The organism is Nocardia sp. NPDC024068 (genome assembly GCF_040638875.1).
GTDB lineage: Bacteria > Actinomycetota > Actinomycetes > Mycobacteriales > Mycobacteriaceae > Nocardia.
Window position 1 is genome coordinate 228284 of sequence record NZ_JBEZYU010000003.1, and the last position, 57671, is coordinate 285954.

The following is a 57671-nucleotide window of genomic DNA, read 5'->3' on the forward strand; positions in this document are numbered from 1 at the left end:
TCCTCGCCTACCGCCCCCGCCCACTGGCCCCCGCGGACCTACGCCCGGTCACTGCGCACACCGTTATCGACCCGGTTACCCTTCGATCCCAGCTCGCCCACATCCTGGCCACCGAAATCGCCTCCGAGAACCAGGAATCCCGCATCGGCCGCGCCGCCCTGGCGGTCCCGGTGCGCGACCCCGGCGCCGAGGTGGTCGGCGGACTCTGCCTCCAGGGAACCGTCGGCCGCGTATCCGCCGACAACACCGACCTGGTCGCATTCCTCCGCGACGGCGCCGCCGAATTGATCGGTCTCCTGTGATCGCGCCCGTAGAGTGGCCGGTACGGGTGCTCGGGGATGGCAGCGTCGATCTCGGTGACCGACGACTGTGAGACCCCGGGGACGGCTGTCGGCGGGTCAGTTGCGCGGCAGAAGTAACGGTCCTGCTCGCTTGATCCAGCTCGAGACGATCTCGGTGTGTACATGCCGCACACCGGAGAGCGCACCGAGGCGGTCCGCGAGGTAACGGTGGAGTGCGTCCGCGGCAGTGAATTCCCCGATGGCGAGGACATTGGTCGACCCGGTGGTCGTTGCGGCGAACGCTACTTCGGTATGGCTTCCGAGGTCTTCGGTCACGAGGCGAAGCGCGGCGGGCTGCACGTCCAGCAAACAGATGACATCGATGTAGCGTCCGTAGTGCTTCGGATCGACCTCGACTTCGAACATCAGCACACCGCGTTCGGTCAAGTCGGTTATCCGACGGCGCACGGTCGACTCGGGGATGCCGGAGGCGGAGGCGATACGCGCGACACTCATCCGGCCGTCGGTGGCCAGCAACGCCAGCAGCCGTTGGTCCTCAGCCGATGAGGGAGCGTTCGCCCGTGTGGTATTCGGGAGTGGGGGCAGGTGGACATCCGGTGCGAGGGCTTCTCGTTCACTCGTAGTGAGAGCCTGCAGCCGACCGGGCCAACCGCCCACACCCGCGACCGGGGCGAGTAGTCGCTGTGCGGTGACTGTGCCGACGTTGGCCCGGCGGCGGAACTGCGCCAAAGCGTGGCCGGCTTCACCGGCGTCAGCGGTGGTGCGCAGAACACAGGTGAGCCCGCCGTTGCCCGCCATGGACGCGATCCACGAGGTATCCCCACGGGCGGCGAGCACTCGACCGACGGCGTCGACCGATTCCGGTGGGGCGGTGATGTTCAGGAACCAGTCGGCATGCGCCTGCTGGTCGAGCCGCGTCACACCCACCACCCGCAGCACCAGCTGGGAACGAAGTCGATGGTATCGGCGCGAGACCATGCGTTCCGACATATCCAGCACCATCGCGATACGGGCGAACGAGGCGCGGCCGTCGAGTTGTAGTGCGTGCAGGATCCGCCGGTCGTCTGCATCGATATTGATGGTTTTCACCACGATCGCCGATCGTAGTATCGATATCCACCATCTGATGCCACCGTGCTCAACAAATTTCCTTCGATGGTCCACAGTCGGGGTGCGGCCCGACACAGGGGAGCGCCGGCCGAGCCGGAAAACCATGAAGAACAGACCAGGAGGAACTCCCGTGCTGACAGTTCTGCCTATCCGCTACGTCGCCGATATGGCGGCATCCCGTCGCTTCTACGAAGGTCTCGGGCTCACTTACCGCGCCGAGGGCAGCGTCGAGGTGTGGGCGCAGTTGGATGCACCCGCCGGGGCGGTCGGAATCCACGACGCCGCAGTATCGAAAGGTCGCCCACCCGGCACCGTTGAACTCGGGTTCTCCACCGATCAGCGACTCGAAGATGTTTCGGCCAAGTTGACGGCCGATGGCTACGGACACACTGTCGTAGACGAGGATTTCGGCCGCAGTATTCGTGTCACCGACCCGGACGGCGTGGTCATCCAAATCCAGGAAATCGACTCCGAAGCTGTGCGCCGCTCGCAGGAGCAGCTGTAATTCCCCCGCGAGGTGAGCTGCGTATCAGGTGCCTGGTGGCCCTGTCCTGGCTGGTTGAGCAGTGCGCGGCCGAGCGCGGCGATCCGCGTAGCTGCCCTATTTTTCGGGCGGATATCCGTCGGCGCCACATCGTTTGCGCTCCCCGATGATCGGAGAACCTGTGCCCACCGTGAACTGGCATCGCCCACTGATGCTGCTCGCAGCCGCTATGGCGTTTCTCGCTGTTTTCGCTCTCGGCGCAACGATCGTCGACGGCCGGACCCTGACGGGACTGCCGATCTGGGCCAAGGTCGTGAAGTTCGCACTCTCTGTAGTCATCTATTCGGTGACATGGGCGTGGTTGATCGCTCAGTTCACCCGTTGGCGTCGGATCGCCTGGTGGGCCGGCACCGTAGCCGCCCTCGGCCTCGGCGTCGAGTTGACGATCATCGTGATCCAGGTCATCCGGGGTACGACCAGCCATTTCAACTTCACCACCCCGTTGAACTCCGTGCTGTGGGACACCATGGGGTTGTCGATTGTCGTGGTATGGGCGGCCACTGTGGTCGCCTCCGTGGCGCTGATGTTCAACCCGACGCCCGATCGGGCCCGAAACGCCGCGATCAGGCTCGGGGTCGGGCTGTCTCTCGTCGGCGCGGCGCTGGGCTTTCTGATGGTGCCTCCGACAAGAGCTCAGCTCGATAGCGGGAGTGACATTCGTGGTGCGCATACTGTCGGTCTCGCCGACGGCGGCCCGGGTCTGCCCTTCCTCGGCTGGAGTACCGCAGGCGGTGACCTGCGAACCCCCCATTTCATAGGAATGCACGCGGCGCAACTGCTCCCGCTGCTGGTGATCGTTCTCGAGTTGTCGGCACGGCGGATATCGGCCACCCGGTCGGCGGACGTGCGGACTGCACTGGTCAAGACCGCCGCCGCGGTCTACACCGCGGTTCTTGCGGTACTGACCTGGCAGGCGCTGCGCGGACAATCGGTGATCCACCCTGATGGGCTCACGCTGTCGGCGGCGGGGATCATTCTCGTTGCCGCGACGGCGGCGGTCGTCGCGGTCGTTGTCCGCCATCCACAGGATGGCCGCACAACCACACCGTCTGCACGCGAAACTCTGAAGGTTACGCGATGACCCAGCGCCTTTTCGATACGACCTTCCTCGTCGCCGCTCCGTTCTGGGCGCTGATGATTCTCGCGCCACGGTGGCGCAGGACCCGCGCCATCGTCGCGTCACCGCTGATCTGCCTACCGCCACTACTGATCTATGCGGCGCTGGTCCTGCCCGCTTTTGCGGACTTTTCCGCCGCACTGGCGAATCCGACTCTTCCTGCCCTGCAGGAACTCCTGAGCAGCGCGCCCGGCACGGCCGCGACCTGGGCCCACTTCATAGCGTTCGATCTCTTCCTCGGTCGCTGGATCTTCTTCGACAGCCGCGACCGGCGCATCAATCCAATGGTGATCAGTGGGCTGCTGGTGTTCACGATCATCTTCGCGCCACTCGGCGTGCTCATCTACCTGCTGATCCGATTCATCCGCAAACCTCCGCCCGAATCGGGTACATCACCTCTTCCGGAGGCGAGATGGAAGTTCTGACGCCTCAATTCGATGCGCGGTCAGGCTGTGTACTGCTGGTCCGGTGCCCGAGTCCGTCGCGTGGACGGCGACCTCGGTCCGGCTTGCGGGAACCGGTGCGGCGGCCCGCTCGATCGAGTAGCGAGCCGAGCCGCTTGCCGCCGATGTCGACTACAGCTTCCATAATGCCGAGTGCAAGGTCTCTGTCATGCCGAGAGGTTCGATCATGGCCTCGACTTGATCAGCGCGGTCTCATGCGCGGCCGCCCATTTCTCCACGGCTGATCTCGGCTACCGATAACTGTCAGCTGCTGAAGCGGCCCACCCTCGCCACAGAGCTGCAGGCGGCCGGCACGGGCTCGGTCGACCAGCATCCCGGTCACTCGTTGATCCCACGTCCGTCAGCGAATCCGGCCGGTGATGACGGTAACCGTAAGACGCCCTCTAAGCCTTCCCGTAACGCCGTCGATACCGCGACACCAAAATTCGTCGAAACCCCGGGTAGGGTCGAGCGGTGGCGAAATCAGTACCGCTCCATCGCAGGTCCCGCCTCGTGGTGGCCGGTCTTTTCCTGATTGCGGTCGTGATCGGTGGTTGCGATGCCGGCAACGCCGGGGTGCCCGATCAGGTTTCGGTCTCGCCGTCGACCACGGCGCCCGGCCCTGCGGTGCCACCGGCGCCGTGGGCGTTGGACGACCTGACCGACCGTCCGTGCAGTGTGTTGGGGCCCGAAGATATTGCCCGTTTCGTCCTCGATCCGGTCGGTTTGTCGCGGACCCCACCGGAGAGCCTGCCCAGTTGTACCTGGTTCTCCATCCAGACCTCGGCCGTGGCTTCGTTCAATATCCGGTTCGCGCCGCAGTCGCACGACAGCAGCGATCTCGGGCGGCGAATCGATCCCGGTCCGCTGGAGCGCCAGATCACCATTGCGGGCCGCCGCGCCGTCATATCGCCTACCGCGCAACCCGACGGGAACAACGGCCTCTGCGCGGTCTACGTGGCGGTGCCCTCGGGCGGCTCGTACTACCTCGGTATCGCGGCGGGCGGTATCCACCATGGGGTCACCTGGGACGTGTGCGCGAAAACCATCGACGTGGCCACCGTCATCGCCGACCGGCTTCGCTGATATCGACCGATTCCGTCCGATGCCGCTGCGATTCGGCCACGGCACCGACCAGCGGCGACCCTCAACTCGAGGCGGCTCGGCCGACGCGCCAGTAGCCGGTGAACGTGATATCGGACTTGTCGAATCCCCGGTCGCGCACCAGATGCCGGCGTATTCCGGAGGCGAGTTGCTGCTCGCCCGCGACGAAGGCGTAGACGTTCTCGCCGGGGAGCCGGGCGCCACGTACCGCCTCGGTGGCCAGGGCGCCGATTCGGCGGGTGGGGCTGTCGCGGGGTAACCAGTGCACCCGGACCCCGGCCGGTTCGCCCAGCTCCCGGATATCTTCGCGGTGGGGCACTTCGATATACGCCGCGCCCTGCAGATCTCTCGGTGCGCAGCGGAGAATGCCCGCAATCGCCGGGAGTGCGCTTTCGTCGCCGGCCAGCAGGGACCAATTCGTGTGCGGCGGAGCCTGATACATGGTTCCTTCGTCGAGTAACCCGATCTGTGTGCCGGGGAGCGCCCGGTCTGCCCAGGTGGAGGCGGGGCCGGTATCTCCGTGCGCGACGAAATCGATATCGATTTCGGCGTGCGCGCCGAATCTCCCGGCACCTGCCGGCCGGAAAGCGCGCACGGTGTAGTTGCGGATGAACGGCCGGGTGTCACTGCTCATCTCCAGATACTGGGCGTACCAGAGATTGTCCTGAGCTGCGGTCGGCAGGCACAGGCCGGGCTGCCGCTCTCTGGGCAGGAAGAGGCGGAACCACTGGTCGTAGCCCATCGGGGTGAAATCGTGCAGGTCGGGTCCGCCGATTGTCACCCGGATGAAGCTGGGGCCGATCCGCTCGGTGGCGAGAGTTTCGGCGGTGCAGACTCGTCGCGCCTGCGGCTTGCGGTGCTTGGTGCGCGTCGCCATGGAATTTAGGGTAGCAAAACCTAACTATCTACCGGCGGGGTGTGATGAATGGACATCTGCCGGTTCATGCCGGAATCAGATCGTTCCTCGGGTCGACTCCGAAGTGCTCGGCCAGGGTGGTGATCGAGGCATGTGCGCCCTGAATACTCACCGACAGGACGAAGGGCTCGTCGTCGACCTGGATCACGTCACCGGACAGGCGCTGCCACAGTGGATTGGCTTCGAAGGACTTCTTCTGATCGCGGCTGGAATCCCCCTCGGCTCCCGGCGGGGTGTAGGCCGAGACCATGATGAGGCCCGCATCGGCTCGCAGGATCTGTTCCACGGACAGCGGGGTGAAGATGTTGTCGTTGTTGTCGGGTGCGCCGGCGGGGCGGGGGATGCCCATATCCGTCATGATGTCGCCGATGAAGGAGTTGCTGGAGTACAGCCGGGCGGTGTCCTCGCCGGCGAAGCGCACCAGCGAGTACGTCAGGCCGGGATTCTTGATCTTTATCTGCTCACCCACCGCGGCGGCACGTTCCTCGTAGGAGGTGATCAGCTCTTGGGCTCTGCTCTGCTTGCCCAGTGCTTCGCCGAGAAGAACGATGTTCTGCTTCCAGGTCGGTCCCGTGGTCTCCGAGAACACGGTCGGCGCGATCTTGGACAGCTGATCGTAGAGCGGTTCGTGCCGAACCTTGGCGGAAATGATGAGGTCGGGCTCGAGTTCCAGGATCTTCTCCAGGTCGGGCTCGGCCGTGGTGCCGACGTTGACGGAATCGGCGACCGCGTTGTCGATATCGCCGAGGTAGCCCGGGAACGGGTGATCGGCGTCCGCGCGGTACTGGATATAGCCGGCGAGGCGGGCGTCGAGCAGCAGTGCCGCGTCGGTGAAGCTGGGATCCAGTGCGACAACACTCTCCGGTGGGGCCTCGATCGTGGTGGAGCCCATGGCGTGCTCGATCGTGATCGGGGAGCCACCGCTGCCCGCGGCGGCGTCCGGGCTCACCTCGCCGGAACCACCGCAGGCGCTGACGAACGCCAGCCCGCACGCCATGAGCGGAATCAGTGATCGGCGCGCGATCGATCGGGTGGACGTTCCCCTCATCAAGTGGCCTTTCCTCCGGGTCGGGCCGCCGTGAACCATCCGGACGATAAGGATAGGCTGCCCAACATGGGGCCGACCTTAGCAAGGAGAACCGAGATGGCGACACGAGCACGAGCTATTCGGTGATCAGCGGTACCACCCCCGATCCCCAGGCCTCCTCGATCGACGCTCCGGCCACGCCCCGAAAGGCCACGATTCGCGCGGGACGCTCACCACTGGTCATGGCCGCCGTGCCGGTCGCCGCTATGCTGGCGGCGGTCCTGGTGAGTATCTGCGTCGGCAGCAGTCCCTCGACCCTGGACGAGGTGTGGCATGCGCTCGTCACCCCTTCCGGGACCGATATGGATGTGACGATCCGCGAACTCCGCTGGCCCCGCACCCTCGTCGGTATCGCCGCCGGAGCGTGTCTGGGTGTGGCCGGAATTCTCGCCCAGGGACATACCCGCAACGCTGTCGCCGAACCGGGTCTGCTCGGCATCAACCAAGGTGCCGCACTCGCGATCGTCACCGCGACGTTCCTCTTCGGCGGCCTGTCGGTGCACACCCAGGCCGGTCTGGCATTCGCCGGTGCACTCGCGGCCGGCGTGCTGGTGTTCGCGGTCGGGACCGCCGCACGCAACGGAGCGACGCCGGTGACTCTCGTGCTGTCCGGCGCGGCTGTCACCGCGCTCTGCGGCGGCCTGGTCACCGGACTGGTGCTGCTCGACAACGCGTCCTTGGACACCCTGCGATTCTGGCAGGTCGGCTCCTTGGCGGCGCGGCCCTACACTGTCGAGACGGTATGGCCCTTCGTAGCCGTCGGCCTGCTGCTCGCCCTGCTCAATATCGGCGCGCTCAATACGCTGGCGCTGGGTGAGGACACAGCTCGATCGCTGGGCACCTCGATACCGGTCGCGCGGTGTGTGGGTATCGCCGCGATCACCCTGCTCGCCGGGTCGGCCGTCACCATGGCCGGTCCGATCGCTTTCGCCGGGCTCCTTGTTCCCCATATCGCCCGGGCCCTGGTCGGTGCCGACTATCGCCGCACGGTACCGGCATCCGCCGCGTTCGGTATCTGCCTGGTGCTCGTCGCCGATACCGCGGGACGGGTCGTCGCCCGGCCCGGCGAGTTGTCGGTCGGGGTGGTGCTCGCAGTCATCGGCGCGCCGTTCTTCGTGCTCCTCGCCCGCCGCCGCCGGTTGGTGACCATATGAACGGCCCGGAGCCGAATCTGCTCGCCCCCGCTCGGGTTGTGCGGTGCGGGCCGATCTCCGCGCGCCTCGCGCCTCGCGCGCTGTCGGTCGGGCTGTTGCTAGTCCTGTTGGTCCTGGCAGCCGCCGCGGTCCACCTGGCCAACGGCGGCTCGGCGCTACCGCTCGACGCCGTCGTGCGTGCCCTGTTCGGTGATGATTCCGATGCCCGTGTGCATCTCGCGGTGACGGAGTTCCGCGCGCCGCGTACCGTCGGGGCCGTTGTCGCGGGAGCCTGTCTGGCCATGGCGGGGGCGTTCACCCAGACTGTCGCACGCAACCCCCTTGCCAGCCCCGACATTCTGGGGGTGACGGCAGGAGCGTCGCTCGGCGCCGTCTCCGTGCTCGTGCTGGCAGGCGGTGGCGCGGCCGGTCTGAGTGGTTTCGCCGGCGAGGTCGGCCTGCCGGTTGCCGCGTTCGCCGGTGGGGTGTCCGCCGGGGTCCTGGTGTATCTCCTGGCTGTGTCCGGGACTCTCGACAGTTATCGCCTGGTGCTCGTGGGCCTGGGCATCAACGGACTCGCGGTGAGCTCGACGACCTGGATGCTCACCCTCGGTGACGTCAGCAATGCCGCCCAGGCGCTGACCTGGATGTCGGGTTCGCTCAACGGCAAAGACTGGAAGCTGGTCGCGCCGATGGCACTGCTGGCCCTGGCCTTGTCGGCGGCGGCGCTGCTGCTCGGGCAGCGACTGGTGCTGTTCACCCTGGACGACGACGTGGCGATCGGACTCGGCGTGCGGATCGGCCGCCTCCGGCTGTCCGCGCTGGCGCTGGCGACACTGCTGGCCTCCACCGGAGTCGTCGTCGCGGGTCCGCTCGTTTTCGTCGCTTTGGCGAGTCCGCAAATCGCCAGGCTACTCATCGGATCGGTGGCTCCACCGATCTTTATCTCGGGGTTGGTCGGTGCGGTTTTCGTTGTGGTCGCCGATACCGTCGCTGCGAACGTGCTGCCGGTATCGCTGCCGGTCGGTGTGGCCACCGCGGTACTGGGCGGGCCGTATCTGATCTTTCTCGTCCTGCGGAACCAGAGGAGGCTCACGTGAACCGACCGGCCACGGCGTCCGCGCTACGCGCGGAGAACCTCACCCTCGGCTACGGTTCGGCCGATGTCGTCACCGATATGACCTTCGACGTCCCCAGCGGATCGGTGACCGCCATAATCGGCCCCAATGGGTGCGGGAAGTCGACACTGCTGCGCGGCCTGGGCCGATTGCTCGCGCCCAAGTCCGGTCGAGTGCTGCTCGACGGTGTACCCATCGACGCGCAGTCCAGCCGGAAAGTCGCACGGCGCGTCAGCATTCTGCCCCAATCGCCCGTCGCTCCACCCGGCCTCACGGTCGCCGACCTGGTCTCGCGCGGGCGCCACCCCCGGCAACGGTGGTATGAGCAGTTCTCCGTCCTCGACGAAGCCTCGCTGCGGTATGCCCTGAACAGCACCGGTCTACTCGACCTGGCCGGCGCCCGACTCGAAGAACTGTCCGGCGGGCAGCGCCAACGAGCCTGGATATCCATGACGCTCGCCCAGGAAACCGACATCATGCTGCTGGACGAGCCGACCACCTACCTGGACCTGGCTCATCAAGTGGAACTGCTGGAACTGATCGTCCGACTGAACACCGAGAACAATCGGACCATCGTCATGGTGCTACACGACATCTCCCTGGCCGCCCGATACAGCGACCATCTCGTCGCGATGAAAGACGGTGCCATCGTGATCCAGGGCCCGCCCGACCAGGTGGTGCGCCCGGACGTGCTGCGCGACGTCTTCGGACTCGCCGCGCACGTCGTGACCGAACCTGCCCAAGGGCGACCGCACGTCATCCCACTGGGATCGGTATGACCGCGCTACATCCCGGATAGACGAGCGTACGCCGAACCGTCATCGGCGGCGTGTGCGCACCAGCAGACCGGCCACGTGCGCGCGGGCCGCGGTCTGCGCGCCCGCGGCGTCGCCGGAACGGATCGCCGCGAGAATGCGTTGGTGCTCGTCCACCGCGATGTGCCGGTTGTCGTGGTAGGTCCACATATCGGAGCGGTACAGGTGCAGATCCTGCATGACCTCACCGGTGTGATTCCGCGCGGCTGGTACACCGGCCGGGATTCGCCCAACACTCGCGCGCTGGTGGTGATCACGGGCAGAACCGCCCCCGCCCCGGCCGCGCCACGTATATTGAGTGCGCTGATCGTATCGGCCGGTAGTACGGGACAGCCGATCCTGTGCAAGGGGGATGGTCATATTGCGCTGGTACGACGTGGCCGCATGCGGACCCGAGGCGTTCTCGGAGCTCGCCGACGGATTCGTTCCCATGGCACACGAATTCGGCGACCATGACGGCTGGTCCGCCGGACTCACCGCCCAGGAGTCGGGCACCTACGCCCTGCTGCGCTGGGACCAGTACGGAAATCGGCTGTGCCACCGTACCCGTCGGCATATCCGCAAGATCCCCGCTGATGATCTCTACTGGATCATCCTTCCCGACCGCGGTGAGTTCGCCCTGCGTTTCGACGACCGGATAACCCGTGTCCCCACCGGGTACGCGGTCGTGGCGGGCCTGGAGATACCCTGCCGACTGCACATCCCCGATTCGGCGGCCTACGCATTCCAGATACCGCGCACCGAGTTCGAGCACCGGATCCGGCCGCGCACGCATATGAACCTCGTCCTCGATATGAACCATGGCCTGGGCCGGATCGCCGCGGAGATGATCCGCGGCGCCCACGCCGAACCATCGGGATTGTCCGAGCGCGAGTTCAACGCGGTCTGCGACCGGGTCATCGAGTTACTGTGCATGCTGGCAGTCGGTGAGACGACACCGCAGGCGACACACCACACCCAGGTGGCCGAGAGCATCCGGCGCCACCTGCGCGAGCACATCGGCAGGTCCGATGTCCGGCTACCCGCGGTCGCGCACGCGCTCGGCTGGTCGCCCCGCCAGCTGCGGTCGGTGCTGCACGCGAGCGGAACGACCTTCCGGGACCTGCGCCGCGAAGAGGCCCTGCGGGTGGCGCGCGAACTCCTGGCGGACCCGCACGCCACCACGACCATCGCGGAACTGGCGACCCGGTGCGGATTCACACCCGCGTGGTTCTCCGCCGCGTTCAAGGAGCGGTTCGGCATGACGCCCCGGGAGTTCCGGCGCAGCAGGCTCGCCGAAACCTCCGTGGCGCGGGTGTGAGCCGCCGGACGCGGACCGGGACTACGAAGCGGGAGTCAGCCGCACCGGAAGTTCCACCGGACCCACCGTGCTGATCTGCACCGTGTACTCGACCGCGGAGGCGGGCACCGCCAAGGTCAGGTCCGGGTAGCGAGTGAACAACGTCTGCAGCGCGATCCGGCTCTCCAGCCGGGCCAGTGGCGCACCCAAGCAGAAATGTGGCCCACGGCCGAACGCGAGCTGGTCGCGATGCTCGTGGTCGATATCGAACACCTCCGGGTCGTCGTAGCGCAGCGGATCCCGGCCGACTCCGCCGTGCCACAGTGTCGGTGTGCCCGCGGGGATGTCGACACCCGCGATGGTCACGTCCTCGATGGGGTAGCGCGTGAGTGCGCCCACCACAGAGGAGCGGCAGCGCAATGCTTCCTCCACCACATCGGCCCAGCGATCCTCGTCGCGTGCCCGCGCGAGCTGGTCGGGGTACTCGCGTAGTGCGATCACGGCATTGCCCAGCAGGTGCACCGTGGTTTCGTGACCGGCGACGATCACCAGCCACAGCATGCCGACCAGTTCCTCGTCGGTCAGTTCGTTCTCCGTGTTCGCGGCCAGCAACGCCGAGGTGAGATCGTCGCCGGGTTCGGCCCGTTTGCGAGCGAGCAGTTCGTAGAAGTACCCGCCCATCGCCGCCATGGCCGCCTGCGTTTCTTCCCCCGTGCTGGTGACGGAGACGATCGTGAGCGTCCAGTTCTTGAGCTGTGGCTGCTCGTGCACCGGCACCCCGAACAGATCGCATATCACCCGGACCGGCAGCGGGGTGGTGTAGTTCGAGATCAGGTCGATCTCGTCGGTCTCGGGGAAACCGTCGATGAGTTCGTCGGCGATCTGCTGGATCCGCGGTTCCAGCGCCGCGATCCGGGCCGGGGTGAACGCCTTGTTGATCTTCTGGCGCAGCCGCCGGTGCGCGGCGCCGTCCTGGTTGAGCATATGTTCGGCGTCGGTCAGCGCGCGCAGCGGCCAATCGGCGGGAATCCTGCCATCGTGCAACGCCGGGCAATTCGAGGGGTGTTTGGCGAAGACCTTCTCGTCGAGCACCTCGCTGGCGGCTCGATGGCTGACCGCGATGAAGGCGCCGACCCCGCCCGGCAGTTCGATGGGCACGATCTCACCCGCGCGCAGGATCCGCTCGTGCGTTTCGAGAATCGACTCGCCGGGGGTCGGAAGCTGGATAATTTTCTCGGACATGCTGTCTCCCTGAGTTTCGTTGCAACAGCAAGAGTTTCGAGGGCTGTACCGGACGGCACAATCGGTGCGCCACATCCTGCCCCGCACCGATATTCCCTGGCACCGGAACGTAATTGCGCCGCGCCAGACCGGTATCAGGCGGGGCCGCCACGACCCCGAGACCGATCCGGCCGGGCCTAGGCAGCCTGTGCATCTCGTAAGGCGGGGACCAGCTCCGCAACCGTCAACTCTGTAGATCGCCACGAGCGTGCGATGCCACCGCGGGTCCTCTTCGGGTACCGCCGATTCCATCTCCGGAAGGGCATCGAGAAGCTGATCGATGGCGTCTTGGACGATCGGTATCGCCATCGGTTGCGCGGGGCAGGCAGGCGGCCCGCCCAGATCCACGGGGGCCGGGGCGGCATGCCAGCCAACGTCGACACCGGTCGATCGCGGTGTCGAGCGGCGCCGAATGAGCTGTCGATACGTACGACTCCGGCGTGCGCGGTGGCCGGTCGGCACCGTGCGCGGATTATGTAGAGTGCTGGCCGGGCGGCGGTGCCTGGATCGAAAACTACCGCCGGATCTGATCCGCGGTCGCCGGCGGGGGAGACGTGTGAGTTCATGCCGCAACCGGAGCGCTGATAACGATCGTGGGGTGAGCGATCGCCGATCGGGTCACCGGGGGACGACATCGCGCACTGTTACAGATAACGCCATCGAATTGCTTGATGGAGGCAGGCTCGGGGTGAGGTTCGTGATCCTTCCAGAGCGCCGGCTGCGGCGCGGGCCTCCAAGCGCCGGAGGATATCGACGAGCCGGCGCTTGTAGGCGAGGAGCGCGAGAATTCCGGCCCCCGCCAGCGCCGACTCCTCTGAAGGCAGCCCACCGTTGTGGGATTCGGCGAGCGAAACGCACGTGCGATATGGCGCCAGATAGATGGCTGCGGCCGGAAAAGTGCGCTGCACCGCGTTCTTCAAGTCGCTACCCGCCGGCCACCGCTCGGTCGAGCCCGGTGTGGGGGTGTCGAGCGTGCTGCTGCCCGGATCCGGGCAGGCGATCCCGATTGTTGTTATCTCGTCGTCGCCCGCGAGATCGAGTAGCAGGTTGCGGCACACGATCCACCCGTCGAGGCGCGGTATGGGCACGCGCACCACAAGTCCGGGGAGGTCGTTATCGGTGATGCGGGCAACCGCAATTCCGTTATCGCCGACTTCCAATGCGAGCGAGTTCATTCGTTCACCGAAGGCACTGCGAGGAGTCTTCGCCGCTGGGTGCCGATGTCCTCGACGATTGCCGGGCAATCCGGTTCGTCACCGATCGGTGAGTTTCGCCAGCAGGAAGTCCCGTGCCGAAGAGGATGCCTGGTCGAACCGGTCGCCGTACACCGCGAAATGACCACCGGGGACCAGAGTGAGCTGTTTGGGCTCCAAAGCGTCGGCGTAGCTCTGTAGTGCGAGATCGCTGGGCGTGAGGGTGTCGCCCTCGGCGATCACCATCAACAGGGGGGTCGGGGAAACGCGGCGCACGAACGCTTCCGGCGCGTAGCCCTGGAATTTGTCCACGCTGGAGAGTGTCACCTCGTTGCGCCAGGTCGGCACCTGCGGGCCGTTGGCCATCAGCCATTCGTAGACCTCGGCACCCGGCATCGCGACCAGTTCGGTGGGGTCGTCGGAGGCGGCCTTGATCGTCTGGTGCGGCTCGCCCGCGGCGCGGGCGAGCCGATCCGCGGCGATCGCCTGGTGGACGGTCGGCAGCATGATGGACGGTACGAGGCGGCCGAAGGTCGCCCAGCCGTTGGTCAGTGGGACCTGGGAGACGACGGCGCGTACCCGGCGGTCGGTGGCCGCGACCACCAGGACGTGGGCGCCCGCGTAACTGGTCCCCCAGATACCGATCCGGTCGGTGTCGATTCCGTCGAGTGTGTGCGCGTAGGTGACCGCGTCGCGGTAGCCTTCGATCTGCGCGGCCGGATCCACCTCGAAACGCGGGGACCCGTCGGAGGTGCCGAATCCGGGGTGGTCGTAGACCAGGCAGGCGAGCCCGGCGGCGCTGAATACTTCGGCGAACGGTGCGACCCATTCCTTCACGCCGGCGAATCCATGCGTCATCACCACCAGGGGCGTGGAGCCGATGTGCTGTTCCGGCCGATACAGCCACCCGCGCAGGGTGACTCCGCCGCTGAGGAATTCCACGTCGTCACGCATGGGCCACGCCTTTCATTACGTACCGATACGTAATGGAATCTACCGGGCGGCTATTGTGACGTCAACCATAGGGTTGTCAGTGCTCGGTCAGGCCCACTGCGTCGAGCGCGGAGCGCACTGTGTACTGCACGAACGTCTCGTCGATGGGCCCGAGTTCGGGTATCAGGGCGCGCATGAGCATCGGCCCGGTGATGAGGTCGCACAGCCATTCTGGGTCGACCTCGGCAGTGATCTCGCCCCGGGCGACAGCGCGCTCGAGGATTGTTGCTGTGGAGCGTCGGCGCGGTCGGAGAAACTGTTCCTGGAACCGGTGTGCGACCTCCGGTGTGCGACCGAGTTCCTCCAGTAGTCCGGGCACGGCGCGGCGCAGTACCGGGTCATTGAACAGCTCGCGTTGGTGTCGTTGAATTGCGAGGAGTTCGGCTTCGATATCGCCCAGATCCTCGGCGCCGGGCTGTAGGCCGTAGCGGTCGATCAGCATGGAGACGACGAGATCGGCGCGGCAGCTGTATCGGCGATACAGTGCGGGTCGACTGGTTCCCGCCGTCTCGGCGACAGCTTGGAAGGTGAGCGCGCCGTAGCCGTGTTCGGCGATCAGGTGCGCCGCGGCTTCGAGTAGCGCACTGTCTACTCGACTGTCGCGGGGACGGCCGGTGCGAGACGCGGCGGAGATATCCGGCATGTGTTCACCGTACCGAGAGTGCATCATCGGAGACCTGTTCCTCGGCGCCTCGGCGCGAGTCGTCGGATGCTTCTCCGGCCGAACGCCTGACCTGCCCGGCAGGAAGAGGGTGCGGCGGTGGCCCGGCTATACGTGTTCACGCGGTTGTGGTTGACGTCACATTGTCGGTGGGTTATTTTGCGTTACGAGGCGTAATGTAATGGAAGGCGGTCTTCATGTGTGACGATGTGGAATCCTTCGGCGGCAGAGTAGCGCCGCAGGGAGGGGTGAGTGCGCAATGAGCAGACGACCCAACCCGGGGCGGCAAGATGGCGGACGCACACGCCCGGTCGGCACGGCGACCGGGCTGACGCTGCACGACCTGCAGATCGTCAGTCGCGTGCTCGGGTTCCGAAGCGCCGAGGATCTGGTCGGCAGCGAGCTGTGGCTCGGCACATCCGGCAGTCGGCCACCGAAGGCAAGCGCATCCATTTCGCCTACTCGACCCGAGTCTTTGCCATCGGCGATCGAGGGCTGTCCAGGCGGAGGCGAAGGTCCACATCATGATCACAACATCTGCCGGCACCCTGTGACGCCACTGCGGTGATTCCGATGCGGGCGATCATCTGTTCTACGCTGCCCGCCTGTTCGGCGGGCCTGGCGCACTGTGTGTTCCCGACCGGTGAGGCGTTGCTGTCGGCGATCCGGGGTCATCACCTGGGATCTCACCCTCTGGCTCGGGTGGCCTGTCAGTTCGGGCGGCTTCATCATCCGGCTGCAGAGAATCCGACCCGCGCGAAACAACACTTTCGGAACGTCTTGGCCAGGCAAGCTGATCAGTGGGTGGCCGACCACGCGCCGCCACCGCATCCTGCCGCCACCCTGCACCCGGAGTCCATGGGCGCAGTGATCGATCGGCTCGCCGGCCAGCAGGTCCGCGCATATCACCTGCTGATGACGGCGGAACCGTCCGACCCCATCGTGCACGCGGAGTGGCATCGGCTCGCTCAGCTGATCGACGACTACACCGACCTGGCCAACGCGGTGACGCGCCGGGCGCGACGTCTGCCGATCACGCCTATCTCGTAGGGAGCGAGTTCCAGTTCAGAGCTTGTTGGCGAGTACGTCGAGCTTGCTGATTTCGGGTGGTGCAGCGAAGAGTTCGTCGGCGCGCTCGCCGAGAAGCGCCGTCCATGACCTCGGTCCACCAGTGGTGCAGCGGGCTGGGATCGGGCCAGTACACATCGGCGGCGTCGTCGACTGCACCTCCGCCGGCGGAATCCGGGGTGCGGCACCGGGCGACTGCGGATCGGGGGCTCGCCGGCCCGACGCGATCGAGTTCGGTGCCGGTCGCCTGCATGGTCATGGCATCGTTCCTCTCGAACTATGGTCTGTGGAACCATTTCCGGAGAGCCCGGATGGGCCCGGAAGATCGGTGCTGACCGGGCCCACCCGTCGCTGGATGGAATTGGCAGAACTGAAGCTCGGTTCGGCGCCGGGGCGGAACCGAGCCGGTTACCGCCTCTGCGGCCGGGAAGGGCACCAGCCGGTCTTCGCCGGTACCGGTCGATGGCTTCACGGCCGGGCTCCTGCTGTGGGGCCGGCCCGGGCGGTCAGGCGTTGATGGCCTGACGCTCGCCGTCGTGGCGCGCGACCTCGATCTTGCGAGGCTTGGCCTTCTCCGATACCGGGATCACCAACCGCAGCACCCCGTCACGGTAGTCGGCGCGGATCGCGTCGGTATCGAGATTCTCGCCCAGGAAAAGCTGACGGCTGAACATCCCGCGAGTGCGCTCGGCGGCCAGCATCGACCGGCCCGGATCGAGCTCCGGCCGCGATGCCCGCACGGTCACCACATTGCGTTCGACATCCAGATCCAGGGAGTCCGGGTCGATACCGGGCAGATCCAGCTCGACGAAGAAGTCGTCGCCCTCCCGCCAGGCGTCCATCGGCATCGCCGCCGGACGCGCGGGCGTGCCGAAAACTTGCTGGGTCAGACGATCCAGATCGCGGAAGGGATCGGTGCGCATCAACATGGTCGCCACCTCCAGGTCACTCCTTAGCTCTCGAAGAGAAACCAGATAATCTATGTCTGCTGACAGAGATAATATTTAGCACTCGATAGAGGAGAGTGCAAGTATCATGTGCAGATAATCTCGAGAGGATGGTGAAGACAGTGACGGGTGCGGATCACCAGGGCCGTAACCTGCCCGGTGCCGGGCAGGGCGTGTACGCGATATCGGTGGCCGCGGAGCTGGCCGGTGTCGGAGTCCAGACGTTGCGGCTCTACGAGCAACACGGGCTGGTCAGCCCGGCGCGCAGTTCAGGCGGCACCCGCCGCTACAGCCACGACGATCTGGCACGCTTACACCGCGTCACCGCACTGTCCGGCCAGGGTTTCCCCCTGACCGCGATCGGGCGCATCCTCGAACTCGAAGACGCCAACACCACGCTCCGCGACGCCAACGCTGCCCTCACCACCGAACGTGACCGGCTCCGCGACGGCCGATCATCACAACGCTGACATCCGCGGTTTTCCGCGACCGGGCAGCACGGCGCAGGCGATCGGCTTCGTCCGCATCGGCTTCCCCAGAACAGCTGAGCCGATATCGCAGCGTGACCTCGCGGGCGCCCCGGTAACAGCAGAAACACCTGGTAGGAACGTTTCGATCAATCGGTTGGCGGTGCGACCGCCATCGCATAGCCTGCGCGGTGGGGCCAGCGGCTTCCCTCCCGATTCCGGCCCCTCGGCCGACAGCAACGCCGTCATGTATATCGACCCATGTGAACCCCAGTGAGTGACTATGAAACCGACTGCTTCTGCTCCCTCCGCCGCATCCGTGTCGGCGAACCCCAGAACTCCCGGTGACCAGTTGAGCTTCCGGACCCGGCGCCGCGGCGAGGCCGTCATTCTGTCGGCGCGCGGGGAGGCCGACGCCTTCACCCTGCCACTGTGGCGAGAAGAAGTCCGCGAAGCCGTCGAGGCGGCAACGCGCGCACACTGTGCGGTGATCATCGACGCCAGTCGGCTCGGCTTTCTGTCGCTACGTACCGTGGCGGCCCTCGCCCGAGACGCACGACAGTATCGGCGAAACGGCGTCGAAGTCTGCCTGGTCACCACCGATCTGCACATCGCCCGCCTCGCCGCCGGCGATCCCCGCACCGCGGACCTCGCCGTTCGTTCGACCGTGGTCAGTGCCCTGACAGCGATCCACCTGCGCAAGCGAACCACCTACGCCACCGGCGGTCCTCGCCCGCACGGCACGCCACAGATCACACCGGACCAGCGTGGAGCCCCGGACCGCGGGCGAACACGTTATCTGCCCGGCGAGACAATTCCAGGACATGGTGGCCTCCCGCCCATTGTGACCGCCACACCGTTGCCGAGCCGCCGGTAACCGGCCGCCGCGTCCGGGCCCGCCCGACTCGGGCGCGGAACACTAGTCGTCGGGGAAGGCGCGGCGGTTGCGTTTGGTGACACCGCGCCGCTTCTTCGCGGAGATGCGACGTTCCTTTGCTCCGCGCGAGGGCTTGGTGGCGCGGCGAACAGGTGGCGGAGCGGCAGCGGCGTCTTTCAACAACGAGGCCAGGCGTTCGCGGGCGGCGGCGCGGTTCTGCAGCTGTGCGCGTTGCTCCGATGCGGCGATCGTGAGCACCCCGTCGACCAGCCGGGTGGCCAGGCGGTCCAGCATCCGGGTGCGCAGCCACTCCGGCACCGAGGGCGAGCGGGCGAGGTCGAACGACAGTTCTACCCGGCTGTCGGTGGTGTTGACGTGCTGCCCTCCCGGACCGGACGACCGTGAGAACCGCTCGCGTAACTCGGACGCGGGTATCACCAGCATCCCGGTGACGGTCAGGTCCTCTGCCATGATCCGACGCCGTTCTTTCCGATTCGCGAATCGCCTCGGCCACGTCGGTCCGGTCGCGATTGAATGGTCACCTTGTCGTTCACCATAGTGATGGCCCTGTCGGCGAGTAACGCAGATGACGTTTCATTCGGTGAGCGAGGTGACCGATTCCTGGAAGCGCCCGCTGGTCATGCGCCGGCGATAGGTCATCGGAGTTCCTTCGCCGTCGAATTAGGACGGAAACTGGCCTTTATTCGCGACACACTCGAATCATGAGCGAGACCGAAGCGACCGCGGAACAGGCGGCCCAGGCCGACATCACCGACTACAACGATCCGGACGCACCCTGGAACCAGGCGTGGGACCAGCAGGACGGCATCGCCAACTGGAACGATGATGTGATCAAGGAGTTCCGGGAGAACTCGGGCAAGGTGGGCGGCGCGTACGCGGGCGGTGACCTCATCCTGCTCACCACCACGGGAGCCAGGAGCGGCAAGCGGCACACGACTCCGCTGGGGCCCCTGTATCGGGACAGCACCATGTTCGTGAGCTCGTTCATCGAAGACAAGTACCCGGCCTGGTGGTACAACATCAAGGCGAATCCGCAGGTCACTATCGAGCTCCGGGACAAGATCTACCAGGCGACCGGCACGGTGCTCGAAGGTGCGGACTATGACGAGTTCGCGGCCTGGGTAATGGCCGATAACCCCCTGCTGGCCGACTTCCAGTCCAAGGTCGACCGGCCCATGCCGCTGGTCGTACTGACCCTCCACGGCGAGGTCTGAGCAGTCCCGGCCACGGTGCGTCGAATGGTGCGCACCGTGGCCGGCGTGTGAAGTAGGGCCCGGAGCGTTGGCTGTGGCTTTCCCGGGTGGCGGGAGTCCGGGCCCATTCTTCCCGCAGGTCCGACCGAGCACGATCGCGCCGGGCAGCGATTCAAAGTGACACAGCCGTCACAACGAGACCGGCAATATCACCGATATCGACTTCTTTGCCGATGGGGCAGACTGAGGCCCGCCGTAAGCCACAACCGTGCCCGACGGCCGAGAAGGTCGCTGTCGCCATTGATCGACACCGTGAGGGGCGAATGCACCACACCCGCTTCGTGCGGTGCACCCGAAAGCACACCATCAATCCGCTATTGAGGAGATCGCAGTGCCGCAATACTTCCTGACCCTGCCCCATGACAGTGCCGAGGAGCCGACGATGGATTCGATGCAGGATATGGATCCCGCCGAACTGGAAGCGATGATGGCCGCCGTCGAAAAATTCAACAGTGACCTCGTCGCCGCCGAGGCGCTGGTCACCGCCGGTGGGTTGCATCCGCCTTCGACCGCGATCACCGTCGACGCCACCGGAGACGTCCCGTCGCACACCCGGGCGCCCTTCGTCGAGGCCGCCGAATACGTCGGTGGCTTCTGGATCATCGACGCCGACAACGAATCCGCCGCCGTGGCCTGGGCCGAACAAGCCTCCTCCGCACTGGGGTCACGCATCGAAGTCCGCGCACTCCAGGAAGCGCCCCAGTAGAGATGTCAGAAGCCCGCAGTGCACGGCCGGGATCCTCGGCCTCGGGTCACTCATCGCCGGTCGGCAGCTCAGTTCTCGCCCTTGTGGAACCCCTGGTTATTTTCCGGCTTCGGTCAGCAGGACCCGGGTGAGTTCGGCACGGGAGTTGACTCCGGCCTTCTGGTACATCTTTCGTAGGTGGTAGTCGATCGTCCGGGTACTGAGGAACATCTGTGCCGCGATGTCCCGGTTCGTGTAGCCATCGGCGACGGCTTCGGCGATCCGTGCTTCCTGCGGCGTGAGCTTCACGGTACTCGTGGCAGCGCGGGGCTGGATGCGTATACCAGTGGCGCGCAGTTCCTCTCGGGTTCGATCTGCCCAGAGCTCGGCGCCCAGTGTCTGGAAGGTTTCCAGGGCGGCGTTGAGCGGCGCACGGGCTTCGAACTTCCGGCGGCTGCGGCGCAGATGCCGGCCGAAGAGCAGTTGGGTTCTCGCCGTCTCGAACGGCTGGTCCGTCTGTTCGTGAAGTTCCAGTGCGCGACGGAAATCGGCTGCCGCGTGCCCGGACGGAGCGAGTAGCGCGCGGCATCTGGCGGCCAACGCGTTCAGCTCCGGTGTGCCGGCTGCCTGCGCCCATCGGGTGAACAGTGCCAATGGTTCGGTGGCCAGGTCGGCGTGGTTCGACTGTACGGCCGCCTCGACCAGGTCGGGCACGTTCACCACCGTCACGCTGAGGTAGGAGCCGCCGGCAGGCGGCTGGAAATGCAGCAGAGCCTGTTCGGGCCTGGCGGCCGAAAGTTCGAGCAGGCCGAGCGCGCGCTGGACGAGGACGACGATGCTGACCATGCCATGGGTGAGCGCGTCGGAAATGACGTGGCCGGCGAGCGTATGGGCCGGCTCGTCGTCGCCGCGCAGCGCTGCCAGCATGACCTGGGCGCCGCGAAACGCGATGCTTGCGTTCCGCTGTCCGGTTTCCTCCGTCAGCCGGCGTCCTTCCTCCGCGAACGCTTCCGCCGAACGGAAACGTCCGCTTGCCAAGTCGTCGATGACCACTCGCCACAACGCCCAGGACAGGGACACGGGTGTCCCGAGGCGTCGTGCGTATCGCATCGCGTTTCTGCTCAGGTGCCGCCCGCGCTTTCGGTATCCGAGTTCCCAGATCATCCCCGCGGCCCAGGCTGCCGGACTCGGATCTGTCAGATGCTCTGCCGCGTCCAGATCGCCGGGCTCCAAACCGGCTTCCTTTCCCATCAGAGTTCGGCAGGTGCCGCGCAGGAGCCGACCGAGAAGAATCTCCGACACGCCGGTGCCGGTAAGAGCGAGCTGCTCGACCACGCTCGACAACTCTGCCCACGCATCCGCCGCGTTGGCGGCGAAGCCGGCTTCCCAGAACCGCATCAGCAGCGGAATCGACTGGTGCGGGCCCGCCTCCAGCGCGCTGGGCAGGATCGGGCGCAGCATCGCCAAAGCGTCGGCGGGCCGGCCGATGTGCAGTTCCAGCGACGCCCGCAGCAGGGTTGTCCGGAGGCGAAGAGGCCCGAGTGAACTGTCCGGTTCGATGCCCTCCAACATCGTCTTGGCTCGGTCGAAATCTCCGCCATGCCACCACGCTTCCGCGGATTCGAGCCTGCGCTGGGCTCGACGCAACCCGGGCTCGCCCACTTCCATTGCCCGGGCGAGCAGAGCCGCGGCGGTGGCGGAACTCGATCGGGCGGCGCGCCGCGCCGCCCGATCGAGTTCGCGCGCAACATCCTCGTCACGTCCGTACGCCGCCTGCCCCAGATGCCACGCACGAAGTTCGTCTTCGTCATCGACCACGGCCGCCAACGCTCGATGGGCCTTCCGCCGGTCGGCCACCGTGGCTCCGTGGTAGACGGCAGAGCGAATCAGTGGGTGCCGGAACACCGCCGCCGGCCCTTCCACGGTGACCAGGTCGTCGAGGACGCCGAGTCCTTCGCTAGCGGATTCGAGGCCGGCATCGAACACCGACGCTGCCCGGCGCAATACGTCCCACCTGAGATGGCCGTCCGCGGCGATCAGCAACATCAGCCGCTGTAGTGGTTCGCTGTGGCAACGAACCCGACGCAGGAACGCCTGCTGCAACTCCTCGACGAGTGGCAGGGGGCGCGGTGGCACGCGTGCACCGACGACCGTGGCCGGGAGTTCGCGGATCGCCAGCGGATTGCCCGCGGTGGCGTCCAATACCAAGTCGCGTTGCCACGGAGTCAGCCGCGTACCGACCTGTTCGACGAGCAGCCGACGCGCCGACGATCGGTCCAGGCCTGCCAACGGCAGGTTCACGGCTCCTGTTGGTTCGAGGCGGTGCCCTTCGTGGGTGCGTGCTGCCAGCACCAGCGCGATCGGCTCGGTGTCCAGTCGCCGTGCCACGAACTCGAGGACATTGATCGACGCGTCGGCGGCCCAGTGCGCGTCGTCCACGATGCAGAGCAGCGGGTTGTCTTCGGCCAGCTCCGACAGCAGTGACAGCGCCGCCAAACCGACCAGGAATCGATCCGGGGTATGCCCGTTCGCCAGCCCGAACACCACCCGGAGTGCGGCTGCCTGCGGTTCGGGCAGCCGATCGAGCAACTCGAGTGCAGGTTTCAGCAGGTGGTGCAGCGTCGCGTAGCCGAGATCGGATTCCCATTCGACGCACGTCACGTGTAATACGCGCATGTCGGCGGCCGTGCGGGCAGCATCATCCAGAAGTGCGCTTTTGCCGATTCCCGGCTCCCCGTGTACTACAGCGAATCCACCGTTGCCTGCCTGTGCCCCTTCCATCAGGGCCGCCAGGGCATCGCGTTCCTTCTGCCTGCCATAGAGGGCCGTCACCGCAGTGTCCGGCCCGGGCGGTGAGTGACGCGAGATCGTCATCGGGGTGTAGGTCTCATCATCCTTCGAAGGTCGTTGTCGGGTACACCGATCTCACGAGGTCCGAGCCACGGGCATTCCCCTTGTCCCGTGGTTCGAGCACGCCACGTCGATATCCGTGGTCCCACTGCGCCATCGTATCGAATCCGGCATTCGACCCCTGTGAGCTAGGACCGACCCGTCGATGTAAACCCGCCTTCGTGACCCGATGAGCGGGGTGGCCCCTCGGCGATGGTCCAGGCGGCGTCGGCGGCGGGCGCGGCTCGGTCTTCGGCGATCGCCCCCCATCCTGTCCGTCCGCGCCTGCGGCCGGGGCAGGATGCCGTTGTACACGGCCGCCTCGGGGCAACCGGCTTCCGGGAAGCGTTCGGCGTCGACGTCGGTGCGAACCCTCAGCGATCCCCGGCGAGTACCGGGACAAGACGGGCGAGTCCCGCGGCGCCGTGGCCTGCCGCCAGCGCGCGCCGGAAGACCTGGCCCATGGCGTCGAGTACGCCGGTGTCGATGCCGTGGCGCGCGATCACCTCGCGGAGGGTGGTGAACGCGGTGTAGGCCGAGGAAATGGATGTGTCGTCGCCGGGATAGTGCCCGGCTTCGACCTGTGCGGCGGTTTGCGCCGCCATATCGGGCAGCAGCGAGACCGCGGCGGGTGTGAACGGGACTAGCTCGCTGCCTTTGATCCCTTCGGCCTCGGCGAGTGCGATGCCCAGGGCCACCCCGAAGTAGGAGAGCCAGAACACCGACACCAGTGAGGCGTCGAACGCGGCCGCGCGCCCGTGGTCCGCGCCCAGGTAGGTGCCGTTCTCGGCGAGGGTGCTCAGCGCCGGTTCCGCTGCGCGGTACCCGCTTTCGGAACCCGAGTACAGCAGCAGCGCGTTCGGTGTGCCGATGCCCTGCGGCACCGCCATGACGGCGCCGTCCACGTACTCGGCGCCGTGGCGGCCGACCCACTCGGCGCGCCTTCTCGACTGCTCGGGAGTCGAGGAGGTGAGGTTCACCAGCACCCGCCCGCGCAGCTGCGGACCCGCGTCGCGCAGGGCCGCGCCCACCGCGTCGTCGTCGAGCAGCGAGACGACGACGAGGGGAGCGTGCGCGATGGCCGCGGCCGCCGACGGCGCCAGGACGGCACCGAGTTCGACCAGCGCATCGGCCTTCGCCTCGGTGCGGTTCCATACGACCGTCGGATGCCCCGCGGCCAGGAAGGTATTCGCGATCGCCGAACCCATGAGGCCCAGCCCCAGAACCGCGACGGGTGTGCCTGCTTCGCCGGACATACTGCCTCCTGATTGTTTGAAGATTGCCCAACAATGATTGTTGTATGATTCTCAAACTGTCAAGAGCTGGAAGGAGGCGCGTTCGTGCCCGCCGAGTTGTCGCACCCGGATACCGCCGACCTCGAACTGGCGGCGGTCATGCACGCGCTGTCCGACCCGATCCGGCTCCAACTGGTGGCCTGCCTGGCCGCCGACGAGGGCGAGAACTGCGGCGAACTCAGTCAGAACATCGAATTGCACAAGTCCACGCTCTCGCATCACTACCGGGTCCTGCGTGAAGCGGGTATCACCCGGACGACGGTTGCCGGACGCACCAGGGTGATGCGCCTGCGCTACGCGGATCTGCAGGCCCGGTTCCCGGGGTTGCTCGACGTGGTGTTCCGCGCTCTGGTCGATATGGTCGAGGACGACGAGCAGTGGACCGGTTCGCCCGAGGACCGCGCGAAACTGCTCTCGGCGCTGAAGCGGCCCGTGGTGGCGCACTGATCGGGGGGAGGCATTCCGGCAGACTGCACGTCATGAAGTACAGCGCCGGAGTTCTGCTGTTTCGTCGTGAGCCGGAGGTACAAGTGCTGCTGGGGCATATGGGCGGGCCGCTGTGGGCGCGTAAGGATTCGGGGGCGTGGTCGATCCCCAAGGGTGAGTACGAGCCGGCGACCGAGGAGGCACGCGCTGCCGCGGGCCGCGAATTCGACGAGGAGTTGGGGGTGCCGGTGCCCGACGGGGAGTGGATCGCGCTGGGCGAAGTGCAGTACGGCAGCGGGCGGAGTAAGAAGCAGGTCACGGTGTGGGCGGTCGAGGGTGAACTCGATCCGGCTCGGGTGGTGCCGGGGACATTCGAGATGGAATGGCCGCCGCGGTCGGGCGAGTACCGCGCTTTCCCCGAGGTCGATCGGGTCGAATGGTTCGATCCGGCCACCGCGCACGACAAGCTGACCATCGGCCAGCGGCCCTTTCTGACCCGGCTTGCCGAGCGATTTCGCTGACATCGGGGAGCGCCCGATCGGAATCCGGCAGCGCCATCGCGATCGCACACGGTATGCGCGCGGAGGCTTTCGCACCCGGGACCAGAACAGCGCCGATGACCATGGTTGGGGACGCCGGTCCACGGCGGTCGCGGCGACCCCGAGGATGTGACCTGTACGACTTGTGCACAGATGACAAGAGAATGCTCTCGAAATGTTCTGGGGGCACAGAGTTTTAACGATATCCAATGGATTCGCTGTTGGATATGAACCGCTTCAGTATGGTGATCCGCGCCGACTTATCAATAATTCGACGACTGTGCCGCGAATACGGAATGCCCTGCCGATTCGCGGTCGCGACGTGTGAGCCGACTCATGGGTGAGACGACCTTCGGGTCTGGAATATCGATAAATGAGAGTGTGTCAGATTGGGGGCGGGATGTCCCGACACGGCGGGGAGATTGCGGGCGTGGTCGACGAGATCGCGCGAGGACTGCCGGCCTTCGCTCCGGCCGGCTGGCGGCGGCTCGAGGCGTGGTTCGCAATGACCGTCGTGTGTGAGTCTGCGGTGCTGCTGGCCGATACGAGTGCGGGGCCGGTGCGGTGTGCCGTGCCGGAGACGGTGTGGGATGCGGTGCGGCGGCATCGGGCGGTCTCGGCCGAATCCGGCGACGGGCCGTGGTGGCGGTTGCTGGTGCGACTGGACGGGGAGGACGTCGAGACCCACCGTGACGACGGTGCGGAACCGTTCCCGGGGGAGCAACTGTTCGCCCCGGAAGCCTATCTCGCCGATCTGGAACGGTATCCGCGGCAGCGGCTGCCGGTATGGCTGGCGGCCTACCTTCGGCGCGGCACCGGACCGGCCCGGACACCGGAGCGAGCGGCGGCGGCCGTGGAGACGGACCGCGGCGCCGGTGTGCGCGCGGCCACGGTGGACGGCGAATTGCCCGACCTCACGGTGCTGTGGGCGCGGTGGGCGGTGTTGTCCGCTGCCTTCGTGGCGGCCGGGCTGGAGCTGGGGCCACGGGTGGGGCCGGCGGTCGGTGTGTTCGAGGGAGCGGGGCGCAGCGGTTCGACACTGATTCTGCTGCCCCGCGATCGGGCGGTGCTCTCGGGTGGGGTGTGGGAGGCGCCGATGCTCGACGCCGTTTATAACTCCGGCGCCGAAATGCCGAATCTCTTTGCCGGCGCACCGAGATGGGTGGCCGACCCGGTACTCAATCCACGGGCCGCGACCGGGCTGCTGACATTCTGCTATTGGTGGCAGGACGGGCGCTGGCAGCACGGAGAATCCGACCCCGTCCCGCAGTGCGCACCGGCGATTCCGGCAGTGTGGACGGTGGAGGCGGTGGCCGGGATCATCGGCAGCGTGGTCGGCGCCGGCGCCGGGGCCGGTACCGCCGGGGCCGAGGAACTGGTCCTCGCCGGGCAGGCCCGGTCGGTGACCCGGGCCGTCGTCGAGCGGGCCTTCGGATCCGCGGACCGGGTCGATCTCGACGGCGCCCTGTTCCAGTTCACCGTCGCGGGGCTGGAGGCTGCCGGTGGCAACGGGAATACCCGGACCGAGCCGGAAGCACCGGCGGCGGAGGATGTTCGGGACAACGGTGTCATCCGCGCGGAGGCGACCATTCGTCACGGGGCCGAGGGTGCCGGGCCGGGAAAGGAACGCGCTGCCGCCGAGGCCGGGGGCGCCGCGATCTCGGCGGTGACCGCGATCGATTCGGTGCGGCAGCACATTCGACGGCAGGGCCACGATACGACCGGCTATCCGCTGTCGACGCTGCGGGCCGAGCGTATCGGCATGGTGTGGGTGGTGCGGTCGCCGGCGCCGGACGGTGACATCGCCTTGGACCGCGCGGTGTTCTATGTCGCCCCGGATGCCGTGGTGGAGCGTTCGACCTCGTCGGTGCCCTGGGCGGTGTTCGCGTCGCAGGTCGAGGAACGATTCCGGCGCCGGGCCGGTCCGGCGGATTCGGGCGAGTAGCGGTATGGCCGGCGAAATCGACCTGGATCCGAGTGAACTGCTACGGCAGTCTGCCCGGCTGGCCGAACTCGGCGAGCAGGTCGGCCGCGCCTGTGCCGACCTGCGCGATTCACTGGACCTCGCACACGGGTGCTGGGGTGACGACTATATGGGCGACGCGTTCGCGAAGGACTTCACCCCCAATGCCGATCAGTTGCTGGCCGGTCAGCAGGCCTTGGCGGACGGCTTGCGCGATACCGCCGCGGCGATCCGCAGTGCCGCTGACCGATTCGCGATCGACGATCGGGACGCCGGTCGGCGTATAGCGCAGACGCCCGGCCTCGGCCCCGGCGACGAGACCGGTTTCGCGTCGGCTCGTGTTACCGAGCCTTCCGTGCCCCGGACGGTGACCGAGCCCCAGGCAGCTCCGGACCGCCGAGCGACGGCGGAAGCGGCGACCCCGTCGCGGACAGAGCCCGGTATCGGTGCCGCGCCACCGGGGACAGCACCGACCGGGGTGTCGAATTCACCCGCCGCTCAAGTGCCGCCGTGGAGTGACAGGTCGTCGGCCTCCGCTACCCCGGCCTCCGCCACCCCGTCCCCGGCTCGGCCTCGCGGAACCGGCCCCGTGGACGCGCCGAATCGCGGCAACCCATCCCGCTCGGTATCGGCTCCCACGGCGGCCGGTCGCCTGGCGCCGCGGAACCCCGCGCCGGCCGGACCCAACCGAGTCGACACCGGACCCCATGCGGAGTCCGCCCGTCCGACTCGTTTCGGTTCCGGAGCAAGCCCCTGGAGCGGACATTCGCCGAATACGCCGGGCAGGCAGCCCCCGGTCGGGGCGAATCCGCACAACGGTTCGCCCGCGCCGGGATCCCGGCCGCCGCGCGGCAACGGCCGCCGTCCCGCACCCGAGCGAGCTACGGAGAACCTCGATCGTTCGCCCGTGTTGGCCTGGCTGGCGCAGATGCTCGCGCGGTCGCACGATGTCGAGGTCGCCGGGTTCGACCTGCCGGACCTGGCGGAGCAGCCGATGCGGGAGTTCGCCGCGGCCGTCGACCGGGTGCTGACGGACTATCCGATGATCGTTGTCGATCGGGTCGCAGTGGCCGATCTGGGCGACGGCGCGGAGCCGGTGCAGTGGCGGCAGGAACGGCGAGTATCGGCGACGATCCGGTCGATAATCCTCGACCGCCGTGCGGCACGCACCCCGGGCGGCCCGGTTGCCGCGGCGTCGGGCGATATCGCCGCCGCGCAACCGGACAACGCCCCCGCCGCGATGGATGATCCGGCAGCAGGATCCGGTGGCGCGGGGATCTACGCGGAGACAGTTCGTGCTCTCGGTCCGGCGCTGGACAGCGCCGGTGGCGGCGCTGCCGGGGCCGGTGCGCGGCGGGCGCTGGTGGCCGACTACATGCGAGCAGTCGAGGGCCGCTACACGACTCTGGCGGAGTTGGTGCGCGGATTTCGCCAGTGGCGTTCCGAGTTGGCCGGCGCGACGGACGAATCGGGCCGATTCGACGTGCAGCGGGCCGTGTGTGCCGGATTCGCCGAGGTCGTACTGCGGGGCGGCGAGGCGAGTGCCCCGGCCCGTACGCTGCATGCGCTGCTGGTCGACGCCGCACATCAGCGGGACTAGGTGGCGCGGGTGCTCGAGTCGACATTGCTGAATCCCGTGGTCGCGTTGCGGGATGCGTTCGAGGGGCTACCGGATTTCGTGCGGTTGCCGATCGAGATGGTGGTGTTCGGGGGGATGCTGCCGAATACGGACATCTCGCAGATGCGATGGATGGCCGAGGAACTGCGCACCGATGCCGCCGCGTTGGGCGAACATGCCGAGGGCCTGAAAAACATTCTCGCGCAGGAGCATTCCATCGGCAGGTTCGGTGACGGGTTCCGCGATGCGTTGGATCGGCAGCAGGACGGCGCGGGCAAGCTGCGTGAGCAGGCTGTGGCGCTGGCCGATCAGGCCGATGCGGCCGCCAACGAGGCGGAGAAACATCTGTGCGTGATGTTCGTCTTCGCGATCGATCTTGCGGTGCGCCTGGTCGGGATGATGATGGCGGCGTCGGCGTCCGGTCCGGCCGGGGTGGTGGCGGCGGCGCCCCCGGTGCAGGCGAGTCTGCTGGCCGGGCGGGCGCGGGTCACAGCCATGCGGGCGGCGTGGAAACAGGCTTATGAGCGGATCGCGGCGGATACCGCGGCGCGGATGCCGAAGGTAGGGCCGGGGCGGTTCGCGGTGGTGGCGGCAGTCCAGGCGGCGGGGCTCACCGCCGGGGTGGATGCCGGTGTGCAGGGGCTACAGGTGGCGGCCGGGCATCGCGCCCCGCTCCTGATGGGCCCGGACGGTACCAATCCGACCGGGATCGACCTGAGGTCGATCGGATTGGCCGGCTTCGCCGGTGTGGCCGGTGCGGCGGGCGGTATGCTCGCGGCCCGGTACGCGCCCACGATCTTCCCAGCCGTGGGCTCCAGCCCGATGCTGGCGGGTCTGGTGCACGGCACCGCGGGTGCGGTGTCCGGTCTGGGTGCCACGGCGCTCGTCGCCGGGTGGCCGGAGCATTACACAGAGATACTGGGCGCTCTGGTCAACGGCGGATTCTCTGGTGCGGTGTTTGCCCGCGCCGGGATGCCGCGGACGGGGGTCATTTCGCAGATCGTGGACGGCAGTGGGGGTTTTGTTCACCCGGGCGCCGGTCCGGCCTGGGGCGTGGGGTCTTCGGTGGCGCACGGGATTTCCCAGCAGGCCCGGGCGGAGTGGGCAGGCGCGGAAGCCGCGTGGACCTCCGGGGATCGGACCGGGGCGACGGTGCCGGATTCGGCGGTCTCGGCAGCCGGAACATCCGGTGCGCCCGCGGAGCGCTCGGCTGCCGTGACTACGTCCGCGGCCGCGGATTCGGTTCCGGGAGACGAGCCGGGACCTGCCGAGAGGACCGAGTCGGCCGGTCGATCCGATCCGTCCGCGGTGGACCGTCCCGAGTCCGCGTCTGCCGCGGCCCGGCCGGCGGAATCGGTTCCTGGTGTGGGGGAGCGCGCGGAGCCGGTGTCCGCCGCGGCGCGCGCGGAACCGGGAGCTGCCCCGGGCTCTTCCGGTTATGAGGCCGTGGCCGACCCGATGTGGGCGTCGCCGGATGTGCGGGGAACCGAACCGGGGATGGTCGCCGCACACCCCGATCCAGCGGTGGTGGCAGCTGTTCCGGAGCCTGTCGCCGGTCGGGTCGAATCATCGGGCGCCGCGGCAGGTGCAGATGCTGCCGGGGCCGGGGGACGTCCCGAGACCACTGGTGCTCCGGGCCGTCCCGCGACGGCGATGCCGGCAGGCCGGGTCGACACGCCGGTTCTCGACGGTGCTCAGCGCAATCCTGTGGGGGGCCGGATGCCGGGGGAGGCGCCCCGGACAGTATCGGCGGCTGGGGAAACCGCACCACCACCGCGGGCCACGGACACCGCCGCGAACCGTCCGCACGCCTCCACCGCTGCTGCCTCGGCCAAACCTGCCTCGGCCGGCCCGGCCACCGGGGCAGGTGCCGCGGGCGATCGCCCGGTGCCACGGGGTGCGGACGGCGGTGCCGAGGCCGGCCGGAATGGGATGGGCACCGACGCCGGCCGGGTTCGTTCGTCCGGCGACGGACACACCACCAGCGCCCAGGCGGACACCGGCGGCGCCGGAAGCGAGCCTGCTACCGCGGGTGGTGAGAATACCTCTGGTGAGCGTGTCGGTCGGGCCACCGATTCGGGCGAAACCAACGGTGAGCCGGGTATTTCCGGCGACCGCGCAGTCCTGAGTGAGTCGGATGCTTCCGGTGACCGTGTGCCCGCCGGGGATGCCGAGTCGGCGGGGGCGGCCGGCGATCGAGTCCCGGAGGGGCCGACGTCGCGCGAGCGCGCCGAGGAGATCCTGGCCGATTTCCATGCCCGCTCGGCCGAGCACCTCCCGGCGAATCTGCGCTTGTCCAACCTGTCCGACGAGGCGGTGGCCGCGGGGCTTTTCCACGGGCGTGAGCGGGATTCGCTGATCGCGGGGATGGAGATCATTCGGCGCCGGACCGTGAGTGAGCAGATCCCCGGCGGCATGGTGGTGCGGCACACGCAGCTCGAGGGTGCGCTCGAGCTGGCGGCCGGTCGGCCGGTGGAGATGCTGCCGGGGCAGGGCAAGACGCTGATGTTCATGCTGCACTCCATGCGGCAGGCGGTCAGCGAGGGATCGGTGCTGCTGGTGACGACCGCCGACGGGCTGGCGCATCGTGAGTTCACCGAGTACCGGCGCGTGCTCGAACCCTTCGGTATCGACGTGCTGCGTGCCGATCAGGAGTCCGGGTTCGGACACAAGCCCGGTCGCCCCGCGATCGTGGTGGCCACCGGCGAGACGGTCGGGCATCTGTGCAATTCCGGTCAGGAGGCGCCGCCGCGCAGCGTGGTGATCGATGAGATGGACGCCGTCGTCGACCGCGGCGAGAAGACGTTCATCCGTTCGGAGAACCAGTCGGAGGCGGCCGCGCAGCCGACTGCCCGGGAGGTGTTCGATGCCCATGATTTTCTGGCCGACGCGCTGGCGAAGGGGCAGTTGTCACATGACGATTTCGGTCTGAAACGCCTCGCCGAAGAAATCGATATCGAACTGCCCGACGGAACCTTCGAGATCGGGGCCGACTACTGGTACGACGGGCAGGCGAGTCTCACCCCTGGTGGGGTGGAGAAGGTGCAGGCGCTACCGGGCGGGCAGCGCTGGCTGCAGGATATGGGGCGTTCGCGGCTGGAGATGGCCGCCGCCGCCGAGTTCACCTCCCGAAACAAGACCCACTATGTGATGGATCAGGGCAAGATCGTCATCATCGATCAGGGCGAACACGGCCTGCAGCGCAATCCGAAGACCTCGAGTGAAACCCGGTGGAGCGCCGAGGAGGGCAAGGCCGGTCTCGCCCAGGCCGTGGAGGCCAAGGAAATCCGCGCCGCCGAGGCGATCGGGATGAGCGCCGAACAGCACGGGATCGTGCTCCGCGCCGATACCGACTCCGCCACAAGTATCACCGCCGCCGAGATCTACGGCACCGATCGCTTCTTCGACCACGTCACGGGTGCCTCGGGCACCCTCGCCGACCTCGGTGGTGTCCTGAAAACCGTCTACAACCTCGACGCGCCGCACCGTGTCGACCCCTACAACCCCGTACGGCTGGTCGAGGGCGCCCCCGAGGTGCACGAGAACACCCGGGCCAAACTCCACGCTCTCGCCGAATCCGCCCACGCCATGTGGGACGGCGGCCACGGCCGGTTCCAGGAAATCCTCTGCCACCGTAATGATCTGGTGGAAAAGCAGGTGAACGCACTGGTGCGGGCCGGTGTGCCGCGCGAGGTGATCGAAGCCGTCGACGCCACCCGTATCGCGAAGTGGGGTGCGGACTGGGAAGCGCGGCTACAGAACGTTTTCGACGCCGCCGGTGCGCAGGGCAAGATCCTGGTGATCAACCGGCAGGGCCAGCGCGGCGTCGATATCTCCCCCTCCGACGAGGTACTGGCCCAGGGCGGCATGCACGTCTGGATGACCGAGGTTCCCGAACAGTCCTACATCTACGAGCAGGGCAAGAACCGCACCGCACGCAACGGCGCACCCGGCAGCGCGCAAGCATTCATGTCCCCACAGGACGGGATCATCCGCAACGCCGTGCACCTGAGTGGGGTCCGCGAAACCGCGGTGTCCTACGAACAGGCCGTCGGTGCACACCGCGCGGACCCGACCCCCGAAACACACCACGCCGTCGTCGAGTCCGCGGACGCGCTGGCCTCGCTCGTACCCGGGCTGCAGGAACGCGCCCACCATCAGCAGACCGCGCAGTTCCTGCTCCGGTACGCCCCCCTCTCCGAGCCCGAGGCGCTCCTCGAGGCCGTCACACCGTGGCATCCGGACAACGCCGACCTCGCCGGGCCCGACACCACCGCCCACCGCGTGAGCAGGCTGGCCGGCCTGCTCGGTGTTACACCGTCCGCACTTGCCGCCGCCGCGGCGTCCATGCCCGAAGCCGAGTCACTGCCCGGGGACGACGCGATATCCGGGGGCGACGACTCCTACACCAAAGGTATGCACACCGACACCGGCGATCCGCTTCGCGAACTCCTGCGCCGCGCCGCTGTCCCACCCGCAGCGGTCGAAGCTCTGCAGCAGTCCATCGACGCCACCGCACCCGGCCGAGCCGTCCGGTACGCGCTGCTCACCGACGAACAGGCCCTCGACCACCTCACCTCGCGCCGTGCACAGCTCGCCGGTGCCCTCGGCTGGGCTGCCGCGGAGGTCGAAGGCGCCGAGGGACTGCGCCAGGTCGGCGATGCCGCAACCGCCGCCCAGCGCCAACTGGCCCGGGCGCTGACGGCGGCGGCCGATCCCGGGCCTGCCTCCGAGCGAGGCCCCGGCCCTTCCTCCGACTTGTCTCCCACACTCGCCGAGGTCAGCGCTACCGTGGCCCGCGACATCCTGGGCGAAGCCCTCCGGGGAGAGGTATCCGGCGGTGCGGCGAATCGGCAGTACGGCCCGGAAAGCGCACGCGCCGACCGAACCGTTCCCAATGCGGACGTCGTCGACGCGGCCGCGCACTATTTCGCCATCACCGCCCTGCTCGACCTGGTCACCGAGATCCACCGCCGCAGCCCCAACAATTGCGTCGACAACGGCGTCACCGGTATGCGCGTGCTCTTCCCCGACAAAGCCGGCCACTTCACCATGCCGCCGGGCGGACTCGCTTTGCGGGGACGCGACTGGGCCACCACCCGACAGTCGTTCCGCAACGGCGCACCGCAGGAGTCCCGCTCGCTCGACGACGCCGTCGCCCCGCTGAAACAACGTCCTGGAGGTGCCCAGGTCCTGGTCTACCGGTGGAAGAACTCCGAGGGCCGCAGCACCGACGCCGACAACCATCTCGTCGTACTGGTCAACGACAGCACCGACCCCGCCCGGCCGAACCTGAAAGTGGTCGATCTCGCCGCATCGCCGGACGGCGACTACACCAACGATTTCGGCCCCGAGCACCTCGCCGACCGCCGCGCGTTGCTCAACCGGGCCGTCCCCTTTGCCACCTGGCAGCGTGAGCAAGAGCGCTACCTCGGCAGGCTGCCCGCGGCCGGCCGCCGATTCTGGACCATAGACTTCGACGCGGCCGGTGAACTCGTGCCCGCCGGCGACCCCGGCACCGCAGCCATGACCGAGCGGCCGGAGGTGAGTCCGGAACAGGAGCGGGCAGTCGAGGAAGCATCGGCACCAGTGACCGGCGCCCGGACACCACAGCAACCCGACCGGCCACCCGGATCACGCATCAACGCTTCGAACTCCGCCCGGGGTGCGGAGCCCGCCCGTGTCGGTGCCCGTCCATCCGAGAACGCGGCCCCTGCCGAGCCCGCGGCAACCGCACGGCGGTCGCAGTCCGCGGACGCCGAGATCGAGGCCGGGGCCGATGCCGGTGGGCCGAACTGGCGGGTGCGACGCCTGCGGGACGAGATCGAGCTGGCGCGGTACCTGTATCACAAGGAGGAGACGAAGCAGGCGGCGCGGGCGATGATCGTCCGCATGCGTGAGGTACTCACCGCATTGCACCCGGATGCCACCGCGGACCAGATCGAACGCGCGTTCCTCGCACCGGAGCGAGTCATGGACGGGATGGTGCCGCGCTCGGTGTCGTTGGATGAGCTGCTGGCGGACGGAAACCTCCGACAGCTGATGCAGGCGTTGTACAACCCCCTCGTGCGGCGGGGTGATCTGGTGCCGGAGTTCGAAGGTACCGAGTACGCCGTGCCGATGCTGTATGCCGGCCTCGCGCGCTTGATGAACGACCGCGGTAAGCAACAGAGCTGGGAAGAAAGAGCCCGGGAGCTGGGACTCGATGATATCGCCCTGCGGGAGGTCCGAGACCGGATCACCGGTGGCGACCCGCAGCGTGATATCGGCGAAGCAGAACTGAAGGACATCGTGAATCAGGCCCACGATGCCCCCGATCTGGACGATATCGTGGCCGAGCGCACCTGGAGCAGCGCGGAAGAGCGCGAGTTCGGCCTGCGGCACCGGGTGCGTCTGGGAATCACCGTCCAGGACTGGGCGCTGCTGGGAATGCCATTGTCACGCTGGGAAATCCAAGCGATACCCGGTGACCTGGTCGCACTGCGCAAGAGCCGGCTCGACCCACGCCGGGAACTGCGCCGCGACGAGCATGGACTCGTCCGCGAGGATATCCTCGAAGACCGCCTCCGCTTCGAAGATCAGCTCCGCGGTGGCAGCGGAATCGCCGATACCGCCGGGTCCGTGCGCTTTGTCATCCCCGTGTACGCGTATGACGGCAACGGTCGCCGGATGCGCGACGAATCGGGCAATGCAGTGGTCACCGATGTCTTCGTCTACCGCGACGCCGGACTGGTCGATGCCGAAACTGCCCTGGCGCTCGACCCCGGCGAGTTCGCCGTTCCGCTCCCCTGGGGAACCGGCTCCTCGACGGTGACGTTCGACAAGGAAGGCCGGCTGTTCCGTGAACTCGCTGTCGAACGGGGCATTCCGCTGCTGGCCGGGATCTCGGGCAGTGCCGCCCGGCTGGCTTCCGCATTCCGTTGGCTGCGACCAGCGGGCGTCGACCCCGTGGATTTCGCCGGGGCGATTCTGGCCAAGCTGTCACCGATCCACCATTCGATGTACGAGCAGCTCCGCGGTATGCAGTTGACCGGTCTGCGGCTGCCGCTGGTCGACGAAGCCGTATCACGGGCCCGCCGCCACGGCGCCGTGGACGAGATGTTCGCGGCCCTGTCCGAACAGTTCGACCACCCCCTGCTACACCATGCCTCCGGGATCGCCTCGTTCACTCGACCCGATGATGGCGACACACCGCGAGCGATGACCGGACGCGATGAGACCGGCCCCGCCGGAGCAATCGGAAGCACGCTGCACGAGCCGGGTGGGGGCGATGCCGGGTCACCTGGCTGGATCGGGAGCAGACCCTCCGATTCCGGTGCTCGTCCGGAGGAGTCGTCGAGTGGTGAGTCGCGGGGACTCGAACTGGTGGGACCGGTCGATGCGCGGTCGGGCCTGCCGGCGTATGTCGAGCCCGATGACGACCTGTATCGGCGGGCGAAGGAAATTCTCGCGGATCATTGGGGGAGTGGAACCGATCCCGGTGATCTTGTACCACTCCGGCAGGTGAATCGGCGTGCGGGTCGCTCGGCGCGGGTTGCCGGTGCCACGGCGAGCCTCGCGACCAGGAATGCTCTCTACGTCCATAGTCTGAGCGGCGACGAGCTGCGGACCCTGGTGCGGGCGTGGCCCGAATTCGTCGGCAAAGCGGGCGGATTTCCGCGACAGGTACGCGATCAGGCCAATCGGTGGGCCCTGGCCAGGGCGATTGCCAGGTTCGAGGATGCGGAGTCCGCGGATCGGCTGTCTCGCCGTGATCGGGCCCTGCGGGACCACGTGTTCAATGCCCGAGATCTGTTGATCAGAGCGAGAAACCGCGTGGTGACGTTGAATACGCCCGGTGTCCCGGCGCCCACGGTGCTGCTCGAATGGTTCGATGCCGAGGACCCGGGTGCCGGATCGGCCATCGTCTCGATCGGCAGTGCGGACCCGGTGGCGGAGGCGTGGCACGTGGACGGGTCGGCCGGGAATCTGCGGCGACTCGATCAGCGTGTGCAGTTGGCGGCCAACCATTACGAGGTGGCCGCCCGGGCGAATCCGGATCGGCCGGTTCGGGTGGTGGTGTGGTCCGGGACCGACGGCCATCGCCTGGCAGCCGATATGGCGGCGCTGGCCACCGTGCCCGCTCCGGCGCCGGTGGTAGGGACCCAGCTCGTCGTCCACGGCGGCGGCGGTCGTGCGGCGAAGAAGGCACTGTCGTACGAGGCGATCACCCGGACCGTCGACTCGGTGGTCGTCTGTGGCGAATCGAATATCACCGCGCTCGGTGATCGGACGGCAGACCTCGAATCGCATACGAAGCTGTACTTCGGAGCAGCGTCTCAGCCGGGTAGCCCCGCCGAGCCGGTGCCAGGGGCGGGCACACAATTGTCCTGCCGGTTCCCCCTGTCGAACTTCGGTCAGGCGAACAGCCTGGTGCGCAGCGCACGCATCCGGATGCTGCCGGATTTCAAGCTGCTGTTCGAATTCGGCAAGCCGCTCGTCGATGAATTCCTGAGCTATATCGACGAGCGGGTCCACGCGCCGACGGAGGCGCTGGGAAACCTGGGCGCCATTCTGGCCGATCGGCCAGACCTGCTGGCGCTGTACAGCCCGTCGGCCCGGCCGGTCGGTTTCGCGCACTATCTTCGGCGCGGAGCGGACAGCCGCGCCGAGTCGCCCTACGACGACATTCTGCCGCGGGATCCGGGCACCGGCAGGCCGAACTCGGAGGCGACCGAGGCGGATCGTGTGCTCGCCGCGGCGGCAATCGCGAAATACGAAGGCCGGCCCGCCGACCCCACGGTTTTGCTTCATCGCGGGCTTGCGGACGACGTCACCCGGGCGGCCGAACTGGCCCGGCGCAACCGGGACTGGTGGCAGAACCTGACCAGCGAACACCAGCGCGCCATGGTGGCCGCCCACCCAGAGGTGATGGGGAACGCACCGGGAATTCCGTCCGGGGTGGCCACCTATGCCAACGACCACCTGCGCCGGCGGACCTGGTCGGACATCCGTACAGATGTTGTCGCGGAGGGCGTCGGCAAAGGCTTCGGGATACGCCTCGGAACGAGCGACCGATCGGCGGTGTTCCGGAATCTCTACGCCGTCGAGGAGGCTCTGACCCGTGCGGTCACCGTCCACCGCGATATTCCGCAACCGATCGTGTCCACGACCGCCCTGGACCCGGCGGCCTTCGGCGGCAACGGATCCGGGGTGTTCGTCATCGGCAACACCACACCCGAAGACGCCGACCACGTGATCTGGTACGTGGACGGCGTGAACACGCGGCTGCAGTCGCTGTTGTTGCGCTTGGAGCAGGCACGGAACCTGTACGAGGAGATGCTGCGAACCGATCCTTCGGCAACGATCGCGGTGGTGTGCTGGCTCGGATACGAGGCGCCGGCGAATCTGAAGGAGCATCGGGCCGCGACGCCGGCCCTGGCGGCGGTCGGAGGGCAGGCGTTCGCGCGCGATGTCCTGGCCCTTCGTGCGTTGTCCGCCGCCAAGATGTCGATGATCGGTTACAGCTATGGGTCGGTGGTGGTGTCGGAGGCTACCGTGGGCGGCCGGCTGGACGGCGTTTTCGAGCACGGCGTGGTGCTCGGTTCGCCGGGGCGCGGCTGGCGCTACGACCCCACCGCCGACCGCAGCTGCCGGAACAGATGGGTGATAGCGCAATCCGGCGATCCGATACCCGCGCTCGGTGCGGCCAGCCCCGACCTGCACGGCCGGCGGGCCGGTGGCCTGCCCCTCGGCCTGGGCGTCGACCCGGCGACCGATCCGACGGCGGTGCGGTTACGGGGCGAACGGTGCTTCCCGGACACGCTGATGAGTCCCGACTACGGCCACATCCAATATTTGGGCTATGCGCTGCCCGCGGCGGCCCAGCCCAACGAGTCGCTGCGCAATCTCGCGCTGGTGCTGACCGGCCGGGGTGACGAGGCACTTCGCGAACAGCGCCGTCCCCTCGTCGACGATCCGCCGTGGACGCACAACCTGCACGCCCCCCTGATCGACCCGGCCGCCGACCGTCGTGCACCGCAACTCGATCCGCCACCGGCGCTGATCGGCCGACGGCCGAGCCGGCGGACTCGGGCCACCGATACCGCGAGCGAACCGTCCGGGCGGACACCGACGCCGTGGAGCAGATCCGCCGGGCCCGGCACCAGCTCGGCGGGATCGGCGCCGGAGGGCGGGGCGCGGGCGGCACCGTCGTCGCACCCCTCGGATACCGGGCAGCGGGGGCCGGTGACGGTCAACGGCCTCATCGGCAGTCGTCCCCCGTCCGAACCCGCCACCGGCCAGGAGGAATCCGGCGGGCGTGCGGCGACGCCACGGACCTCCGGACAATCCGGTCCCGATGCGCCGCGCAACCCTGAGCCGCCCTTGGTGAATCCGGCGACCTACCTATCCGCCGACGCGCCCCGGCCGGATATCTCGCCGGCGGAGCGGGAGGTACTCGGCGAGCCGGGACGGTCACACGTGGGCGTGGAGGCCGAAAACTTCCCTTTGCCCGGAAGATTGGACCGGAAAACCCGTCCGCACACCGCCGAGGCCGCCGCGGAACTCGACCGGCTCGCCGAATTCGCCCAGGACCAGGCCGACTGGGCCAACACCGTGGTCGCAGATCTTCGTGGGCTCGGGCATCCTCCCGGCCCGGCCGATTGGGAGCAGGAGTTCTGGAAGATCACCGACCAGCGCACCACGACAACTGCCTCGGAGGCCGGGCTGGACGCTCTGTCCGAAGCGATCGACCGGCCCCGCCGTACCAGACTCGGAGAGATTCCCCGCTACGGTGAAGGCCCGATATGGATTCCGGGGAGGCAAATGCCGGTGGGATTGCCGACCTGGGCCCAGGAAACCTTCGCCGCCGCTGGTGCACGGGTCCCGCGGCGATTCACCGCCGAGGGCGTCAGCGGAGACATCCTCGAAACCCGCATTCGCCTCACCGACGGCACGACCGCCCTCGGACGAAGGCTCATCCGTGGCGAAACCGCCGAAAACCTCGCACAGGAAATCCGGCAGCGCCGCGCCGAACGAACGGGGAAACTCCCCTTCGCTGGACCGGCCTTGGCTCCCGGCCAGGTGTTCTCCGAAACGTCCCCTCAGGAAGAACGCACGCGAATTCTCAACGACGCATTCGCCCAGCTCGCCGCGCCCGGGGAATTCACCACAGCCACCTGGGCCGAGATCGCCTACAAGCTGTTCCACGCACCACAGCGAAAATCTGGATCCGACGCGGTCATCCGGTCCTTCATGGCTGCTGCCGGCATTCACCACCTCGGCCGGGTCCCCGATTTCCCCCACGATATCGATCTAGTCGCCATGGTTACGAGCCAGGACGAGTTCATCGCCCTCATCGTCGAGCACGGCAACAGCGCCGGTGGACTGGGCAGCCACCCGAGTACCGAGCCGGTCGGCGACGCCCCTGCGCCCGGCGGCGCGATCGGTCGGAGACCGAGCGATGATGCCGCGGGTGCAGCGGATGCCGGACCGGGGTGGGCGGCGGTCGAGAGCCTGCGGCGCGATGTGTTCGCGGGGCATACCACGATTGCCGATATCGGTGACGCTCTGCAGGCGGAGTTGCGGGCGTTGCCCGGCGGCGAGGACCACAGCGTGCTCGGGTTCGATCGGGCCGACGCGGATGTGGATATCGGCGAGTTGCGGGTGTATGCGCAGGCGATGCTGGATATCTGCACAGTCTTCCCCGGGCATACGAAGCGCTCGATCGTGCTCGATCGACACGACTTGCCGCGGCACATCAGGACGTACGACTCTTCTTATCCCGCCGAGCGGCAGCGGCAGATCGTCCTGGATCTCCGGACCGGTCGATTGAGAGGCGAACCCAAGCGTTTCCCCATGGCTATCTTCCCGGTGAGGGAGCGCCCCGGTGATTCCGCAGAACGCGCGACATATGGGTGGACCGTGCGTGATCTGTTGCCGCATTGCGGTATTCCGGGTTGGGAGTACGCCCACCAGTTGGTGCTGCCGACGTTGATGGAATCCTTCGAGCAGGACTTCGCGGACACTGCGCGGCCGGTCGAGAGACAGCGCGGTCCGCATCGGGAAGCATTCGATGATTGGCGAGTCCTGCAGGGTCTCGGCAGAAGCGACTTGGCGCGCGCGCTCGGCCGGGAGTACACAGTGGCCGTCGGGGTGGCTGCGGCATTCGCTGGGGGCCGTGCCGTGGCGGGCAGCCCCGCTGGGCGGCTGTACGAATCAGTGGCAGCTCAGGACGGGATCGAGAAGCATCCGATCGCAGGGGACGCACCGATCGGTGAGCTGCGGGAGGCGACGAATGCCGAGAAGCTCGGGGTGCCAGCGGATCTGGTGGATGAATTCTCCGTCATCGGCGCCGATGCGGACCTCGGTGATCCGGATGTCGTGGCGCGGGTCAACGCGGCAGTGGGGGATACGCTACAGGTACTCCTGCGTGGTGTCCCGGGACACGAGAACATCAAAGTCTTCGGTTTCGATTCGCCGCATCTCGACACCGACGTGGTGAAAGAAGTCGCCAGGGGGATGGTCTGGCTGATGCGGACGTATCCGGATACCGATATTCGCGAGGTCGGTTTCGGTGACCTCAGCCATGAGGACGACTATGCCAAAGCGGGGACTCTGCCGGCGCACGGTGCCGTCCGGTGCTACACCAAGTCGATCGTTTTCGACACCACATGGGCCGGGAGCGCCGGCGAAGTTCGCAAGCAGGCCCGGCGCGCGGTCGACACAGGTCTGCATCCCGAGAGTTTCCTGCTGCGGCCGGTCATCGCCTATACCGCACACGAATATATGCACGCACTCGGCGTGGCGGGCAGCAACGACGGCGAGGTGGCCGCCCTCGAAGCCCTGGCCGATCTGTACCTCGCGGAGGAGCGCGGCGAAGCGACGCCGGCCGGCTGGCCGGCCTGGCTGCGCACTGTGATCCCCGCCTACGGCTTCGACGAGGCCGGTCGGTTCATAGCCGAAGAATCGGTGGCCGACGGCGGGGCCGATGTCGCCGTCCGCCGCTATGTGCTCGGGCCGCAGGCCGAAGTCGGAGCACCGAGCCTGGTCCAGCACGATCTGCTCGTCGAGGCCGCGGCCCGCAACGCGCAGCACGGCCGGTGGGAGTCGGTGCTGGACGCACACAGGTTCCGGAGCAATGAGTCCCTCCTGCGGCGCCATCGCCGAGCCGACACGATGATCGATGTCGCCGGTCCGGCGTTCGATGCCGCCAGGGCACGGGTTCTCGGTGCGGCAGATACCTCCGATTACGCGCATTCCGATCGGCCGGAAAGGCCGCAACCCTCGGATGCCGGTGAGGGGGACGGTTCCCGGTCCGAGGAGTCGCGGGGAAACATGGGCGACGGCCTCATCGGCAGGCGCCCCTCGGCCGTACCGCCCGCGCAGCGGTACGGACCGGGAATCTCCGATGAATGGTCGGAGCTGATCGAAGCGGGGACCTCGCGGCTGGGGCGCAACCGTGCGATCGGTGCCCGGTTACAGTCGGTTCTGCGTGCCCTCCCCGGCCATGACGATGTGGTCGTGAAGTTCGACGATTCCCGCTTGACACCGGAGGTGCTCGCGGAGTTCGCGCGGGCGTGGGTGACGCTGTTCACCGGATTCCCGGACGTGGATGTTCCGGTCATCGAGCCGTCTGTGCTGTGGGAAAGTGAGGCGGTGTCGGCGTTCGCCTCCGATGATCCGCGGCGTACGCGGGTGGCCGGTTCGTCGGCAGAGCAGGAACCGCCCCAGGTGCTGGCGCTGTATGTGAATCGCCGGTTCTTCCTGAAACCGGATGTTTTTCAGTCGGAATCGGGTGGGACCGGCACACCGGATGATCCGTACGATGACTACTTCCTGGACCACGTGAACCGGGCCGTGGCCGCGGGTGAACTGCCGGAGATGGTGCAGGTTCGGCCGGCCTACGCGGTCGCAGTGCTGGCATTCGCCGTAGCGCTTAACATTTCGCGTGGCCGGCGGGCCCATCCGGCCGTGGACGAATTATTGCGCGAGGCATTCGCCGGTACGGGTCGTCCACAGCACGGGCCGGAGTTCCGGCGGTGGCAGCTCGAGATGCTGCCGGATGCGGTCGAATGGTCCACGGGTGTACTGGACAAGTCGAAGGCGCTGGCGCTGGGGCTGTTGAGTACGGAGTTGCCGGTGAGTACGGAGTTGCCGGATCAGGAGAAAGCGCTGCTGACCGGGCTGGCCGGACTGCTGGATGCGCACGACGGGTCGGCGTCGCGCGGCGTGGCCGCATCCGATACCGGCCCCGTACCCCTGCCCGAACCCGGAAACGCGGCATTGATGCCCGCCATGGTGATCGATGACGAGTGGGCGGCCCTGTCGACCGGGCACGACATCGCGACACATCTGCGCAATGTGCTGTATGCCGAAACCGGACGGCATTTCGAGGTGGCCGGGTTCGATTCGGAACCGGACCTGGACGTATTGCGGGAATACGCGCGGACCGCCTTCGAGTTCCGCGACGATCTGGTGGCCTACAACGTGCCCGAAATCGCCATCATCGATACCAAGAAGGCCGGCGGCACTCGGTCATTGGGGTATGCCGAACTCGCCTACGACGAAGAGGCGACACCGCGGCGGTATGAATACGAGCGCCCCGGTGAGACCGCGGTCCGCCTCATCCACGCCCGGCGACTGGTGCTGGATCGCAACTATGCCAGGAACGCCGAGAATTTCTGGCGTGCCAAGACTATCGCGGCAGACATCGGCTACCACCCCGATAGTGGCCGGCATCGTCCTGTGCGAGCGTTGGTATTGCACGAACTGGGTCATGCAGCCGACTTCGCGGGGCATGGGGTGGCTCGCACGCTGATCGCACATGCGCTGCCGGGGCATTACATCGCAGAACGCCTGGGCCCGGCCACGGAAGCCGGCTACCAGGAGTGGCTGCACAACCAACTCTGCGGATACAGCTTCCACGCCGACGGGCAGCTGAACCCCGCGGAAGCGATTGCGGAAGCATTTTCCGACGTCCGGTCGCGGGGCTACGACAACGTCGGGGACGCGACGCGGATCATCTACGACCTGACGGTCAACGCCGCCGATAATTCACCGGCCGGGAGGGTGCGTCGATTTCTCGACCGCTGGCGATTCGGTGCCGCGCGGTATCACCGCGGCGCCGGCGGCACGATCACCCGGCGGACATCCCGGTCCTCCGAGCAGGACTTCGCGGACACTGCGCGGCCGGTCGAGAGACAGCGCGGTCCGCACCGGGAAGCATTCGATGATTGGCGAGTCCTGCAGGGTCTCGGCAGAAGCGATTTCCCGCGCGCGCTCGGCCGGGAGTACACAGTGGCCGCCGGGGTGGCTGCGGCATTCGCCGGGGGCCGTGCCGTGGCGGGCAGCCCCGCTGCTGAAGGTGTGTCGCCGCCCGGCGAATCCTCGGATGAACGAATCGGCGCACGTCCATCGCCCTGGCATCCGTACTCGGAAACACCGCCGTCGCAGCGCCGTTCCAGCGACGAGCCCGGCAACGAATTTCCCGGCGGGGAGCAGTACCGTACGCGCCGAGCTCGTGCCGTAGCCCAAGCGTGCGCCGAGTCAGGCGTCGACACGCCACAAGGGCGCGCCGCGGTAGCTCGCGCATACGATGTCACCTATCGGTCGATCGCGCCGTTCATCGTCAAGCACGGCATAGCCATTGCCCAGGACTGTGCGAGGGATGTGCAACGATCCGGCGGACGGGGACCGACAGTGGTCTACCTCGCCCGGGACGGTTATGCGCTGGCCGAAACAGCGGCCGTGTGGGATCCCGAATTCTTCGGTGGACACTGCACGATACTCCCGATATCACGGCACATGATGGCTGCCGTCGTGCACGATGCGGACGAACTCTCCGATGACGAGCGGCGGATTTTCGCCGAGCGGCTGAAGTTCCGGTCGCAGGTGCACGATGCGGATCTGTCGGGAGCCAAGGAAAGATTCCTCGAGATGGCGCTCGCGTACGGCGTGCCATTGACGGTACCGGGTAGCGAGATCGTACTCGTGGACACCGGATTGAAGGGCACCACACAGGACGCTCTCTCCGCGCTGTTCCCCGAAGTCACCTTCCGCGGCCGCTACGTCGCGTTCATGCCGCATCCGGACTCCGCCAATACCGGATCCATGCAAGGATATGCGATGCACCTCTCCGAAGAGGAAAGCAACGGCGGTAGGGATTTTCCGGATCTACCCGGCGACCCTGGTCTCACTTTCGGTCACGTCGAGGCACACAAGATCATCGAGTATCTGCTCTCCGGGACCCGTTCGAGTGCACGAGAATTCCGATTCATCGATATAGCGGGCCGGCCTGCGGTGCGCGCGAAACAGGACCGTGAATCACCTCCGGTCGACGAGCTCAATCCGCTGCGTATAGTCGGCGAATACGCAGACGACGCAGTCCGGCTGGCGGTAGGCGATGCGAACTTCTATGCCGTACACGATCTGGCCCGACGTGTCGCCGGCATGCGGGATCACGGCGCCGACTGGGAAACGGCTATCGACCGGCAGACAGAATTCGCACTCGGACAGATGCGGTCCTGGATCTCCCGGACCAGCACCGATGAGACCTTCAACGAATTGCTGGATTCGTTCGTACCACGGGCAGACCGTCATGAGGTGCGGGCGCTGCGACGCGCGATCGACGAGCGCGGGATCGACGAAGATCAGGCGCGGGCCATCTGGGAAGACTATGACCAGCTGTCTACGCAGGCGGCGAGAACCGCATTTGCCGAACAGTTCGGCGTCACCGACGGTGTGACCGCGGAGCCAGAGCCCGAGTTCCCGGGTCCGGACCCCGGCTCCGACGGCATCGGCAGCCGGCCTTCAGACGTTCTGAGAGCCGAACCCCGCGTCGAACCCGGAAACTTCCCCCTGCCAGGTAGATTCGACCGGTACACCCGCCCCCATACCGCCGGGTTCGCAGCGGAACTCGACCGATTCGGCGGATTCTCCCAGTACTTGGCCGACTGGGCCAATGCCATGCTCGCAGACCTCCGCGGGCTCGCCCATCCCCCCACCCCCACCGATTGGAAATACGCTTTCCGGAAGATCGCCGAGCAACGCACCACCGCACCCGCCTCGAAAGCCGGAACAGCGGCTCTGTCGCAGCCGATTACCAGACCCGGCCGTGACATATTCGGAACTCTTCCCCACTTCGGTGACGGTCCGGTACAGGATCCGGTGACGCAGAAGTGGTTGCGCTTGCCGACTTGGGCCCAGGAAACCTACGCCGCTGCCGGCGCATACGCCCAGCGACGGTTCATCGCCGAAGGCGTCACCGGAGATGTACTCGAGACCACCGTCCACCTCGCGGACGGCACAACCGCCCTCGGGAGATCACTCGCTCGCGGAGCGACCGCCGAAGCTTTCGAAACAGAATTCCGACAGTTCCTGGGGGAACAGCACGGGACCACAACCCGCAACCGGCCACCACTGGGCGCCGACAACGTATTGTCCATCACCACCAGCCCGGAAGAAAGCTCGCGGATCCTGGACGACGCATTCAACCAACTCGCCGCATCCGGCGAATTCACCACTGCCATCTGGGCCGACATCGCCTACAAGCTCTATCACGCACCACAACGAGCATCCGGGTCCGACGCGGTCACACGCGCCTTCATGGCTGCCGTTGCCGTCCATCGCCTGGGCCGGGTACCAACCTTCCCCCACGACATAGACCTACTCGCCATGACCACGCGCCAAGACGAGTTCATCACCCTCATCGTCGAACACGACCACACCACCGGTCGGCCCATCTCTCCTGAGTCACACGCGCGAGGCGCGGGCGCCGAGTGTGGTGCGGCCGACGCAGACTCGACAACACCGTGGTCGTCACCGCCAGGCGGGACTGCGCCGAGTGGGGGCGGCGCCGGCACGAACCACAAGCCCCGGGGAAGTACAGGCAACGAACGTATCGGCAGGCGTCCATCGTCGGAGTCCGGCGCCGACGACAAGAAATCCGGCCGGTGGCGGGCGACACCGTGGAAGTCCGAGCGAACCGGTCCTGGTACGCCGGACCCGATCCCCACGAATATCGGATATTCCGACGATTCGACCGGAGTTGTCCGGGCCGAGATCCCGGTTGAGGGCCCGGATAGAAAAGCCGATGACCTGGCCGGGACGGGCAGTATCGAGGATCTGCCCGCGCGCGCGGATGAGGTGGAGTGGGCGGCCGAGCGGGCACTGTCCGCAGACCCCCTAACCCTGACGGACCCCGACGGTGGACCGTTGTGGGGCATCAGGGACGAGAACCACGTGGCACAGCTGCTCTATCACCGGCCATCGAGCATCGAGGCCGCGCGGGCGATGCTCGATCGTTTGCGTGAGGTTCTTGCCGTACTACATTTCGGCAAGTCGTTCGATCAGCTCGATGGCGCACAACGTCAAGCGATCGATAACGCCTTCTACGCGCCGGAGAAAGCATTGCAGGGCGGAATGGTGTTGCGCTCTGTGCCGTTGGATGAATTGCGGACGAAAGGAAACCTGCGAGAAGTCATGGCCGCGGTGCTCAACGCGATCGTACGAAGCCGGCAGATACCGAACAGCTCCGGCACCACGCTGGACGAAGGTTTGGCTAAATTGCTGAACCGACGTGATTGGGCCGAATCAGCGGGCCGGTTGGGGCTCGATGTCGATGCACTGAACTGGTTGCGTGAAAGGATTATCGGTGGCGATGAGCAGGTAGTGATCACTGCACGGGATATCGGCGCCGACCGCAACGCGGTGAGCGAGCCCCGCTATATCGCCATCGCCGACGAGCTCACCAGGAGTTACGAGGATCGACGGGTACGTGAAGCGTCCGATCAGAAACGTTGGAGCATAGTCGCCCAGCATCGGTACTTGCATGGAAGGCCGTTGTCGCTACGGGAGTATGAGGCGATCGCCCCGGGTGGTCTGGTCGCATTCCGTTTCACCGAACTTCTTTTCACCCGGATCCGTCCGGAAGAGATCCCCCGCGATGATCGGGGCCTGGTCGATGTGGAAACGCTGGCATCCCAGCTCCGAGCCGAGGACCCGACGTTGCGCTATATCGTCCCGGCCTACTCGTTCTCGGCCACCGGACTACATGTTCGGGACGAACTCATGAACGCCCAGGTGTACGAACTTCTGGCCTACTACGAGGAAGGTGTCGTCGACGCCACCACCGCGGCGCGGCTCGATCGGGGCAAATACTTTGTTTCACCCTCGTGGGTTCCCGGTATGGCGAGGGTCGGCTTCGACAAGAGCGGTGAGTGGGCCCAGGAAATGTCCGAGCAAGGCAAGGTGGCGCGGGCCGGGATTTCGGGTACCACGGCACGGATGGCGGCTCGGTTCCGCTGGATCAGACCGCCGGGTGTCGCCGAAATGGATTTCGCCGCGGCGATTCTGGCGTTCATCCTGCCGGTGCATCACTCTCTCGAGGAGGCGGTGCGGGGGATGGAGATGGCCGGCCTGCCGGTGGTCGACATTGCCCCGGGCAGTGGGCCCGCGGAACTGTATCGGGCGATAGCGGCACGATTCGGTATTCCTACGCGCGATCCCCTCCGAAGCATCGGCTGGAAGCCGCTACGTTCTGTTGTTGATCCAATGTCGCGCCGCCGCCTCCCGGAGTCGGTTTTCGGCCTGATCGGATACGCGGATCGCCCCGGGGTCGATGAGATCGTCCTCGACAAGGGCTGGTCCGACGCAATGGGTCTACGGGTCGGTGATCGTTGGGCGCCGGTGCCATTCGACGGTATGCGCCGCCGATACGAGTCGATGCTGGAACAGGTGCTTCCGGGCCGGGATGTCGAGTTGTTCGGATTCTCGGGGCGAGCAGATCAGGCTTCCGGCGCCCCGCCACCGGACGTGCTGGTGCTGCGCGAGTTGGCGCGCGGGCTCGCGGACGGGTTTGCGGAGTCGCCGGATGCCCGGGTGGATGTGCGGCGGATCGGGTTCGCCGATCTGGGACAGTACCGGATAGCGCGAACCGAGACCGGATCGGATCTGCAGGGGCGACTGTATGTGGAATCCATCACCTTCAATTCGCGGTTCGCGGCGGATGCGCAACGGATGGCCCTGTACATCGGGCGAGAGATCGATGCGGGGTATTTCCCGGAGGTATTCCGGGCCCGGCCGATCTACGCGGTGGCGGCGAACCAGGTAGGGCACGCACTGGACGCGGCGGGGAACCATTCGGCACGCCAGCAGATCAGCGCGATGATGCTGAAGCATTATCGGCAGCTGCTGCGCAAGGAAAAGCAGTGGTGGGAGCATTTGCCGCCGGCCGAGCAAGCGGAGTGGGGCCAGTGGTGGAAGCGGTTGCTGCCCCGGGTGAACAGCGATCCGCGGGGCCCCGCGGGCGAAGCCGGCGCCTATCCGGGCTGGCTGGCGGACACCTTTCCGGGGTACGTCGTCTCTCCCGCCGGGGTGCTGCTGCCGGGCGAAAAGGTGGCTGGTGACTACGCTGTGATGCAGGTGGCGAAACGAGCACGCGCCGACACCTATGTACCGGTGCACATCAGCGCGGAGACGCGCCTGGGCCATGATCTGCTGCTCCGGCAGATCCGGCGGCCTTCGGCGGCGAACTGGTTCGCCGAACTGATCGAGGCAGTCGAACGGGTCAGGCCGGGTGGGCCGCCGCTGTAAGGCGCGGGGTTCGCGGGCGGCGACCCCGGAAAGCCTCCTGCTATCGGCATCAAACCCGCCGCCGATTACCTCACCCCGCTCGTCGGCGGCTGGGACGCCCTGGCAGGCATCGGCAAACGCGTCCGGCTACTGGGCATCGACGACTTCGTCACCGCTCAGGACCGGAGATGCACGTCGGGCATCTGCGGACGACGATCATCGGTGACAGCCCGGCCCGCATCCTCGGCTACCTCGGCGCGGACGTGATCCGCGCGAACCATCTGGGCGACTGGGAACCCAGTTCGGAATGCTCATCCAGTACATCGCCGAGCACCCCGAAACCCCGGGCGTGGGTGACGCTGTTCACCGGATTCCCGGACGTGGATGTTCCGGTCATCGAGCCGTCTGTGCTGTGGGAAAGTGAGGCGGTGTCGGCGTTCGCCTCCGATGATCCGCGGCGTACGCGGGTGGCCGGTTCGTCGGCAGAGCAGGAACCGCCGCAGGTGCCGGCCGGCTACTTTATCGCCATCTGCAGGAACGCACCAGCCGGACGGCCTCGTCGACGGAACGGTAGGCTCTTGCTCCGGTGTTGCCGGTGACTTCGATCCGCGCGATTTCCCTGGTCGAAACAGCCGCGACTGAGCGTGTAGGCCGGGTACACACGGCATTGACGGGCGCCGCACAGGCTGTTGTCAGGTTCTACGGGCAGGGTGGACCTCGAAATGATCCGAGGAGGTTCCCGTGATGGTTTACGCGACTGCTGCCGCCGGTTTCGCAGTACTGCTCTCTATGGTGTTGTCCAGCCAGCTGGCAACTGCCGCGCCGCGCACTTTGGTGCGGGTGTCCAACCGATGACCTGAGCGCGTTTCGTGCATCGACATCTCTTACACGTCGCGGCTTTCGGCAGTGCGGGGGAATACCCGTGATCCGGCAGCGGGCGCAGTCAGCGACCCAGGCTCGCGGGCTCGGGCGATGTGGAGTCGGCGCGGACCCAGGGCCAGGTCATCAACGCCCATACGGTGAGCAGCACGACGGTGACGGTGCCCAGATACCAGGGCCACGGTCCGAGCACATCCAGCAGGGACGGGGTCGAGGGTTTCCGATTGACGAAACCGTAGTTGGTGCCGGCCAGGGAATTGAAGGCGAAGGTGACCGCGACCCACGCCACTGTCGCCACCACCGCGAACCGGTAGCTGCGCCAGTCCGGGTGGATACCCACACCCCAGGTCAGGTAGATCGCCGCCCAGACGACGAGCAGGTGGATCGCCCAGAAGGCCAGGAACTCGTAGTGCGGGAAATCGGGGCTCTTCAACACCGGTGTCAGGAGTGCCTGCGTGCTCAAGGTCAGGCACCAGTAGTAGGTCAGCGCGTAGGCCCAGCGCCGATGGGACCACAGTGCGTATCCGGCGACGAGCGTCGCGAGATCGGTCAGGCGCAGCGGGACCGAGCCGCCGATCGTCGGTGGAGACATGGTGGCGACGTAGATCACCGCGTACAGGCCCAGGGTCACCGCGCCGAACACCTGGCCGGAGCGGGTTGCGGCAGGAGTGTTTCGTTGCCTTCGCCCGAGCAGTACGACGGCAATCGCCCCTGCCGCGAACACGGCGAACACGATCCAGTGCGATAGTCCGTACGCGGAGAATTCCCTCGCCGTCGATGGCTGCACGCCTGGCTACTCTAGTGGTACCGCCCCTTCTCACCTGGGTACGGTCGGCGGAAGCCGATAGCGGCGTCAGGCCAGCACACTGTCCACAGTGAGTTCGGTTCCGGTGGCGCGCCGCACCTGCTCGACGCTCACGCCGGGCGCGGTTTCGCGCAGGAGCACCCGTCCGCCGGCGATATCGAGCACGGCGAGGTCGGTGATCACCCGCTGCACGACGGCCTGGCCGGTCAGGGGCAGGGTGCAGGTGTCGACGATCTTGGGCGAGCCGTCGCGGGCGGTGTGTTCCATCAGCACGATCACCCGGCGGGCACCGTGGACGAGATCCATCGCGCCGCCCATACCTTTGACCATCGCGCCGGGAACCATCCAGTTCGCCAGATCGCCGGTGCGTGAGACCTGCATTCCGCCGAGGACCGCGGTGTCGATGTGGCCGCCGCGGATCATGCCGAACGACAGCGCCGAGTCGAAGAACGAGGCGCCGGGTTCGACCGTGACGGTCTCTTTGCCGGCGTTGACGAGGTCGGCGTCGACAGCGTCCTCGGTGGGGTAGGGGCCGGTGCCGAGGATGCCGTTCTCGCTGTGCAGCACCACCTTCACTCCATCGGGCAGGTGGTTCGGGATCAGGGTGGGCAGGCCGATGCCGAGGTTGACGTATTCGCCGGGGACGAGTTCGCGGGCCGCGCGGGCGGCCATTTCGGTGCGGGTCCAGCTCATCGGGTGCTCTCCTGCCGTACGGTGCGCTTCTCGATTCGTTTGTCCTGGGTTCCGGTGTGCACGATTCGCTGCACGAACACCCCCGGCAGGTGGACCTGCGCCGGGTCCAGCTCGCCGGGTGCCACGAGCCGCTCGACCTGGGCGATGGTCACCCGCCCTGCCATCGCCGCCGGCGGGTTGAAGTTCAGGGCCGCTTTCTCGAACACCAGGTTGCCTTCGGTATCGCCGACGGCAGCGTGAACCAGTGCGAAATCAGTGACGATGCCCTCCTCGAGGACGTACCGGCGGCCGCCGAAAACACGCACCTCCTTGGGCGGCGATGCGAGCGCGACCGACCCGTCGGGGGCGTAGCGCCACGGCAGACCACCCTCGCTGATGGGTGTCCCGACCCCGGCAGGTGTGTAGAAGGCGGGGATGCCCGCGCCGCCGGCGCGCAGCCGCTCGGCGAGTGTGCCCTGGGGGATGAGCTCGACTTCGAGTTCGCCGCCGAGGTACTGCCGGGCGAATTCCTTGTTCTCGCCCACGTAGGACGAGGTCACTCTGGCGATACGGCCGGCGGACAGCAGGATCCCCAGCCCGTGGTCGTCGACCCCGCAGTTGTTGGAGAACACTGCGAGGTCGGTGGCCTCGCCGGCGGCTATGGCCGCGATCAGTGCGTCGGGGATGCCGCATAATCCGAATCCGCCGACCGCCAGTGTCGCCCCCGAGCCGATATCGGCGACGGCAGCGGCGGCCGTGCCCACCACTTTCGATTCCATTCGTCACCATCTTCCGTGTATGCGTCCATTCAGTAGACGCTGATCCGACCTTGTCACGAGAGCATTTATGCCCGTGAAACGGCAAGTATCCAGGTGTGTCGAGTTGAGAATTGCTCATCGAATGGACAGGGCAGAAGGAACCGTTCAGTGAATGGACATATGGTGGGTACATGAACGCAGAACCGAACCCCACGGTGCTCGGGCGTGCGGCGTCCCTGCTGCGCGCGGTCGCCGCAGAGGGCGACGGGGGAGTGACGACCAGCGAACTGGCACGCCGGACCTCTCTGGCGCGTCCCACCGCGCATCGGCTCCTCGTCGCTTTGGCCGAGGAGGGTTTTCTGGACCGTGACGCCGGGTCGGGCCGGTGGTTTCTCGGCCCGGAACTGTTCCTCATGGGCTCACTGGCAGCCGAGCGCTACGATATCGCCGACGCGGCTCGTCCGGTTCTGCGCGAACTTGCCCGGCAGACCGGCGAGAGCGCGTTCCTGTCCGCCCGGCGCGGTGACGAGACGGTATGCCTGGCCGGCGAGGAAGGTAGCTTCCCGCTCCGCTCCCATGTGCTGCACGCAGGTATCCGGTTCCCCCTCGGCGTCGCATCGGCAGGCCTGGTGCTCCTCGCGCACTTGCCCGATCGCGAGATCGAGGACTATCTCGGCCGCACCGACCTGAGCACGGAATGGGGCGCGGCCCACGCACGCCATGAGCTCGCGCGGCGCATCGCCGCGACCAGAGAATCCGGCTGGTGTGTGAATCCCGGTCTGCTCGTCGAGGGAAGCTGGGGTATGGCGGCCGCGGTCTTCGATCAGCGCGACGAGCCCCGGTGGGCCCTCAGCCTCACCGGGGTCGAGAGCCGGTTCCGGGCCGAGCGCCGCGACGAGCTGGGCGGCATGCTGCTGCGCCACGCCCACGACCTGTCGGGGGCGCTGCGCCGGCGCCCGGTGCCGGTGCGGACGCGCACCCGCTGAAACCCGCTCTCGCCACGCGCCGTGTACGCCGATAACGCCACCCGCCGGTCTGTGGTCGTATAAGGCTCGCACCGCACATCGAATCGCTACCCGGCGATATCGGCGTACACGGCGCGGACGAGGTCCGCGACGGGTACGGGAGCCGGTGTCCTGAGGGAACCACGACCTGCGAATCCGCGGCGTCGATCGAGGCCGCCCACCGAGCGCCGGATCGTGGAGTCGACGGCACACTCTCGGTGGGGTCGGTGGAATCAGGTCACGATCCGCAACGGATGTTCGACCAGGGCCTCCAGGTGGGCAAGGAACTGTGCGGCGGCCGCCCCGTCGATGGCCCGGTGATCGGCGGACATCGTGACCCGCAGCACCTTCCGGCTCACCACCTGCCCGTCGGCCATCCGCAGTTCGTCAGTGGCTGCGCCGACGGCGAGGATGGCGGATTCCGGGGGGTTGATGACGGCGGTGAACTGTTCGATGCCGTACATGCCGAGGTTGGAGATGGTGAAGGTGCCGCCGGTCATCTCGTCGGTGCGGAGCCGGCGATCGCGCGCGCGTTCGGCCAGGTCGCGGGTCTCGGCCGCGATAGTGGAGATCGATTTGCGGTCGGCGTCGCGCACGACCGGGACCAGCAGTCCGGCGGCGGTGGTGACCGCGATACCCAGGTGGATGCCGCGGTGCTGTCGCAGCGCGTTTCCGGCAAAGGAGACATTGATGCCCGGGTTCGCGCGCAGTGCCAGCGCCACCGCTTTGACCAGCAGGTCGTTGACGCTGACCTTCCCGGTTCCCGCGGCGGCGAGGGTGTCGTTGATCTGGGCGCGGAAGGCGAACAGGCAGGTGACATCGAGTGCGCTGGTGAGGTAGATATGCGGCGCCTGCTGTTTACTTTCGGTCAGCCGCGCGGCGGACACCCGCTGAATGCCGGTCAGCGGGATCTCGTCGTAGTCGCCGGACTCCGGATCGGCCGCGGCAGACACCGACGGTTCGGCCACCGCGGTATCCCCTGCGGTGCCGGCGGCCGCCGCCTCGTGTGCTGATTCGATATCGCGGCGGGTGATGCGCCCGCCGGGGCCGGTACCGGCGACCGCGGCGAGATCCACGCCCAGTTCGCGGGCCACTTTACGTGCGAGCGGAGAGGATTTCCGCCGCTCGCCGGTATCGGCGGGCGTGAACTGCACGGCGTCGGCGGTTGCCGCGGGGGCAGGTGCCGGGAGGGGCGCCGAGGCGGACGTGTCGTTGTCTCGGTCGGCTCCGCTCGGTTCCGGCCCGGTAGGTGCGGTGCTGCCCGCGCTGCCGTCGCCGACGAGGGCGATCGGTTCGCCGATCGGTACCCGGGTGCCGGCTTCGGCGAGGATCCGCTCGAGGACGCCGTCCTCGTAGGCTTCCAGTTCCATGAGTGCTTTATCGGTCTCGATCTCGGCGACGACCTCACCACGGGCGACCGGATCGCCGACCTGTTTGAACCAGGTGGCGACGACGCCGTCTTCCATGGTGTCCGACAGCCGGGGCATGACGATTTCGGGCATGAATGTTCTCCGGGATCAGCGGCGTGTGCCGACGGCGGCAAGGGTTTCCGACGCCGCGGTGTAGAGGGAGTCGGCCGACGGCAGCGCGAGGGTTTCGAGGGGTTTGGCGTAGGGCAGTGGCACTTCGGCCATGGCCACCCGCCGGACCGGGGCGTCGAGGTAGTCGAAGGCGCCATCGGAGATCGAGGCCGCGATCTCCGCGCCGATCCCGTAGGTGAGCCAATCGTCTTCGCCGATCACCGCGCAGCCGGTTTTGCGGACCGAGGCGATCAGCGTGTCCCGGTCGAGGGGCCGGAGGCTGCGCAGGTCGACGACTTCGGCCGATATCCCCTCGGCCGCGAGCCTTTCCGCGACCGCCGTGCAGACGGTGGCCATGCGGGAGTAGCCGATCAGGGTGATATCGGTCCCGGGGCGGGTGACCGCCGCGCGCCCGATCTGCGCCGGGGGAACCGATTCCGGTACATCGCCTTTGGTGTTGTACAGGGACAGATTCTCCAGGAACAGCACCGGGTCGTCGTCCTCGATGGCGGCCTTGAGCAGCGCGCGGGCATCGGCGGGTGTGCTGGGAGCGACAACCTTGAGACCGGGCACGAATGCGTAGTAGAGCTCGATGTTCTGGGAGTGGGTCGCGCCGAGTTGCTGCCCGCCGCCGCCGGGGGTGCGGATGACCATCGGCACGCTGGTCTGCCCGCCGAACATGCCGTAGATCTTGGCAGCATGGTTGACGATCTGGTCCAGCGCCAGCAGGGAGAAATTGATCGTCATGATCTCGACGATCGGGCGCAACCCGAGCATAGCGGCGCCGATCGCGGCACCGACGAAACCCTCTTCGGCGATGGGTGTATCGCGTACCCGTTTGGGGCCGAACTCGTCGAGCAGTCCGGCGGTGATCTTGTAGGAGCCCTCGAAGATACCGATCTCTTCGCCGAGCAGGAGAATATCGTCGTCGCGCCGCATCTCCTCGCGCAGGGTTTCGCGCAGTGCTTCGCGGTAGGTCATGACTGCCACGGGTGAAATCCTTAGTGTGTAAAGAGGGGGTCGGCGGGCAGGCGGCGGGAATCGCCGGGTACCGCGGTGGCGTAGTTGTAGTCGAACAGACTCGACGGATCGGGATGCGGGCTGGCGTCGGCGAACTCGACGGCGGCCCGGACACCGGCGGCCACGGACTCCTCCAGTGCCGCGGCGGTCTGTTCGGTGAGTACGCCGGCCTGCAGCAGCGCCGCGTGCCAGCGCGCGACCGGGTCGTTGTCGCGGGCCTCCGATACCGTCGCACTGCTGCGGTATTTGGCCGGGTCGACCACGGAGTGGCCCTTGAGTCGGTAGCTGACGGCTTCGAGCAGCGCCGGCCTGCCGTCGCGCCGGGCGGTCTCGATGAGTTCGCGGGCCGTATCGCGCACCGCCAGGACATCGGTACCGTCGACACGTTCACCGCGGATCCGGTAGGAGTCGGCGCGTTTCCACAGGTCGGGTTCGGCGGAGGACTTCTCGACCGTGGTGCCCATCCCGGTCTGGTTGTTGACGATCAGGAACACGATCGGCAGATTCCACAATGCGGCGATATTGAGCGATTCGTGGAATGCGCCGATATTGGTGGTGCCCTCACCCATCTGGCATACGACCACGTCGTCGTCACCGCGGTAGTCGATGGCCAGGGCCGCGCCGAGGGCCAGCGGGATCTGGCCGCCGACGATGGCGTAGCCGCCGAGCAGCCGGGTCGCGGTGTCGTACATATGCATCGAGCCGCCCCAGCCCTTGGAGGTGCCGGTGGAGCGGCCGTAGAGTTCGGCCATGACCCGGCCGGGTTCGATCCCTTTGATCAGGGCGTAGCCGTGTTCGCGATAGTTGGTGAACAGGTAGTCGGTGGGCCGCATGGCCGCGCCCATGCCGACGACAGTGGCTTCCTCGCCGAGGTTGAGGTGGCAGTAGCCGCCGATCTTGGCCTGCTGATAGCTCTGTGAGGTGCGCTCCTCGAAACGGCGCACGAACAGCATCTCGCGGTAGAGCTCGCGCAGTGTCCCGGGATCCTCCGCGGCGATGCGGGAATCGGCCGAACCACCGATGTCCGTCGGCTTCCCGGCTTCCCGGGTCTCGGTTCCGGGTTTCTGCAGGCCGGCTCGGGCTGCGCTGCGCGGGCGGCGGGCGGTGGTATCGGCGGTCATGAGGAGACTCCTCGACGGGTCCGGGGCGGTGCGATGTGGACGGGCAGGCCGAGTCCGGCCAGCGCCGCTTCCATGCCGATCTCACCGAGGGTGGGGTGGGCGTGGATCGTGTGGGCGAGTTCGTCGAGGGTTGCCTCGAGCGTGATCGCGAGGGCGCCTTCGGTGATCAGATCGCTGGCCGAGGGGCCGATGATG

The 57671-nt window shown here is 67.3% G+C and carries 38 protein-coding genes and 3 pseudogenes (2 of these 41 running past the window's edge); 22 read left to right on the forward strand and 19 right to left on the reverse strand.

The features are described from left to right. Positions 1–302, forward strand: the final stretch of a protein-coding gene (locus AB0F41_RS06185; protein WP_357421834.1) for a helix-turn-helix domain-containing protein. 442 nt of this gene lie to the left of the window's left edge; only the last 302 of its 744 coding nucleotides appear in the window; the start codon falls outside the window, past its left edge; its stop codon occupies positions 300–302. A gap of 96 nt (positions 303–398) precedes the next feature. Here AB0F41_RS06185 and AB0F41_RS06190 read toward each other — a convergent pair whose 3' ends face one another. Beyond that, positions 399–1394, reverse strand: coding sequence for an AsnC family transcriptional regulator (locus tag AB0F41_RS06190; RefSeq protein ID WP_357421626.1), 996 nt, complete (start codon positions 1392–1394; stop codon positions 399–401). 148 nt (positions 1395–1542) lie between these two features. On the opposite strand from AB0F41_RS06190, the gene AB0F41_RS06195 reads away from it, so the two are divergent. From AB0F41_RS06195 to AB0F41_RS06210, 4 genes are all read left to right on the forward strand, one after another. After that, complete coding sequence (locus tag AB0F41_RS06195) at positions 1543–1917, forward strand: VOC family protein (protein WP_357421627.1); 375 nt, start codon at positions 1543–1545, stop codon at positions 1915–1917. A 160-nt stretch (positions 1918–2077) separates the two neighbouring features. Continuing rightward, positions 2078–3037, forward strand: a complete 960-nt coding sequence (locus AB0F41_RS06200; RefSeq protein ID WP_357421628.1) for a hypothetical protein — start codon at positions 2078–2080, stop codon at positions 3035–3037. Beyond that, on the forward strand, positions 3034–3498 hold the full coding sequence (locus AB0F41_RS06205; RefSeq protein WP_357421629.1) for an ABA4-like family protein: 465 nt from the start codon (positions 3034–3036) through the stop codon (positions 3496–3498). The genes AB0F41_RS06200 and AB0F41_RS06205 overlap by 4 nt, the downstream gene beginning before the upstream one ends. A 492-nt stretch (positions 3499–3990) precedes the next feature. Further along, positions 3991–4602, forward strand: a complete 612-nt coding sequence (locus AB0F41_RS06210) for a DUF3558 family protein (protein ID WP_357421630.1) — start codon at positions 3991–3993, stop codon at positions 4600–4602. Positions 4603–4663: 61 nt separating this feature from the next. Here the strand turns inward: AB0F41_RS06210 and AB0F41_RS06215 are convergent, their stop codons facing one another. Both AB0F41_RS06215 and AB0F41_RS06220 read right to left on the reverse strand, forming a co-directional pair. Next, positions 4664–5497, reverse strand: coding sequence for a siderophore-interacting protein (locus AB0F41_RS06215; protein ID WP_357421631.1), 834 nt, complete (start codon positions 5495–5497; stop codon positions 4664–4666). 64 nt (positions 5498–5561) lie between these two features. Beyond that, positions 5562–6584: an iron-siderophore ABC transporter substrate-binding protein gene (locus tag AB0F41_RS06220; RefSeq protein ID WP_357421632.1), complete on the reverse strand. Its 1023-nt coding sequence runs from the start codon at positions 6582–6584 to the stop codon at positions 5562–5564. A gap of 122 nt (positions 6585–6706) precedes the next feature. On the opposite strand from AB0F41_RS06220, the gene AB0F41_RS06225 reads away from it, so the two are divergent. The 3 genes from AB0F41_RS06225 to AB0F41_RS06235 are packed head-to-tail and all read left to right on the forward strand — an operon-like array spanning position 6707 to position 9653. Continuing rightward, positions 6707–7777 carry an iron ABC transporter permease gene (locus AB0F41_RS06225; protein ID WP_357421633.1) on the forward strand — a complete coding sequence of 357 codons (1071 nt, stop codon included), beginning with the start codon at positions 6707–6709 and terminating at the stop codon, positions 7775–7777. Beyond that, positions 7774–8856: an iron ABC transporter permease gene (locus AB0F41_RS06230; RefSeq protein WP_357421634.1), complete on the forward strand. Its 1083-nt coding sequence runs from the start codon at positions 7774–7776 to the stop codon at positions 8854–8856. The genes AB0F41_RS06225 and AB0F41_RS06230 overlap by 4 nt, the downstream gene beginning before the upstream one ends. Continuing rightward, complete coding sequence (locus tag AB0F41_RS06235; protein WP_357421635.1) at positions 8853–9653, forward strand: ABC transporter ATP-binding protein; 801 nt, start codon at positions 8853–8855, stop codon at positions 9651–9653. Before AB0F41_RS06230 ends, AB0F41_RS06235 begins: the two co-directional genes overlap by 4 nt. Before the next feature lie 39 nt (positions 9654–9692). Here the strand turns inward: AB0F41_RS06235 and AB0F41_RS06240 are convergent. Then, positions 9693–9857 (reverse strand): annotated as a pseudogene (locus tag AB0F41_RS06240) (FCD domain-containing protein); the annotation flags it as partial. On the opposite strand from AB0F41_RS06240, the pseudogene AB0F41_RS06245 reads away from it, so the two are divergent. After that, positions 9837–9941, forward strand: a pseudogene (locus AB0F41_RS06245) (allantoinase); the annotation flags it as partial. The pseudogenes AB0F41_RS06240 and AB0F41_RS06245 overlap by 21 nt on opposite strands. A gap of 100 nt (positions 9942–10041) precedes the next feature. Further along, on the forward strand, positions 10042–10989 hold the full coding sequence (locus AB0F41_RS06250; RefSeq protein ID WP_357421636.1) for an AraC family transcriptional regulator: 948 nt from the start codon (positions 10042–10044) through the stop codon (positions 10987–10989). A 21-nt stretch (positions 10990–11010) separates the two neighbouring features. Here AB0F41_RS06250 and AB0F41_RS06255 read toward each other — a convergent pair whose 3' ends face one another. The 4 genes from AB0F41_RS06255 to AB0F41_RS06270 all read right to left on the reverse strand — a co-directional run bounded on the left by AB0F41_RS06255 (position 11011) and on the right by AB0F41_RS06270 (position 15078). Continuing rightward, positions 11011–12210 (reverse strand): cytochrome P450, encoded by a 1200-nt coding sequence (locus tag AB0F41_RS06255; protein ID WP_357421637.1) that lies wholly within the window; start codon positions 12208–12210, stop codon positions 11011–11013. Positions 12211–12893: 683 nt separating this feature from the next. Then, the gene (locus tag AB0F41_RS06260; protein ID WP_357421638.1) at positions 12894–13424 is read right to left on the reverse strand and encodes a hypothetical protein; all 531 of its coding nucleotides are present in this window, start codon (positions 13422–13424) and stop codon (positions 12894–12896) included. A gap of 78 nt (positions 13425–13502) precedes the next feature. After that, entirely contained in the window at positions 13503–14396 is an 894-nt protein-coding gene (locus AB0F41_RS06265; RefSeq protein ID WP_357421639.1) for an alpha/beta hydrolase, read from the reverse strand. A 76-nt stretch (positions 14397–14472) separates the two neighbouring features. Beyond that, positions 14473–15078, reverse strand: a complete 606-nt coding sequence (locus AB0F41_RS06270; RefSeq protein ID WP_357421640.1) for a TetR/AcrR family transcriptional regulator — start codon at positions 15076–15078, stop codon at positions 14473–14475. A gap of 798 nt (positions 15079–15876) precedes the next feature. Between AB0F41_RS06270 and AB0F41_RS06275 the strand changes: the two genes are divergently transcribed. Next, positions 15877–16146, forward strand: a complete 270-nt coding sequence (locus AB0F41_RS06275) for a DUF4254 domain-containing protein (RefSeq protein WP_357421641.1) — start codon at positions 15877–15879, stop codon at positions 16144–16146. A gap of 524 nt (positions 16147–16670) precedes the next feature. Here AB0F41_RS06275 and AB0F41_RS06280 read toward each other — a convergent pair. After that, on the reverse strand, positions 16671–17108 hold the full coding sequence (locus AB0F41_RS06280; RefSeq protein ID WP_357421836.1) for an HSP20 family small heat-shock protein: 438 nt from the start codon (positions 17106–17108) through the stop codon (positions 16671–16673). Positions 17109–17221: 113 nt separating this feature from the next. Here AB0F41_RS06280 and AB0F41_RS06285 point away from each other — a divergent pair, with 113 nt between their 5' ends. Further along, the gene (locus AB0F41_RS06285; protein WP_357421642.1) at positions 17222–17581 is read left to right on the forward strand and encodes a MerR family transcriptional regulator; all 360 of its coding nucleotides are present in this window, start codon (positions 17222–17224) and stop codon (positions 17579–17581) included. A gap of 280 nt (positions 17582–17861) precedes the next feature. Further along, complete coding sequence (locus AB0F41_RS06290) at positions 17862–18455, forward strand: STAS domain-containing protein (RefSeq protein ID WP_357421643.1); 594 nt, start codon at positions 17862–17864, stop codon at positions 18453–18455. A 42-nt stretch (positions 18456–18497) separates the two neighbouring features. On the opposite strand, the gene arfB is transcribed toward AB0F41_RS06290, so the two are convergent. Further along, complete coding sequence (gene arfB / locus AB0F41_RS06295; protein WP_357421837.1) at positions 18498–19043, reverse strand: alternative ribosome rescue aminoacyl-tRNA hydrolase ArfB; 546 nt, start codon at positions 19041–19043, stop codon at positions 18498–18500. 134 nt (positions 19044–19177) lie between these two features. On the opposite strand from arfB, the gene AB0F41_RS06300 reads away from it, so the two are divergent. Both AB0F41_RS06300 and AB0F41_RS06305 read left to right on the forward strand, forming a co-directional pair. Continuing rightward, on the forward strand, positions 19178–19690 hold the full coding sequence (locus AB0F41_RS06300) for a nitroreductase/quinone reductase family protein (protein WP_357421644.1): 513 nt from the start codon (positions 19178–19180) through the stop codon (positions 19688–19690). Positions 19691–20060: 370 nt separating this feature from the next. Then, positions 20061–20435 carry a YciI family protein gene (locus AB0F41_RS06305; protein ID WP_357421645.1) on the forward strand — a complete coding sequence of 125 codons (375 nt, stop codon included), beginning with the start codon at positions 20061–20063 and terminating at the stop codon, positions 20433–20435. 96 nt (positions 20436–20531) lie between these two features. Here AB0F41_RS06305 and AB0F41_RS06310 read toward each other — a convergent pair whose 3' ends face one another. Continuing rightward, positions 20532–23288, reverse strand: coding sequence for an AAA family ATPase (locus tag AB0F41_RS06310; RefSeq protein ID WP_357421646.1), 2757 nt, complete (start codon positions 23286–23288; stop codon positions 20532–20534). Between the two features lie 389 nt (positions 23289–23677). Continuing rightward, a complete protein-coding gene (locus AB0F41_RS06315) occupies positions 23678–24559 on the reverse strand; it encodes an NAD(P)-binding domain-containing protein (RefSeq protein WP_357421647.1) in 882 nt (293 codons plus the stop codon). An 84-nt stretch (positions 24560–24643) separates the two neighbouring features. On the opposite strand from AB0F41_RS06315, the gene AB0F41_RS06320 reads away from it, so the two are divergent. The 6 genes and pseudogenes from AB0F41_RS06320 to argS all read left to right on the forward strand — a co-directional run. Further along, on the forward strand, positions 24644–25045 hold the full coding sequence (locus tag AB0F41_RS06320; RefSeq protein WP_357421648.1) for a helix-turn-helix transcriptional regulator: 402 nt from the start codon (positions 24644–24646) through the stop codon (positions 25043–25045). A gap of 32 nt (positions 25046–25077) precedes the next feature. After that, the gene (locus AB0F41_RS06325; protein WP_357421649.1) at positions 25078–25545 is read left to right on the forward strand and encodes an NUDIX domain-containing protein; all 468 of its coding nucleotides are present in this window, start codon (positions 25078–25080) and stop codon (positions 25543–25545) included. 448 nt (positions 25546–25993) lie between these two features. Then, positions 25994–27508, forward strand: a complete 1515-nt coding sequence (locus AB0F41_RS06330) for a hypothetical protein (protein WP_357421650.1) — start codon at positions 25994–25996, stop codon at positions 27506–27508. A gap of 4 nt (positions 27509–27512) precedes the next feature. Continuing rightward, positions 27513–29126 (forward strand): hypothetical protein, encoded by a 1614-nt coding sequence (locus AB0F41_RS06335; RefSeq protein WP_357421651.1) that lies wholly within the window; start codon positions 27513–27515, stop codon positions 29124–29126. 9 nt (positions 29127–29135) lie between these two features. Next, complete coding sequence (locus AB0F41_RS06340; protein ID WP_357421652.1) at positions 29136–49718, forward strand: hypothetical protein; 20583 nt, start codon at positions 29136–29138, stop codon at positions 49716–49718. A gap of 164 nt (positions 49719–49882) precedes the next feature. Continuing rightward, positions 49883–50031: pseudogene (argS, locus tag AB0F41_RS06345) on the forward strand (arginine--tRNA ligase); the annotation flags it as partial. Positions 50032–50640: 609 nt separating this feature from the next. Here the strand turns inward: argS and AB0F41_RS06350 are convergent. From AB0F41_RS06350 to AB0F41_RS06360, 3 genes are all read right to left on the reverse strand, one after another. Further along, positions 50641–51363, reverse strand: a complete 723-nt coding sequence (locus AB0F41_RS06350; RefSeq protein WP_357421653.1) for a TIGR02206 family membrane protein — start codon at positions 51361–51363, stop codon at positions 50641–50643. 66 nt (positions 51364–51429) lie between these two features. After that, positions 51430–52074 carry a 3-oxoacid CoA-transferase subunit B gene (locus AB0F41_RS06355; protein ID WP_357421654.1) on the reverse strand — a complete coding sequence of 215 codons (645 nt, stop codon included), beginning with the start codon at positions 52072–52074 and terminating at the stop codon, positions 51430–51432. Then, on the reverse strand, positions 52071–52832 hold the full coding sequence (locus AB0F41_RS06360) for a CoA transferase subunit A (RefSeq protein WP_357421655.1): 762 nt from the start codon (positions 52830–52832) through the stop codon (positions 52071–52073). Before AB0F41_RS06360 ends, AB0F41_RS06355 begins: the two co-directional genes overlap by 4 nt. Positions 52833–53002: 170 nt before the next feature. Here AB0F41_RS06360 and AB0F41_RS06365 point away from each other — a divergent pair, with 170 nt between their 5' ends. Continuing rightward, positions 53003–53797: an IclR family transcriptional regulator gene (locus AB0F41_RS06365; protein WP_357421656.1), complete on the forward strand. Its 795-nt coding sequence runs from the start codon at positions 53003–53005 to the stop codon at positions 53795–53797. Positions 53798–54048: 251 nt separating this feature from the next. Here the strand turns inward: AB0F41_RS06365 and AB0F41_RS06370 are convergent, their stop codons facing one another. The 4 genes in view from AB0F41_RS06370 to lpdA are tightly spaced (at most 20 nt apart) and all read right to left on the reverse strand, a layout consistent with a single transcriptional unit that may run on beyond the window. Next, positions 54049–55317 (reverse strand): dihydrolipoamide acetyltransferase family protein, encoded by a 1269-nt coding sequence (locus AB0F41_RS06370; protein WP_357421657.1) that lies wholly within the window; start codon positions 55315–55317, stop codon positions 54049–54051. A 15-nt stretch (positions 55318–55332) separates the two neighbouring features. Further along, positions 55333–56316, reverse strand: coding sequence for an alpha-ketoacid dehydrogenase subunit beta (locus tag AB0F41_RS06375; RefSeq protein ID WP_357421839.1), 984 nt, complete (start codon positions 56314–56316; stop codon positions 55333–55335). A 20-nt stretch (positions 56317–56336) separates the two neighbouring features. Continuing rightward, positions 56337–57476 carry a pyruvate dehydrogenase (acetyl-transferring) E1 component subunit alpha gene (gene pdhA / locus AB0F41_RS06380; RefSeq protein WP_357421658.1) on the reverse strand — a complete coding sequence of 380 codons (1140 nt, stop codon included), beginning with the start codon at positions 57474–57476 and terminating at the stop codon, positions 56337–56339. After that, on the reverse strand, positions 57473–57671 hold the 3' portion of the coding sequence (gene lpdA, locus AB0F41_RS06385; RefSeq protein ID WP_357421659.1) for a dihydrolipoyl dehydrogenase. Its footprint extends 1274 nt past the window's final position; the window shows 199 of its 1473 coding nt (coding positions 1275–1473); its start codon lies off the right edge, out of view; the stop codon is at positions 57473–57475. The genes pdhA and lpdA overlap by 4 nt, the downstream gene beginning before the upstream one ends.

What these genes read in the sequence shown, in the direction of transcription:
- AB0F41_RS06220 (WP_357421632.1), bottom strand. Translation starts at nt 6,584, where the DNA reads ATGAGGGGAACGTCCACCCGATCGATCGCGCGCCGATCACTGATTCCG.
- AB0F41_RS06355 (WP_357421654.1), bottom strand. Translation starts at nt 52,074, where the DNA reads ATGAGCTGGACCCGCACCGAAATGGCCGCCCGCGCGGCCCGCGAACTC.
- AB0F41_RS06325 (WP_357421649.1), top strand. Translation starts at nt 25,078, where the DNA reads ATGAAGTACAGCGCCGGAGTTCTGCTGTTTCGTCGTGAGCCGGAGGTA.
- AB0F41_RS06370 (WP_357421657.1), bottom strand. Translation starts at nt 55,317, where the DNA reads ATGCCCGAAATCGTCATGCCCCGGCTGTCGGACACCATGGAAGACGGC.
- AB0F41_RS06285 (WP_357421642.1), top strand. Translation starts at nt 17,222, where the DNA reads ATGGTGAAGACAGTGACGGGTGCGGATCACCAGGGCCGTAACCTGCCC.
- AB0F41_RS06270 (WP_357421640.1), bottom strand. Translation starts at nt 15,078, where the DNA reads ATGCCGGATATCTCCGCCGCGTCTCGCACCGGCCGTCCCCGCGACAGT.
- AB0F41_RS06230 (WP_357421634.1), top strand. Translation starts at nt 7,774, where the DNA reads ATGAACGGCCCGGAGCCGAATCTGCTCGCCCCCGCTCGGGTTGTGCGG.
- AB0F41_RS06365 (WP_357421656.1), top strand. Translation starts at nt 53,003, where the DNA reads ATGAACGCAGAACCGAACCCCACGGTGCTCGGGCGTGCGGCGTCCCTG.
- AB0F41_RS06250 (WP_357421636.1), top strand. Translation starts at nt 10,042, where the DNA reads ATGGTCATATTGCGCTGGTACGACGTGGCCGCATGCGGACCCGAGGCG.
- AB0F41_RS06205 (WP_357421629.1), top strand. Translation starts at nt 3,034, where the DNA reads ATGACCCAGCGCCTTTTCGATACGACCTTCCTCGTCGCCGCTCCGTTC.
- AB0F41_RS06300 (WP_357421644.1), top strand. Translation starts at nt 19,178, where the DNA reads ATGAGCGAGACCGAAGCGACCGCGGAACAGGCGGCCCAGGCCGACATC.
- pdhA (WP_357421658.1), bottom strand. Translation starts at nt 57,476, where the DNA reads ATGACCGCCGATACCACCGCCCGCCGCCCGCGCAGCGCAGCCCGAGCC.
- AB0F41_RS06255 (WP_357421637.1), bottom strand. Translation starts at nt 12,210, where the DNA reads ATGTCCGAGAAAATTATCCAGCTTCCGACCCCCGGCGAGTCGATTCTC.
- AB0F41_RS06335 (WP_357421651.1), top strand. Translation starts at nt 27,513, where the DNA reads ATGGCCGGCGAAATCGACCTGGATCCGAGTGAACTGCTACGGCAGTCT.
- AB0F41_RS06375 (WP_357421839.1), bottom strand. Translation starts at nt 56,316, where the DNA reads ATGACCTACCGCGAAGCACTGCGCGAAACCCTGCGCGAGGAGATGCGG.
- AB0F41_RS06215 (WP_357421631.1), bottom strand. Translation starts at nt 5,497, where the DNA reads ATGGCGACGCGCACCAAGCACCGCAAGCCGCAGGCGCGACGAGTCTGC.
- AB0F41_RS06360 (WP_357421655.1), bottom strand. Translation starts at nt 52,832, where the DNA reads ATGGAATCGAAAGTGGTGGGCACGGCCGCCGCTGCCGTCGCCGATATC.
- AB0F41_RS06310 (WP_357421646.1), bottom strand. Translation starts at nt 23,288, where the DNA reads ATGACGATCTCGCGTCACTCACCGCCCGGGCCGGACACTGCGGTGACG.
- AB0F41_RS06260 (WP_357421638.1), bottom strand. Translation starts at nt 13,424, where the DNA reads ATGAACTCGCTCGCATTGGAAGTCGGCGATAACGGAATTGCGGTTGCC.
- AB0F41_RS06315 (WP_357421647.1), bottom strand. Translation starts at nt 24,559, where the DNA reads ATGTCCGGCGAAGCAGGCACACCCGTCGCGGTTCTGGGGCTGGGCCTC.
- AB0F41_RS06265 (WP_357421639.1), bottom strand. Translation starts at nt 14,396, where the DNA reads ATGCGTGACGACGTGGAATTCCTCAGCGGCGGAGTCACCCTGCGCGGG.
- AB0F41_RS06290 (WP_357421643.1), top strand. Translation starts at nt 17,862, where the DNA reads ATGAAACCGACTGCTTCTGCTCCCTCCGCCGCATCCGTGTCGGCGAAC.